Here is a 54,703-nt window from a genome sequence, read left to right as displayed (position 1 = left end):
TACACGCCAGCGTTGGGAGGGTGAGGACGGTGTGCCCGCCGCCGACTACCTGACCGAGATCACGCGCGGCTATCGAACGCGCCAGGTCGAGATACGCGACAGCGGTGAAGCAATCCGGACCGGCCTCGACGACTTCCCCCTCAATCCGCCGATCGACCTGTGGGATCCAGACCTGGTGGACTCGCAGATCACGGCGGAAGAGTTCGAAAGCGCTTGGGGCAGAGCGGTTCCTGCAGCGCCGAACTGAGTCTCGGCCGGAACTCATGCCGATTTCTCGGGCACCGCCAAGGTCGATTCACGTTGTTCGGCACGGGTTTTGCGGCTGATGATGGCGCCTACGAGGGCGGCGAGGGGGGTCATGAGGACCGCGTAGACGGCGGCGGGTACGGCTATTCGGGGGGTTTCGAGGACGCTGAGGGCGAGGGTGATGGCTATGGCGCTGTTGTGGACGCCGATTTCCATTGATGAGGCGATGGCTTGTGGGGCGGGGATGCCGAATGCGCGGGGGACGAAGTAGCCGGTGGTGAGGCTGATCAGGCAGAAGAGGGCGGTGATGGTGCCTACGTCGAGGACGTAGCCGCCGATGGCGGAGCGGTCGTTGAGCATGGCGGCGAGGACGAGGGTGGCCAGGATGGCGATGGAGGCGATGCGGACGGGGCGGTCCATGGTGGCGGCGAAGCCCGGGGCGCGGTGGCGGACGGCCATGCCGATCACGACGGGGACGAGGACGATCACTACGACCTGAACGGTTTTGCCGAATTGCAGGCCGAGTTCGCCGGTCTGGTCGTGGGCGAAGCGGTTGATCGCGAGGTTGGTGACCAGGGGGACGGTGACCACGCACAGGATCGAATTGATCGCGGTCAGGGTGACATTGAGGGCTACGTCGCCGCGGAAGAGGTGGCTGAAGAGGTTCGCGGTGGCGCCGCCGGGGGAGGCGGCCAGCAGCATCATGCCGACCGCGAGCAAGGGGGAGAGGTTGAACAGTTCGACCAGGGCGAATGCGACGAGGGGGAGCACGATGACCTGGCAGGTCAGGGCGATCGCGACCGCTTTCGGGGCGCGGGTGACGCGGGTGAAGTCGGCGGTGGTGAGGGAGAGGCCGAGCCCGAACATGATCACGGCGAGGGCCGGGGGCAGGGCCGTGGTGAGGAAGGAAGAGTTCATAGACCATCGAGTATGGAGAAGCGGCGGGAGCCGGGCAGTGCCTTTCGATCCGAGCGAACGGCAGTTGACCCGGCTCGAGTATCAGATGGTCTGTAACCGCTGGACGTAGGCCACCGCGTCGCCCACCGTCTTCAGGGCGGCGAAGGTTTGGTCCGGGATCTCGAGTTGATACCTGCCCTCGAGCTGCACCGCGATCTCGACCAGCGACAGCGAGTCGATGTCGAGGTCCGCGCCGAACGACTTCTCGGGCGTCACGTCCGCGGCGTCGACGCCGGTGACTTCCTCGATGACCGTGGCGATCCCGGTGATGATCGATTCTTCCGTGGTGGTCATGGCATCCCCCTTCTCTACCTCGGTATCGCCGATAGCTCCGAACTCGTTGCAGCCAAGTTCTTCCGCATTGCTACCGAGGGGCTAGGGGGACTCCGGTGAACTCTTCTTGAGCTTTCGCCAGCCACCCGCACGGTTGTTCGCGATGATGTGCCGGAACATGGTCAGAAGCGCTGGGGCGTTGAGCTGCTGTCCTTCCCAGACCGCGACGGTGCGCGCCGTGGTGTTGTCGTGACCTCCGGTGATGATGTGCTCGGGATCGGGGACGATAGCGCCGTCGTAGAGGAACACGTTGACGTGATCCTTGGTCGCGAGCAGAGCGCAGATATTGCCCTGGAGGACGAAGTACGGCCGCACGGTCCGTTTGATGGTCTCCTCGACCTCCGGGTCGGCGGCGTGCACGAGGTCGCGAACTTCCCGGCAGATCGCTTGCTGCCATTCGGGCAGGGCATCGATATAGGCGTCCACCCGCGGATCGACTCGATAGACCATGATCGAGACGCTAGATGAATTCCGCGCGGAACACCCGTCTATACCGCTATGCAGCAGATGAACATCTGGGCCGTCGTCACGGCCGTGATCGCGGGATTCGTCGTGGCCAACGTCTATTACATGGTCACCGCCAAGCCGCTCGCCGCCGCGGGCAGCAATGTCGATACCGAGGGCCGGCCACCGGCGTGGAAGGTCGGCATCGAATTGCTACGCCTGGTGGTGCTGACGGTGGTCGTCGCGAAGCTGACGGTGGCGACGGGAGCCGACGGCTGGTGGGCCGGGGTGAAACTGGCGTTGGGCCTGTGGATCGGGTTCCCGGCAATCCTGTTGTCGGGCTCGATGATCTGGGAGAACGTGCCCTGGCGCGTCGCGCTCATCCACGCCGGCGACTGGCTGCTCAAACTCCTGTTGATCACCATCGTGGTGGCTTCCTGGCGATAGCCCGGTAGAACAGCTCGCGGTGGCGCCTATAACCCTGTGTCCGGACAGCCGGTGCCGGGGATTCGGGGAGGACGACTGTCATGACCACCGACAGAAGCTGTGAGACCCATGGCCGCCGCCCGCAGTGAGCCGCGCCCGGGCGGCGCTATGCTACGGGTCGTCCCAGCGCCCGCGCCTTCAGCGATGCTGGAAACCGTGCGGGGACAAGAAGTTACGGCGGAATCGATGCATCGGCTGGAGGCCGATGCCGAATTGATCGCCGCGCTGCAGGCGGTGGAGTTCGCCGGGCCGGTGTGGGAGACCTTCGCCTGCGAGCTGGCGAGGTATGCGCTCGGCGTGCTCACCGCGTGGATGAGCACCGGGCACATCTTCGCGGTCGTGCGCAGCAAACGGATCCCGTGCACGCCCGGCGTGGGGGAGCTCGAACGATTCATATCCGACACCGACTTTCGCGACGAGGTCGCCGATGCCGCGGTGAGCGAAGCCTTGCGGAGCTTCCGGGCGAAGTGCCTGGCCGGGGACGGGTGGAGTCGTGAAGGCGGTGCGAGCGTGGCGTCCTTCTTCATCGGAGGATGTGTGATCGCGTTCGTCAACGAACTCAATCGGCACCGCAGGGCGCAGAATCGTGAAGCCAAGGCCGTCGCCGCGGTAATGAGACACGAGGCGGGGCTGCCCACCGAAGACCGATGGGCGCCACACGATCCGAGCCGGCAGGTCATAGACCTGGACGTACTGCGCGAGTACATGTACCGGCTGTCGCCGAGAGACCGAAACATAGTGTGGGGCAAAGCATCCGGCCTCACGAGCAAGCAGATCGCACAGGTTTACGGCGAGCGATCCGCCCGCGGAGTCGATCGCCGATGGTCGGCGCTGATGGCCCAACACGACTGGATCCGACGCCTGGGGGACAGGGAGTCGCAATGAACAACTACGACAAGCACAACGACCAGGAACCGGGCGCCGACGACATCGCGCGGATGCGGGAACTGATCGGCAAGTCCTCCCTCGGGGACGCCCTCGCGCAAGTGATGCGGGCGCAGATACCCGTTGAACGCGGGCAGAACCTCGTGTCGGAGGCAGACGGGATCGAACCCGCGCCAACCCTCGTCGAGTTCCCCGATCACACTGCGGGAGAGCAGGTCTCGTCGCCACAGGAGCCCTTCGATGGACCCCGCAGCTCGCCTCGCCTAGACCGGCGCTACCGAAATCTCGTCCTCGCGACCGCCGCGGCTGTCGTCCTCGTCCTCACTCTCGGCGTCGGGATCCTCACCGGGGTCACCATGCGCCAACAACCTATCGCCACCGATCTCGCCACGGTGGTGATCTCCGAGGGCCGGCAATTGCACGACCAGGTCGACGTGTCCACCGGCGCGCGCAAAGACGGCATCTACCGCCGGATCGCCGAAGCGAGCTGCGCGAGCGTCGTACCCGCGGCGAAATGCCTGACCTACGAACAATTCGAGGCCGCGGGCACCAACACCGATCCCGTTGCCTTGGGCGTACCGGACTGGGCACTGGGCTGGGTCCGCTCGGTGCCCGACCGCACGCGGCAGCTCGAGGGCCTCATCGGCGCGGGTTCCTGGACTTTCGACCCCACGGAAAGCCCGGACCAGATCCTCAAACAGTTGGTCACCGAAAGCACCGCCACCTACGAAAGCGCCGGAATCCTAGGCAACTCGACCGGCCTCACCCCCTACGACACGCTGATCGCCGCGTCCGTGCTCGAGCGTGAGGCGCTATCGCAGGACATGCCCAAGGTCGCGCGGGTGATCCTGAACCGGCTCCGGGCCAACCGCCCCCTGGAATTCGACTCCACCGTCATCTACGGGCGCGGTAACACCGAAACCGCCACCACCGACGCCGACCGCGCCCGCAAGACACCCTGGAACACCTACGCCATGACCGGCCTCCCGGCGACCCCGATCTCCGCACCGTCACCGGAGGCATTGCGTGCCATGGTGAATCCGGCAACCGGCCCGTGGCTGTACTTCGTGACCATCGACAAGCAGGGCACCACCTTGTTCACCGACGACTACGACCAGCACCTGCGCAATATCGAAAAGGCCAGGCAAAGCGGTATTTCACCCGGGAACTGATCGGCGAAGCGGGCTCGGGTATCAGCACACCGCGGGACGTTTGCCGCTGGTCACGCCGGGTACCCGAGCCAGATGTAGTACCGATCGGTTGGTATTTCGAGCGTTCGGAAACGACAGGGGTGAGCGATGATTCGGGTCTTCCTCGTCGACGACCACGAGGTGGTCCGGATCGGCCTGCGCACCCTCATCGACGGCGAACCCGATATGCGCACCGTCGGCGAGGCCGCGACCTGCGCGGAAGCGCGCACGCTGCTTCCGCACCAGCACGCTGACGTTGCGATTCTCGATGTGCGGCTACCGGACTGCAATGGCATCGAATTGTGCCGTGAACTGCGCGATGTGCTGCCCGGTCTGCGGTTGCTGATCCTCACCTCGCACTCCGATGAGGAGGCGATTCTCGGGGCGGTGCTGGCGGGGGCCGATGCGTACCTGGTCAAGGACATCGGGCGGCGGGAACTGCTCGCGGCCGTCCGGTCGGTGGCGGCGGGCAAATCGCTGCTCGATGCCCATGCCACCGCCGGGCTGATGCGGCGGCTACGGGCCGATACCGGCGCGGGCAGGCCCGGATCACTGCACGACCTCAGCGATCGCGAATACAAGCTGCTGCGCATGCTCGGCGCGGGCCTGACCAATCGGCAGATCGCCCGGCGGATGTTCCTGTCCGAGCGGACGGTGAAGAACTACGTGTCGCAACTGCTGCGGAAGCTGGGTCTGGAGCGGCGCGCGCAGGCGGCGGTGGTGGCCGCCCGCCTCGGCCTCGCGTCTGATTTGCCCGATGTCGGTTGAGTCGCACCGCCCGGTGAGCTGGGCTTTTGCCCGGAAGTCACGAATTCTCATGACCTTCGATTCGCTGCCGGACAGGCCCCGGCGTGGGACAAGTGGATGAGGAGATCTGCTCATCCACTCGAAAGGACCATCCCCAGTCATGCAGCGTGGCAACCCCGGCCTGGAGACGATTCGAGCCGCGATCGGACTGGCTCAGCGCGCCCCATCGGTCCACAATTCGCAACCCTGGCGCTGGCGCTTCGACGGCGGCGAACTCGACCTCTACGCCGATCGGTCCCGGCACCTGAGCGCGACCGACCCCGAACAGCGGGCGCTCGTCCTCAGCTGCGGCGCGGTCCTGCATCATCTGCGGGTCGCGCTGGCCGCCCTGGGCTGGGCCGGCGAGGTCGAGCATCTGCCCGATCCGGCGGACCCGGACCACCTGGCCACGCTCCGGCTGACCCGGAAAAGGCCGCGCGGCACCGACTTCGGCCTGACCACCGCCATGGTGCACCGTCGCAGCGACCGCCGCCGATTCGCCTGCGGCGAGGTGCCGCAGCGATACGTCCGCACCGCTTCGGACTACGCCACCCGCTTCGGCGCGGCCGTGCAGACCGTGCCCGAATCGATGCGCCCCCAGCTCGGCAAGCTCATTCGCACCGCCGCCGAACGGCACGCCGACGACGCCCGCTACCAGGTCGAACTCGCCGAATGGAGCGGCCGGCGCGGCACCCCCGACGGTGTGCCCGCGCGCAATGTGACCTCGGTCCGTACCGACGACCAGCTGCCGTGTCGTTCCTTCGCCGACCCCGTGCTGATCGATATCGCCCAATCTCATGACGACGCCGAATGGCTGATCGTCAGCACCGACCAGGACGACCGCCGCGCCCAGCTCCGAGCTGGTGAATCCCTCAGCGCCCTGCTGCTCGCGGCCACCGATCTCGGCCTGGCCACCTGCATCCAGACCGAACCCCTCGGCGTTCCCGATCTGCGCGAGGAAATCCGATTCTCGCTGTGCGAGAGCCGTTTTCCGCAGGTGATGATCCGCGCCGGGTGGGTTCGCTCGAGCGCCGCGCCCCTGGCGGAAACGCCGCGCCGTGGCACCGACGAGGTCTTCGCGGGCACCTCGTTCTGACCCCGACCCAGGTCAGAACGCCGTGATCGTTCCCGGCGCCCGCTCGGCCCTGGTCAGCGCGCGCAGCACCGCGGTCTGACCGTGCCGGGTCACCGTGAGGCTCGCCAGCAGATGCAGCACCGGTTCGAAAACCTGCGCGGGGAACGCCGGTGTCGGTATGCCCGCGCTGACCGCCAGGTCGTCGGAATGCACCACGATCTCGAGCATGCGGGTGAGCAGGAAGTCGTCGAGCAGCATCGGCCGGTCGAGGATGCCGATCAGCCGATCGGGCGCTTGCGTGAACAGCGCCGTCCGTTGGTGCTCGATCGCAGTCTCGACCCGCCGCACCAGCGAGTCCACGCCGTCGGCCGCCGTGGACTCGCCGTTGCGGCGGATCCAGACGCTGATGTCCGCGTCGACGCCGGCCTCGAATGCCGGTGAGTGCGTGAAGAATTCGGTCACCGAGAGCGACGGCGCGACGGGCGGCTCGGTTTCGAGTACGGGCGTCACGTGCAGAACCTGGGCGGCCAGATGCCCGGCGAGGCCGTGGAGACTGAATTCCGGCAAAGCGCTGGGCTGCTCCCAGGCGGCCGCGACCGCCGGATTCGCGAGCAGCGTTCCCGTCGCGGTCGCGGCCGAGAGGTATGCGTCTCGTACGGCAGTCAATCGCCTTGCCTTCCAATCGGGTTCGTCCCGAGTCGGGCGGCCGTGGCAGACGAGGACGACGGACCATCCGTACCCTCTGGTCTATCGACGGGTCGGCCCGCGGCGTTTCAGCCCGCCCGGGAACCCGGAAGCGGCGGCGCGGGAGCGAAATTCACCGGCACCGCGTACGGCGCGCGATGGAAGGCGCTCGGCCGCCACCGAATCTCATCCGGCGGCACCGCCAGGACGATATCGGGCAGGGCGTCGAGCAGTTGATCGAGCGCTTCCTGTGCGATCACCATGGCCACCGCTTGCGCCGGGCAGGCGCGCGGTCCCGCACCCCAGGCCAGATGGGAGCGGTTGCCGGTGCGGTCGCCGGTCAGTTCGGAGTCGTTGTTGCAGGCGGTGGAACTGATGATCACCGGCTGATCCACCGGCAGCCAGACATCGCCCACGATCTGCGGTTGCCGGGGGAAGCGCACGCACGAATTGGCCAGCGGGGGATCGCGGAACAGGACTTCTTCGATGGCATCGCGCGTTGAGACCGATCCGCCCAGCAGCATGTCCCGGAAGAACTGGTCGGTTGTCATCCGCAGGAGTGTGTTCGCGATGAGATTCCAGGTCGGCGCGGTGCCTCGGGCATAGAGCACCGCCGCCAGCGCGACGATTTCGGCGTCGTCGAGTTCGACCGGATCGTGCACCAGCGCGGAGATCAGATCGCCGCCCGGAATGGCGCGCTTGGCCGCGACGATCTCGGCGATGGCGGCCCGGAACCGGCGATCGTGCGTATCCGCGGTGGCCGCGTCCGCCGATTCCTCCAGGCCCGTCATCGCCGCGGCCAGGCGCTGACCGGCTCCGGGCGAGAAGCCCATGAGGTCGTTGATCACTCGCAGCGTGAGCGGGACGGCGTAGTCGCCGAGCAGGTCGGCCGCACCCGTCTCGCAGAAGTCGTTGATCAACGGCACGGCGATCGCTTCGACGGAGGTGCGCAGCCGGAACAGATCGATGTCGCCGAGCGCGGCGTTGTAGGCCGAACGGTACCGGACGTGTTGTCCGGCATCGTGTTTGCCCGCGACGGGCGTCCACTCCATCATCGGCAGCACCGGGCATTGCTCGGGGACCGTACTCTGCCAGGCGCGCGGATCGGCGGGGAAGTGGTCGGCGTCGTTGAGCACGTGCAGCGCGGTGCGGTAGTCCAATATCAGACTGGCCGGTACCTCGTCGGCGACTTCCACCGGGGCCAGGGCGCCGTGCTCGCGCTTGAGTTGATCGTAGTGGTGATGGGGGTCGGCGGCGAAGGCCGCTGAGTGCAGTCTCATCGGCGGCGCGGACCCGCTGGAATGTTGCTGCGGCGGCCCGGATTCGGCCGTTGACCTGCGGAGGATAGACCTGTCATGTGAGCGAGCTCCCTGGAACGAGTGTGCCGACCGCGCCGCGGTCAGCTGAGCAGCATCGAAGTCGTCCGAGGTAGTCGCATCGCTGTCCAGCTGTCGTGTCGCGGTGTATCTATTTGCCCTGCAAGAAGATCTGCATCGATGATTTCGACGTCGTCACTCGCCGCACGGTTCGGGTGAACCTGTCGCCGTGCGCCGGAAGGATCTGCGAAACATCAAAGCGGGTTGCCCATAACATGTTTCGATCACTTGATCATGCTACTACCTGGTCCGGGCGCGGGCGCTGTTGTCGAAAGGATGTGCGCGCGGCGCCGATATTCGGTATAGAAAGTGCCGATAATCGAAACTTGCTTCGAGTGAAGGACAGTCGTGCAGACCGTGAGCGCAAATCCCGCGACGGAGATCCTCGGCGCCGATGCCACCGCCGCGATCGAGCTGGTGCGGGCCAAGGCGCCCGAGACCCGGTTCGGCAGGTTCACCGCGCGCCGGGTTCCGGACAGCGCCAAGTACATTCAGGTGAATCGCACCGATGCCCTGGGCGTCATCCTGACCGGCGGCTGGACCTTCCTGGTCGACCTCGCCAAACAGACCGTGGTGCGGGCCGCGGTGGACCCGGACAATTTCGACAGCAAGTCCGCCCTGCGCCTGGGCACCCGCTGCTGACCTCGCCGCGGTACCGCTCATGCGGTGGCGGCGGTGGTGGCCGCATCGTATTCGCCGGCGTAGAGCCGCGCCGCGACATCGGCGAGCAGCTCCAGCGACTCCGCGGACAGCCCGCTCGCGGTCGTCAGCAGGCGGCGCAGCCGGGGGTGCGACATCTGCCCCGCCAGGCATCGATCGTGCTGCGCGGCAGCGTGTTCCGGCATGCGCGCCGGCACGTAGAAGTACTCCACATCGACGCGGAAGTAGTGCGCCAACGCCGCGACCAGCCCGTTCGACGGCCTGGTCCGCACGCCGTTGCGCAACTGCGAGAGATATCCAGCCGATAGCCGATGCCCTTGCGCGCGTAAGGCCGCCACCACTTCCAAATGGGTCATAGGCGCCGAATCCGCATTGTTCAGCAACCAATCCAGCCGCGCCGCGAACTGCGCGACGGCATGCTGCGACGCGGGTAGGTAGCCCCTTCGAACTGCGTGGACTGCACTGGTCATGTCGATAGTTCTCCGCTTCGGTTCAGGTGGAACACGACGGTCGGGAAGTCTCGGGCACGGTACCGGGGCCAACGCCCCACCGGTACAGCGACATTCCCGCAATCCCGAATTGGCGGCAACTTCGGCACGACAGGTCACCACCGTGGCACGGAATTGTCGTAACGACATGACGGAGCCCGGTCGATCTGGTGCAGCAGATGCAGCGCTTCATCGGCGCGCAGTAGGCTTCGGCCGGATTGAGCGCTTCCGGACACCCCCGGTTGCAAGGGTGGCGGCGGCATCAGGTCGGAGTGTCGGTGGTGAACCAGCTGCCTTCGATGTGGTCGGTACAGTGGCCCGGTGACCGACGAGCCCCGCCAGCCCACCACCGCCGCGTGATGGCTTACGTCAAAGCGGCTCAGCGCGAGGAGGAGATCGTCGCGGCGGCGGTGCGGGTGCTCAGTACGGTCGGGGTTGCCGGGACGACTTTGCGTGCGGTTGCCGCCGAGGCCGGTATCGCGCTGGGGACGCTGCACTACGTCTTTCCTAGCAAGGACAAACTGCTGCGCGCCGTCATCACGGCGGTCACTGGTGATGTCGCGGAGACGCTGCAGCTGGACGTGCATGTCGATCGCGGGGTGGCGCACGTGTTGCGCGGCAGTGTCCTGAACTTCTGGAAGACCCTGGTGGAGAACGACATCGGGCTGCAGATCATGCAGTACGAGCTGGCTATGCACTCCGCCCGCACCGAAGGGGCAGGGGGCTTGGCTCACCTGCAGTACGAGCGCTACACCGCGCTGGTCGCCGAGTTCTGCGCCGAGGCGGCGCGGCTCGCGGGTGAACGTTGCGCCGTCGACTTCGACACGCTCGGGCGGTTGTCGCTGGCCGTCGTGGACGGGCTGATCGTGCAGTACGTGGCGAATCCGGATCGCGAACGTGCCCGCCGCGACCTCGATCGTGCGGTGGATATGGTCGTGGCCTTCGCGGATCCGCAACCCATCGCCTGACTTCCGTCATTGCGCATGAGCCGGTCCTGTGGCTTACTGAAAAAAGTCGGTCGGTTGTACGACTTAGTTCGAGTTGCCTGGGAGGCGCGGCTATGCCGGAAGGTCGGAGCACGGAAGTAGTGGTCGTCGGTGCGGGGCTGTCCGGCTTGATCGCCGCGCGCGAACTGCATCGCCGGGGGATCGAGGTGCTCGTGCTCGAGGCTGCGCACCGGGTGGGCGGACGGGCGATGAGCGAAACCACCGCTCTCGGTTCACGAGTCGATCTGGGCGGGCAATGGATCGGCCACGACCACTATCGCCTCGCCGCGCTGGCCGATGAACTGGGCGCCACCCGATTCGCCATGCATACCGGGAGCATGCCGACACTGCTGCACCGGTCCCGGCGGGTCGGCGTGCCGGCGCTGTTGTCGGCGGGGCTGGCGCTGGCCGCCGCGGAAGTGCTGTCCCGCAGCGGACGAACACGGCGCTTCAACTCCACCACCGTCGCATCCTGGGTAGCCCGCGTGCCCGGGCGCACCAGCCGGAAACTCCTGGACACGATGGCTGCCATCTCCTGGACAACCGATCTCGACCGCATGTCCGTGCACTCGATGGCCCGCATGATCCGCCTCCAGGGCGGACTCCGGACCATGCTGTCGACCCGCGGTGGCGCCCAGGATTCGCTGCTCGTCGAGGGCATGGGCGCGGTGACGGATCGCCTGGCGGCCGAGCTCGGAACACGAATCCGGCTGGGGCGCAACGTGTTGTCGATCGACCAGGACGACGACGGCCTACTGGTGCGGACCGAGACGGAGACGCTCCGCGCCGCGAAGGTGATCGTCACCGTCCCGCCGCCCCTGCTCGGCCGGATCACCTACACCCCCGCGCTGCCTCCGGAGCACGCCGACCTGGCGTCCGGCAGCTACATGGGCTCGGTGTACAAGGCGATCGCCGTCTACGAGCGTCCGTTCTGGCGCGAACGCCACACCGGCGAATTCCTCATCCTGGACACACCCGCCCGCGCGGTGTTCGACACCTCCGCGCCCGACGGCCCAGGCCACCTGTGCATCCTCGTCGGCGGGTCGCAAGCCCACGACCTCGACGAATCGGACCCACAGGCGCGCCGCCGCAAACTGCTCGGCCCGCTCGCCGAGCGTCTCGGACCCGAGGTGCTCGAGCCGGTCGGCTGGTACGAAAAGTCCTGGCATCGCGACGAATACGTCGGCGGCGGCTATGTGGCGCTGCCCGAACCCGGCTGCGCCGCCGCCCTGCCGCCGGTCCCGTCGGTCCCGGTCGGCCACCTTCACTGGGGCGGCACCGAGCGGGCCATCGAACATGCGGGCTACCTCGAGGGCGCGATCGAGTCCGGTACCCGGGCCGCCCGCGAGGTCTCGGCCGCACTGCCGGTGACGCGATGAGCCTTGCGAACCGAAAAAACCTCGTCACCACCCACGACTGACGTCTCATCCGAATCGGGGGATACGCGCGGTCGCACGGGGTGGTCTGCTGACCGGTGAAGTCGAGTATTCGCCGACGATCAGGAGGTGGCCGCGGGATGACGACCTATCCGTCGATGCCGGTTCGGGCCTGGCGGGCCGGGCCGTGGAATCCGAATCCGTTGATGGACGGACTCGACCGGGTGGTGGCTTGGGCCGTGCTGGTTCTCGGGGTGGTGATGCTGGCGGCGGTTCCGGTGGGGGCGGCGGCGGGGACCGGTGCGTACAGCGATGCCGCCGTTCGGTTCCGGGCGCAGTGCGCCACGAAGACCGCTGTTCCGGCGACCGTCATCGCCGACCCCGAGGTCGGTGCGGTCGGCGACGATATCGGCCGTCAGGTGTCGTCCACGGCTACGGCATCGGTGCGATGGGTTCGGGACGGGGCCGCCTACACGGGGGAGGCGGACGTTCCGGCCGAAGCGCGTCGCGGGGAAGAGGTCACCATCTGGCTCGACCAGGCGGGACAACCGACCCAGGACCCCGCAGCAGCTCCGTCGCCCGTCAGCACCGGGATTATGGTCGGTCTGGTTGTGCTGCTGGGGATCTGGGGTCTCGCTCTGCTTTCGCTGTCCGGGCTCATGGGGTTCCGTGAGCGGCACCGTGCCGTTCGGTGGGAACGGGAATGGCGGCAGGGGTTGTGAACGCCGGTCCGCTCAGGATTGCGCGAGCGCCTTGTCCAAGGCCTGCAATCCCGCCTGGAAGATATCGCGGCCGAACGTGTTCACCAGGCGTGCCTCGGCATCGGCGTCGGCGTCGAACCGGGTCTCCCAGTGCGCGAAGGTGGTGCCGTCGGCGGTGACGGGAGTGAAACTCAAGGTCGCGTGATACGACCGCACCCCGAACGGATCCTCCTCGAATACGTAACTGAAGCTGCGCCGGTCGTCATCGATGGCGGTCAACCGCTCGACGATGAGATCGCCGCCCGCCGTCATGATCCGCCGAACCGCTCCGACCTCGGATTTCCCTGTCTCGGAGACGATTTCGCAGGACGCGATCGCCGGATGCCAGCTCAGATCCCCGAAGTCCCGCAGCCGAGCCCAGACCTCCTCGGCGGGGGCGTTGATAACGGCGGATGCGAATGCGAAAGCCATGAGCCACTCCTGTCCACAGCGGATGCGATCGGGCCCGGCGGCCCGATCGTTCCCGCTCACGGTAGCTACGCTCACCGAGTTCACACAGCACTTCGGGGTCGGTTCACGCGATGGATTCGGCTACCGCGGTGACGATCTGGTCGGGGCTGGGGAAGCCCTGGCGGGACTTCGCGGCCACGACCGCGCCGTCGACGGTGACCCGGTAGACGCCGCCCGATCCCGGGGTGAGCACCGGCTCGATGCCGAGCCGGCTGTCGAGGGCTTCGGCGGCGGCGCGGGCGTGCTTCAGGTAGCCGCAGGGCTTGCAGTAGGTGATGACGACTTCGGACATGATGGCGCTCCTAGTGGATGTGGTTGGCGGTCAGGCGTTTTCGTCGCCGGACAGGGTCCAGGGGCGGGTGGTCGCGCCCAGCCGGGTCCAGGTGTTGATGATCGCGATGTGCCAGACGAGTTCGGCAAGTTCCTGATCGGCGAATTCCTCCGCGGCCGCCTGCCAGATGTCCTGGCTCACTTCGCTGTCGGCGAGGCGGGTCATGGCTTCGGCGAGCGCGAACGCGGCGCGTTCACGCGGGGTGAAGAAGGGAGCTTCGCGCCAGACGGCGACCAGGTTCACCCGGCGCCAGGTGTCGCCGCCGGCGATCGCGTCGCGGGAGTGCATGTCGACGCAGTAGACGCAGCCGTTGATCTGGGCCACGCGGAGTTTCACGAGTTCGCGGAGCGGCTTCTCCAGGGAAGTGCGTCCCGCGGCTCGCTCGAGGCCGTTCATGGCCTTGGCGATCTCGGGGGCGAGTTCGTCGACCGCGAGACGGGTGGTGGGCTGGACGTAAGCGGTGGTCTTCGTTGTCATGCATCAACGGTATGGCGATAATGGATCAACTGGAGGAGCCAATCGGATGTCGAAATCATGGTCCACTTCGGATGTCGATCTGCATCTGGTCGTCACGCCCGACACCGGGCGGCGGGTGGGTTTGGAGTACGCGCTGCGGGAGGCGATCCGCGCCGGCCGCCTGGCTGCCGGGTCCCGGTTGCCGTCCACCCGGACCCTTGCCGTGGAACTGGGGTTGTCGCGCGGGACGGTCACGGCGGCGTATGACCAATTGATCGCCGAGGGGCATCTGACCGCGCGGCAGGGCTCCGGCACCCGGGTCGCCGCCTCGGTGACGACCCGTGCCGCCCCGTCCATGAGCGGAGTGCCGAAACCTGTTGCGGCACCACGCTATAACCTGCGGGCGGGCAGTCCCGACGTGAGCCGGTTTCCCACCAGTGCCTGGCTGCGGGCGGCCCGCAAGGCAATCGGCGAAGCACCCGCCGACGCGTTCGGCTACGGCGACCCCCGCGGCCGCATCGAACTCCGCACCGCACTGGCCGACTACCTGGGCCGGACCCGCGGCGTCCTCGCCGACCCCGACCGCATCATCATCACCAGCGGCGTCCAACAGGGCTTGGCCCTGCTCGCTAAGGTGCTCAACGCATCCGGCGCCTCGACCATCGCCATGGAAGACCCGTACATCCCGTCCTTCCGCGACACCGTGCGCGCCGCCGGCCCCGCCGTCACCTCGCTCCCCGTCGACGACGACGGCGCCCGCGTAGACCTGCTCACCACCGGCGAATTCCACGGCATCGGCGCCGCGATCGTGACCCCGAGCCACCAATTCCCCATCGGCTCGACCCTGAACCCGGCCCGCCGCCAATGCCTCGCCGACTGGGCCCGCGCCGGCCACCTCGTCATCGAAGACGACTACGACGGCGAATTCCGCTACGACCGCCAGCCCGTCGGCGCCATCCAAGGCATCGCCCCCGACCATGTCGTCTACCTCGGTACCGCCTCCAAAACCCTCGGCCCCGGCCTCCGCCTCGCCTGGATGGTCCTTCCACCCCACCTCGTAGCTCCCGTAGCCGAAGCCAAGCAACTAACGGACAACCACTCCGAAACCCTGGGCCAACTAACCCTCGCCGAACTGATCACCTCCCACGCCTACGACCGCCACATCCGCTCCTCCCGCCTCCGCTACCGCCGCCGCCGAGACCTCCTCGCCTCCCGCCTCAAACCCCGCGCCGGCCGCCCCCTCACCGGCTACGCCCTCTCCGGCATCGCCGCCGGCCTCCACGCCCTCATCCGCCTCGAACCCGCAGGCCTCACCGAACACGAAGTCCTGACCCGCGCAGCCGATTACAGCCTGGCCCTGGACGGCCTGTCCGGCATGTGGCTCTCGGAGAACTCGGAAACCGCACCCCAAGGCATCGTCGTAGGCTTCGGCGCACCGTCCGAAAGCGCCTACCCAGCCGCCCTGGACGCACTGGTACGCACGCTGTCCTGATTCTCAGCGCCGCATCCGCACGTCCGGTTGCGGCAGGGGCCAGGTCCACCCGTTTTCGCGATGGATGCGTTTCTCGCCATGGGATCTGGGGAGCGGGTGAGGGATCAGTGTGATTTTGAGGGTGGCCCGGGGTGGAGGGTGGGCGGTAGGAAGGGTGGATGAGTGGGGAGACCGGTGGGTGGTATCGGCGGTTTGGTGAGGTCGAGGCGCGGGGGAGTTCGGGGCTTTATGAGTTGTGGGCGTTGGGGATTGCGGATGATCCGAAGGTGTTGGGGTTGATCGGGCGGCTGCCTTGGGAGAAGCGGCAGCCGAATTTGGTGTTGGGTGCGGCGCGGTTTCTGGGGGTGGGGGACGTGTCGTATGGGGAGTTTCGGGAGTGGGTGGTGCGGAATTGGGATGCGGTGGTGGGGGTGGTGATGAGTAGGAGGACGCAGACCAATGAGGTGGGGCGGGCTGCGGTGTTGTTGCCGGTGCTGGCTGGGTTGGCGGGGCCGTTGGCGTTGATCGAGGTGGGGGCTTCGGCGGGGTTGTGTTTGTATCCGGATCGGTTCAGTTATCGGTATGAGGGGTGGGGTGGGATTGATCCCGAAGGGGGAGCTTCGGAGGTTCGGTTGCGGTGTGGGATCGGTGGGGAGCCGCCGATTCCGGAGCGGTTGCCGGAGGTGGTTTGGCGGGCGGGGGTGGATTTGAATCCGTTGGATGTCAATGACTTCGAGCAGATGCGGTGGCTGGAGGCTTTGGTGTGGCCTGGGCAGCCGGAGCGGGTGCGGCGGTTGCGGGGTGCGATTGCGATTGCGCGGACGGATCCGGCGCATTTGGTGACGGGGGATTTGAACGAGACTGTGGCGGAACTGGTTTCGGCGGCTCCGGACGGGGCGACCGTGGTGGTCATGCACAGCGCCGTGCTCGGGTATTTGAGTGCCGAGGAGCGGGTGCAGTTCGAGCGGACGGTCCAGGGGCTGGGGTGTCACTGGGTGTCGAATGAGGGGTGCGGGGTTATCGGTTCGGTGGCGGAGCGGCTTCCGGTGCCTGCGGCGGAGACACCGGGGCGGTTCGTGGTTGCGTTGGATGGGGTGCCGTTGGCTTATGCCGGTGCGCATGGGCAGTGGCTGGATTGGTTCGCGGCCGGTTCTGGTCGGTGCGGATAATCGGAGCGTGCTCTATCCGCATTCTCATGGGCAGCTCGATTGGTCGGACTTGGCGGCGTTGGTGCGCCGGTATCGGGATCCGGGGGTGGAATTGCCGGTGGGGGATTGCGGACGGATTCATGTGGGGGACAAGAGGACTGCGATTCGGGTTGAGCGGCGGAAATACTTGGCCGGCCGGGTTTGCGCGCGGGTGGGGTGCGTGACGCGGGGGACGGCGGTGTTTCGGAAGACCCGGGGGTATACGGTGACGCTGCCCGGGGAGCTGCCTCGGGCGACACGGGAGGTGGCGCTGGCGAGTGCGCGGTTGACGCGGTTCGGGGATGCGTTGCGGGAACTCATCGAAGACGGTGGGCGGCGCGCGCAGGATGCTGTGCGCGGGTTGGGGTTCGATGGGCCGGATGAAGCGCCGCTCATTCCGGCCCTTCGACAGTCCGACCACTGGGGCTGCCGATGCTCGGAGTTCGTGGGGCTCATGGAGGCCGGGCGCACACGGGAGCTGCTGTCGTTCGGTGACAACGAGATTCGGGCCGTACTCGAGTGCCTGCCCGGCGGGCAGGCGGTGGGGAACAACCTGGGGTTTCTGCTCTATCACGTGCTGCACGTGTACTTGCGGACCAATCTGATCGTTGCCTTCGGCCTCGGGGACAAGCCGTGGGATTGGGGGTCGATGGCGCCGGGGAGTTCATTTCGCGGCGAGGTGATGCAGGACTGCGACGGGCTGACATTTCTGCCAGGGGCTCGGCGCTTCCTCACGGACGATCTCTATGTGGTCGATGGCCACGCCACCGGACAACTCGTGGATGCCTGTTTCAGCTTTCTGGTGCACTACGAAGTGTTGTGCCGGGTCGCCGGGCGGGAGGTGGATTGGGCGGCGCGGATTCGTCCTGAGCTGGGACTCTATTGAACTGGTCGATTGGTTTTCGGTCGTATTGTCCGGTTCTGCGGACGGGTGGGAGCGGGTTCTAGGGAATCGCCTGCGGGCGTGGAGCCGATGATCGATAGTTGAAGTACTGCTTCACCTTTCGATGTCCTGCCTGCTGCCAGATGACCTCTTCGATGCGATGGAGCGACATGATGCCGGTGCCCAGCAACAATGGCGAGAAGATGCGGTCCGCCGGGCCGGCGGTGGATACGGTGCGATCGGGGAGATTGCCGGCGTTCAGTGGGCCGACCGGGCTCGGGAGCGTGCTGGCGCGGCGGTTCGTGGACGAGCCGGACGCGGTGATTGCGAAAAGCGCGACGGTGGGGAGCATGTCGGCTGACAGTGCGCCAGTCGCCTTGGCTGAGAGTGCACCGGTGGAGAGCCCGCGTGCGGCGAGTGAATCGGTCGAGAGTGCGCTAGTTGAGGATGCACCGGTCGAAAGTGCACCAGTAGAGGATGCGCCGGTCGAGAGTGCACCACTGGAAAGTCCGCCCGTCCAGGGTGCACCAGTGGCAAGCGCGACGGCGGGCGGCGTTGCGGAGACTCGGCACACTGCGGATCGGCCTAGCGGTTTCGCAGTGCGGGTGTCCGCGCCCGGATTCAGCGCGGCGGGGATCCGGCTGGGGGAGGGCACGTTCCGGCTTCCGCTGCGACGGCTGACGGCGGATCTCGAACCGTGTCGCCTGGTGGAGTGGGGGGATGGTTCGGCGTCGCCCGTACTCGTTCCCCCTGCGGCACGGGTCGACGACCGGTTGGCCGAGGAAGTCGACGAGCGGCTCGTGGCCTGGGCCGATTCGCTCGGATTTACGGCGGAGGAACTGGAGAAGCTGCGCAAGACGGGATATGGACGGCTCGTCATGCTCGCGCACTCGGACTGCGACGATGCGGACCGGCTGCTCATCGCCGCGCAGATGAACGCCGCATGGTGGATGGCCGACGACTACTACGCCGATGATTCGGCACTCGGCGCGGACCCGACACGACTGCCGCAGCGCCTGACCCTCGTGATGGCGGCGATGGACCCGCTGCCGGACGCGGGCGAATTCAGCGTGCCGCTGAACGAGGCCATGACATCGGACAAGGTCCTGCGCACCTTCACCTCCGCGATGGCGAACCTGCGCCTGCACGCGACACCGAGCCAGGTGCACCGAGCCTGCTACGCCACATTCGCGATGTTCGTGTCCTGGACCGCGTACGCGGCCTGGCGGCACAGCGGACAGTCGCCGGCGGCCTGGGAGTACCTGGCGGCGCGGCAACACGACACCTTCTACACGTCGATGGCATTGATCGACCCGGTGGCCGGCTACGAGGTGCCCGCGAATCTGTTCTACGACGACCGAGTCCGGCTCGCGGCATTCCGGGCCGGCACCACCGCGGTCCTGATCAACGACCTGGTATCGGTGAAAAAGGATGCGGCCGACCCCAACCCGGTCTGCAATATCGTGCTGCAGATCGCGGCGGACCGCGGCTGCTCGGTGGCCGACGCCACCGAGGTCACCGTCGAACTGCACAATCGAATGGTCCGCGACTTCGAAGCCGATATCACCGCCCTGCGCACCATCCCGTCCCCCGAACTACAGGCCTTCCTGCGCGGCCTCCGTCATTGGATGGGCGGCTCGTTCGAATGGCACAACACCAATCCGCGGTACCGCTAGGGCCGGATGCGCGGTCCTAGAGTCGGGCGGCGTCGCGGGCCAGCGACCGGTCGCGCTGCTCCTCGAAACGCGGGATCTGCACCGACCGCAACTGCTCCAGATAGACCGCCAGCCGATCCCGCGCCTGTTCCCCGCGCGGCCCGAAGTCGGTGCGGCCGAACACATCCCAATGCCGCAGCACCGGTTCCAGGACATCCTCGAGATGCTGGCGCAGATCGTAGATGCCGTGCTTGGCCATCAGCACCCCGTTGCGGCGGAAGTTCGGCATCCCGGTGCCGGGCATGCGGAAGTTCTCGACGATCAGGTCGATGGCTTCCATGGCCTGGTCGGGCACGAGTTCGAGGGCCGCCCCGCAGAGCGTGCGATAGAAGATCATGTGCAGGTTCTCGTCCAGGGCGAGCCGTTGCAGCATGCGGTCGGCGATCGGGTCGTCGCAGACCTTGGCGGTATTGCGATGGCTGATCCGGGTCGCCAGCTCCTGGAAGCTGACATAGGCCACCGAGTACAGGAACCCGGCGTGCGCGGCGGCGGTGGCGGCGTCCACGGGCGCGCTGAAACCGTGCGTCATATGGGCCATGCGATCGTTCTCCAGCGCGACCGGATCCACCCCGCGCGTGACGACCAGGTAGTCGCGCAGCACCACGCTGTGCCGGTTCTCCTCGGCCGTCCAGCGCCCCACCCAGGTGCCCCACGCACCGTCGCGCGAGAAGTTCTCGGCGATCTCCCGGTGATAGGAGGGCAGATTGTCTTCGGTGAGCAGGTTGGTGACCAAGGCCGCCTTGGCCACCTCCGAGAGCCTGGATTGCTCGGGGTCCCAATCGATTCCGCCGAGCTGCGCGAAGTTGCGCCCGTCGTCCCACGGCACGTAGTCGTGCGGATGCCAGTCCTTGAACACCGACAGGTGCCGGTCCAGCGCCTGCGCGGCGACCGGTTCCAGTTCGACGAGAATCTCACGCTGCGTCAGCTCACGCGCCACGGGTATGGTCCGCCTTCCGGTCCGAAGTTGCTCTTGATCTCCCGGACCACCGTTACGGGGCGGCGGTGCCGGAGACAGGGCCGAAAGTCCTACCGGAAAGGGACTTTGATCTTGAATCCGTTCAGGGGACCGTGACCGGGGCATCGCAGCTGGCGGGCGGGTCGACCAATCCGCACTCGGCCGGCCCGCGCACCGGCCGGTAGTCGGCGGACACCCCGCCGCGGGCGATGACCTCGCGATAGGCGGCGACGGCATCGGTGGGAGTCCGCGTCAGCGTGGGATCGGTACGGACATCGACGGTGTAAAGCCCGAACCGCGGCGTGTACGAGCCCCATTCATAGTTGTCGGTCAGGCTCCAATAGTTGTAGCCGATGATATTCATGCCGTCCGCCTGCGCGCGCTGCAACCAGTAGACGGTGTCCCGTAAATGGTCGGACCGCGTGTAGCCGTCGCTGCGCGGTTTCCCGTTCTCGGTCGGCAGCCCGTTCTCCACTATCCACAGCGGTTTCCCCGGGAATCGCTTCGAATAGTGCTGCAGCGCATAGTAGATTCCCTCGGGCCGCACCGGCAGATCCCACATGCCCGACGGCGCGGTGGCCGAGCCGTCGGACAAATTCACGGCGGCGAGTTCCGGCGGTTCGTAACCGAAGTAGTAGTCCACCCCGACGAAATCCAGCCGATCGCCGATCAGGTCCAGCAGCGGCCCGTTGACCTGAGACTCCGCCCCGGCGACATACCCGACATTGCTGGTCACCATGGCGTTCGGCTGCACCTGGTGGATGTAGTCGTAAATCTCGTTGTGCGCCTGCGCGACCCGCTCCAGCATCTGCCCGGCGTCGGTGTGATTCTGCCGCACCTCGTGCATGATGTAGGCGACCGGCTCGTTGACCGTCACCCAGATCGGATTGCGCGCCGCGTAATGGTCGACCACCCTGCGCATATTGTTCAGCCAGTCCGCGACCATTCCCGGATTGCGCCAGCCGCCGCGATCGGCCGCCCACCCGGGATACACCCAATGGTCGAGGGTGAGCATCGGTTGCATCCCCGCCGCGACAATGGCGGCGACGACATCGTCGTAGAAGGCGAACGCGGCCGGATCCCACACTCCCGGCTGGGTTTCCAGCCGCGCCCATTCCACGCCGATGCGGAACACCTTGACGCCCAGCTGCTTCGCCAGTGCGATATCCGACCGATACCGGGATCGGAAGTCCACCGAATCCCCGAGCCGGTCCCACCCGGCATTGGCATCGATGTAGCGGGTCCAATTGCTGTCCGGTGACTGGCCTTCGGATTGAAATCCGGAGGCCGCCACACCCCAGCGGAAATCCCCGCCGAGCGCACCGGGCGGGGTTTCCGGGGCCGTGCGCGCGACCCCGCAGCCCGGTAGCAGGACCGCGGCCATGACGAGGGCGACCGCGACGAGACAGCGAAATAGTGTGCGCATGAGCACATCCCCGGGAGCAGTACTCGAAATGAGTGAATTCGGTGACTAACTCCTGGATAGCTGCAGTTTATTGCGGGGATATGCCGGGTCGATATCAGTCCATGGCGGGTACCGGCGCCGCGGCGGCCTGATTGGCGAGGTTCTCGGCGACTTCCCGTTCCCAGGCCTTGTTCGCCTTGGTGGTGTCGACCTCGAATTCCAAGCGCTGCACCGACTTCGGGTCGATATCGGCCACGTCGACGTAGAACTGCTCGTACCAGCGGCGCAGGTGGTAGACCGGCCCGTCCTCCTCGCACAGCAGCGGATTGTCGATCTTGGACTTGTGCTTCCAGATCTCCACGTCCTGCAGGAAGCCGATGCTGATGCCCTCTTCCATCTTCTCCAGCAGCATGTCCGCGGCGTCGTCGGGGATGCCGGCGGGCTTGTGCAGGGTCATGCCCCAGTTCAGTACGAACGAGTCGTTGCTGATCGGGTAGTGGGAGTTGATCAGCACGCTCTCGATCTCGAACCCGCCGAAGCTGTTGCGCAGCGGATTGATCATGTAGGACGGGCCGAAATAGGACGCCTCCGAGAACAGCAGGCTGTCGCCGAACTCGGCGCCGACGCCGATATCGGTGCGCGGCTTGGAGTGCAGGTACTGGGTGGCGACATGGCCTTCGAACACGTTCTTGAAGAAGGTCGGGAAGGCGTAGTGGATGTAGAAGAAGTGCGCCATGTCCACGACATTGTCGATGATCTCGCGGCAGTGCGCGCCCTCGATCACCAGCGAATGCCAGGTCCACGGCGTCCAGTCCGCGCCGCGCACGCCGTCGGGCCCGTACACGCTCTCGATCACCGGGATGGTGACCTCCGGCGCGGGCTGATTGCCCTCGTGGTCGTGCCAGACGAACAGTTGCTCATTGCGCTCGAGCGTGGTCCACGCCCGGGTGCGGGCCAGCGGCGGCACTCGGCGGGCATACGGGATCTCGCTGCACTTGCCCGCGCCGTTCCAGCGCCAATCGTGGAACGGGCAGGCGATGTCGCCGTTCTTGACCGAACCCTTGGACAGGTCCGCGCCCATGTGCCGGCAGTAGGCGTCCAGGATCTTGATCTCGCCGTCGCTGTCGGCCCACACCACCAGCTTGGTGCCGAAAGCCTCTACGGAATGCGGTTTTCCGTCCCGGAAGGTCTCCGCCAGGCCGAGGCAGTGCCAGCCGCGCGCGAACCGCGTGGGTGCGTCGCCCACGTCGATCTCCCGGACGCCACGACCCTGCTTCGGTGCATTTGTAACCATCGTTTTGTCTACCTGCCCAGTGCGCCAACAGTTTCGGAACCGATCCAGCTTTGAGCTCGATCCGGGACTGCGCAAATTGCGAGCCATCACCGTGAGGCGCCCGGATCGGCATCGAGCGTGGCAGAACGCGTTTCGTGATGCGCGAGCGTGTTCTAGTTCACTCGGCGGCACTCCCGGAGGTGCGGAGGGGTGGCGTGCCGTGGTAGGGGGCGGCGTGAGCGGGACCTGATTCGTGGCTCGCCGACGAGCTGGGCGAGTAGCCGGCAACGCTTGATGTTACTGGCCATTCTGAAAGCAATCGCTGATTTCTGCTGTTGGCATGCAAGTACAGATCTACTATGTGACTCGTGATTCTGGTCGCGTGGTCAGGATCCAGTCTCGACGAGGAGCGCAGGCATGGACGGATTCAGCAGGCGGAACGCTTTGAAGATGGGCGGGGCCATGGGAGCGCTCGGTGCGCTCGCCATAACCGCCCCCGCGCGGGCGGAACCCTGGACCTGGTCACCGGAAGGTTCGGTGGCGGGCACCGGCGCGGGCACGGATCCGCTCACGGTGTGGGACACCGAGGCCGATCCGGTGGTCGCGGCCCTGCTCGACAGCGGCGACGTGCCGAGAGTCAATGCGCTGCTGCGGACTTGGACCCGCAATGGCCAGGCGCTGCCCGACGGGCTGCCGGCCGAACTGCGCGACTTCATGGAATACGCGCGCCGGCTGCCGCAGTGGGCGGACGCGGGCAAGCTGGCGACCGCGGTTGAGTTCAACAAGAAGCGCGGGCTGTATCTGGGCGTGCTGTACGGGCTGGCCAGCGGGATGATGAGCACCGTCATCCCCAAAGAGGCCCGCGCCGTGTATTACTCGCAGGGTGGTCACGATCTGAAGGACCGCATCTCCAAGACCGCCAAGCTCGGCTACGACATCGGCACCGCGAACGCCTACGGCCCGGACGGCGAGATGGTGGTGACCTGCGTCAAGACCCGCCTCGTGCACGCCGCGGTCCGGCACCTGCTGCCGCAGTCGCCGCAATGGCTGCAGTACTCCGGTGAGCAGGTGCCGATCAGCCAGAACGACATCATGGTCACCTGGCACAGCCTGCCCACCACCGTCATGCGGCATCTGACCGCGTGGAACGTGCCGATTCCAGGGAGCGAATCGGAGGCCTTCCTGCATTCGTGGCAGGTCGCCGCGCACATGCTCGGCGTGCGCGACGAGTACATCCCCAACTCGTGGGCGGAAGCGAATTCGCAAGCCGCGCAAGTGCTCGACCCGATCCTGGCGGCGACGCCGGAGGGCGCGCAGCTCGCGGACCGGCTGCTGCGACTGGGCGTGAACCTCGACCTGACCATTCTCACCAAGCCGGTACTCGGCGCGTTCACCCGCTTCCTGCTCGGCGATGCCATCGCCGACGGTCTGGCCATCGCCCGGGAACCGGTCTGGGACCCGCTGTTGCGTTTCAGCTGGGGCCCTTTCATCGCAGTCCGCGAGGGCGTACTCACCGTGGTGCCACCGACCCAGGAGGTGTACTGGCTCTTCGACGAATTCCTGCGCCAGGCGGCACTGTGGTACCTCGCCGAGCTGCGCATGCCCATCAGCATCGAAATCCCCATGGCCAACCGGGATCTCAGTCAACCACCGCGTTGACCTGGTTCGAGGCTTCGGCGGGCCGGACCTCCGGCCCACCGAATCGAATTCTTATCAAATTGACTGATTGAGCTGGAGGGTTCAGGGGATGGCACGATCGCCGCGATGGGTTCTGCGCACGGTGTCCGAGGGGTTCTCGGCGCTGGCGGTACTGCACAAGCGGGGTATGTTCGACCCCCTGCGTCCGGGCGACGCGATCCGATCCGCCCGCGACGCCGGGACCGTCGGGCCGTTCGTCACCGTCCTGAACCACGCGGTCCGGCGGGATCCGCACGCGGCGGCCATCGTCGACGAACTCGGCACCCTCACCTTCGCCGAACTCGACGCGCGATCGAACGCCCTGGCGCGCGGACTGGCGGAACTCGGCCTCGGTCCCGGAACCGTGCTGGCCGCCCTCTGCCGTGATCACCGCGGATTGGTGTGCACCCTGCTGGCGGCGGGCAAACTCGGTGCGCGCGTGGTCCTTTTCAATACCGGCTTCGCCAAACCGCAATTCGCCGACGTGGCACAGCGGGAGAAGGTCGCGGCCATCGTGCTGGACGAGGAGTTCCTCGGCCTCCTCGATGCGGTACCCGCCGGCATCCCCCGCGTGCTGTCGTGGGTCGAGGATCCCGAACGCGCGGGCGACCTGCCGACCGTCGACGTCCTGATCGCCGCCAACCCATCGGGTGAGCTACCGCCGCCGGCGCACGCGGGCGGCATCGTCATCCTCACCAGCGGTACCACCGGAACCCCCAAAGGCGCTCCGCGAGAGAAGGTTTCCCCGCTGCTGTCGGCGCAGTTCCTGGACCGCGTGCCGCTGCCGAAGGGGGACACCATCGTGATGGCGGCACCCATCTTCCACGGCACCGGACTCTCCCAATTCACCCTGGGCTGGGCGCTCGGCAACAAAATCGTGTTCCAGCAAAGGAAATTCGATGCCCGGCAGACCGTGAAGAACGTCGCCGACCATCGTGCCGCCACCCTGGTCCTGGTTCCCACCATGCTGCAACGCATCATCGACCTCGGCCCCGACGTCCTGTCCTGCTACGACACCTCTGCTCTCCGAGTGATTTTCGCGTCCGGCTCCTCGATTTCCCCCGACCTGAGCCGCCGCACCGCCGCGGCCTTCGGTGACGTGCTCTACAACCTCTACGCCTCCACCGAGGTCGCGGTGGTCGCCGTGGCAACCCCGGCCGATATGCGCGCGGCCCCCGGCACCGTCGGCCGCCCACCGGTCGGGTGCCACGTCGAGCTCTACGACGAACACCGCAACCGGATCACCACCCCGGGCGCGATCGGCACCATCTTCGTCTCCAGCGGGCTCAGCTTCACCGGCTACACCGACGGGGGCACCAAGGAATCCATCGACGGCCTGCTCTCCAGCGGCGATCTCGGCCATTTCGACGCCCAGGGCCGGTTGTTCATCGACGGCCGCGACGACGACATGATCGTCTCCGGCGGCGAGAACGTCTTCCCCCTCGAAGTCGAGAACCTCCTTGTGACCCGCCCCGATATCGCCGAAGCGGCGGTGATCGGGGTTCCCGACCGGGACTTCGGCACCCGGCTGCGCGCTTTCGTGGTCCCCGTCGAAGGGGCCGCTCCCGACCCCGAGAACCTCAAGGGCTTCGTCAAAGCCAATCTGGCTCGACACAAGGTCCCGCGTGACATCGTCTTCCTCCCCGAACTGCCCCGCAATGCCACCGGAAAGCTGCTGCGCCGCAAGCTCGAAGCAGGCGGCGACTGACCTCGGCGCGGAGCCGCGGTACCGCTCGCGTCCCGGGGTATCGTGCGATCGTTCCGGCGTTGCGAGAGCACGGCTGACCTGGCAGGGGTGAGATGACGGATCGGGCGGCAGCATGGTGGCGGGAGCTGCCGCCGACGGCGGGGGCCGCAGTGATGGCCTCCGGGATTCTGTCGATCGGATTGCACCTCACCGGGTTCGAGGTGCTGTCGGTGGCGGCGCTGGCGCTGGCGGCCGTGGTGTGGGCGGTACTCGGAATCGATTTCGCGACGCGGCTGGTGGGTCAGCGGTCGCGCTGGGTGGCGGAAGCGGGTACGCCGCCGGGGCTGACGGGCGTGGCAGCGACCACGGTGCTGGGGACGCGCGTCGTCCTGCTCGGGTGGGATGGTCTAGGCGCGGCTGCGCTGGTGCTGGCGGGGATCTGGTGGCCGGTGCTGCTCGTGGCGGTCATGCGGCGCTGGACCCGGGCGATGCCGGGTTCGGAGTTCCTGGTGTGCGTCGCCACGCAGGGGCTCGCGGTGCTGGCGGCGAGTCTGGCCGGGGCGGGCGGGCCGGTGTGGTTGTGCCGGGTAGCGCTGGGCTGGTTGTGCCTGGGCGTGCTGCTGTATCTGATCGCTTTGACGCACTTCGACTTCCGGCAGATCTGGCAGGGCGCGGGGGATCAGTGGGTGTGTACCGGCGCGCTGGCCATTTCGGCGCTGGCGGCCGCGAAAATCCTTGCCACGCACTGGCTGTCGGGGGCAGGACACGCGGTGCTGCTGGGTGTGCTCTGGGCGCTGCTCGGGTTGAACTGGGCGCTGTACCTCGTGCTGGCGATCGCCGAGATCGCGCGGCCGCGCCCGGAGTACGACATCCGCCGGTGGGCCACCGTGTTCCCGCTCGGCATGACCGCGGTCGCGACCCTTACGGCGGGCACCGTGACCGGGACGGGCGCATTGGGAGCGGTGGGTCGCCTCCTGTTGGCGATAGCCGTAGCGGTCTGGGTCCTCACGCTCGTGAAGGGATTGCGCGGCCGCCTCCGCTGATCAGGGCAATTGCCTGGTTAGAGTCGAAACCGATGATCAAACAGGAGGAGTTCGACGAGCGCCGGGACGCGGGTGCCCGGACCTCCCCGGCGCGGACCGAGCTGGATCGGCTGGGTCTCGCGTACGAGTTCGGGAAGCGGGTGCGGGCGGCACGCGAGGCTCGGGGCTGGACCGTGGCGGGGCTGGCTCGGCGCGCGGCGGTGATGAGTGCCGAGGTGGCGGCCATCGAATCCGGAACGCCCATGCCTGCTTCCGTTGCCGGGCGAGTGGCGGATATCGCCGGGGTCGAGTTCGGTTCCGGCTGAGCTGGTCATGTCAGCGCGGGCAGGTGGAGGCGATGGGGCTGTCGGCGAACAGGTCACCGATCCAGGGCAGCCATTGATCGGCGACGGCGGTGGGGGCTTCGTGACCGCCGGGGACGACCAGATCATGGACCGGGGTGCCGAGTGCGCACATCTTGGCCACCGCCGAGTCGGACCAGGCGGTATTGACCAGCGGGTCGGCGTCGCCACGGACGATATAGGTCGGGAAGGCGGTGGCGGATTTCGGGAGGTTGGTGCGGGCTTCGAAATCGGCCACGCGCTGGGCGGCCGCGTCATCGGTGAACCAGGCTTCGGCGGGTGTGGCCGACTTCCCCAGCTCGAGATCGGCGGCGGTGAGGTCGCCGGTACACGCGGCCTCCAAACGTGGTGCGGCGGTGAGCAGATCGCCGTGCATGACGCGATCGTAGGTGAAGGCGGGATCGCCGTATCGGATGGCTTCGACGATGTACGGCAGGATCAGGTACTGGTCCGGGGCATTGAGGGTCCGGGTGCGAACCGGCTCGTCGAGGTTGAGTTCCAAGGCGGGGGAGAGCAGCAGCACGCCGTGGATCTTCAGTTCGGGCGCATAGGATTTCGCGGTCTCGGCGGCCGATTCCGCGGCGCGCCCACCCTGCGAGGCACCGACGAGAACGAGGTCCTGGGCGAGGGGCATACCGGTCGCGTGCGCGGCGCGGGCCGCGTTCAAGACGTCGTAACCCGAAGACGGCGTGTCCAGATACGGTGCGGCGCCGGGACCGTCGAGACCCTGATAGTTCGTCATCACCACGGCGTGCTTGCCGGTCAGCAACTGGGTGACCAGGGGCGCGGAACCGAACAGGGTGGGGGAGTTGGTCGGTGCGCACGCGCTGACCACGCCGGAGGTGCCGTGCGCCAGGGAGATCAACGGCCAGCCGCCGGGCGGCGCGGTACCGGTCGGGACGAACAGCGCACCCGACACCTCGATCGATTCGCCCGACGGCGCGGTCGACCGATAGCGAAGGTAGGTGGCGGAAGAGGCCGCCGCGGACAGCGCCGAATCCAGGTTCTCGAGCGACCGCTGAGCTATCAGCGTTCCCGGTGCTTGCGGCGTCGAATCGGCGGGCTCGGTAGACCGGCCGCACCCGGCCAACACCATGATCAGCAGAATCGGGACCGCGACGGCTGCGCGCACGCTGCACCTCTGAAGGGGGATCGGTGACGGCTCTATCGGTTAGCCGCAGTATAGCTTCGCCGCCGTCACCGATCCCCGAGCGTCAGGCCCCTAGTCGGCGCCCCAATGCTGTTCCATCAGAATGCCTTTGGCGGCCAGCCAGGACACCGGATCGATCTTGGTCCCGGATTCGTCCCAGATCTCGAGGTGCAGATGCGGTCCGGTGGAATTGCCGCGGCTGCCCACCGAGGCGATCACGTCGCCGGCGTTCACCCGCTCCCCGGCCTGCACGTACATATCGTTGACGTGCCCGTACACCGCGATGGTGCCGTCGTCCTGCTGTACCCGGATCCACTGCCCGAAGCCCGAAGCCGGACCGGCCTCGATCACGGTGCCGCCGAGCGCGGAATGAATCGGCGTGCCCAGCGGGTCGGCGATATCGACGCCGTAGTGGAATTCGCCCCAGCGGCTGCCGAATCCGGAACTGATCACACCCGCGACCGGCAGCACCGCGGGCGCCTGCTGGAACACCGGCGTGGCCGGGGCGCCGACCTGCGGCAGCTCCGGCACCTGCACGTCGGGCACCTGTACCTCGGGTACCTGTACCTGCGGCAACTGCTTCTGAATGTCCTTGATGGCCTGCTCGGCCTGCGCGAGCGGACCCGCGATCTCCACCGGCAGCCCGGTGAGCCCGAACGGCGTCAGCGCGGCAACCGGTTCGGCGACGGGCGAATCCGGCACCGCGGCCTCGACCGGTTCGGCCTCGGCCGCATCGGGCGCCTCGGTGACGGGCGCGGCCTGCGCGAGCGCGGGAGCGAGCAGGCTGGTGGTGCTGAGCAGGGTGCCGGCGGCCACGGCCGCGCCGGTGAGGGCGCGCATGCGGGTGGTCACGGGCGGTTCGGCGCGATGGCTGCGTGGGGCGGCGGCAGCCTCGCCCACTAGTTCTTTCACGGACAGGGATCCGGCGGCGTGGCGGTGCTGCGACATACGACGTCCTGGCGGTCGATCAACGGTGTACCGTCGGCTCCGGCTCACGGCGGGGTAGTCGATATCGAACCGAGGCTGCGGCGTGACGAAAACTGTACCGCGCCAGGCGTACTCGTGATGATCGTTTCGGCCGCCGGTCTCGGCTCGCGCCCGCGGAATTTACCCGGAGTTCGATTCCCGGGAGTGGCAGCGCCGACCACTTTGTGCCCAAATGTTCGCTGTATCGAAATAATTGCCTCTGAACTGCAAAAATGATGATTGCTGATCTGGGTAGGGTGGGGCATCGTTGAGGGGTGCGGCGACGGTGGCGGGTGCTGGAGACAGCAACGGCGGGTGTGGCGGCGGCGGTGGCCGGGCTGACCGTGATGGTGCCGATCGACCCCACGGTCGGCGTCACGCAGGAATCCTCGGCCTGGGTCGATCTGGCGGTGTTCAATGTGCCGCGCGCGACGCTGGCCGCGGCTTTCGTGACGGTGCTGGCGGCGGTGTGCATCGTGATGGCCAGCGACGCGGTCGGCTGGGTGGTGGTGGCGCTGGGCGCGGGCGGGCTGCTCGTGGATCAGGTGCTGTGGAGCAACGAGGTCGGCTCGCAATCCCTGCTGACCTGGATCGACTCGGTGCTCGCGGGCGTGCTCATGGGTACCGTCGGCACCCTGGCCTGGCATCGGAAATCGACCGCGAGCGCCTTCCTGTTCGGCGCCATGAGCGGCATCCTGGTCGGTGATTTCACCCCGGCCCCGACTCCGGGTCACACGCCGTCGTGGCTCAATCGCTACCTGCTGGAAATGCCGACGATCGGAATGTCCGCGCTCGTGATGGTGGCCGCGGCCTTCTGCGCGCTCGGGCTGCGGCATCGGCCCGCGGTGGTGCGCAAACTCGTCGACGTGATCCCGCTGCGCCCGGTGGTGGTGGCCGGCATCGTCTTCCCGACCATCCTGCTCACCTCCGAATGGTTCGCGCAGGAAGGCCGCGAGCTGCGAGTGCTGGTGGTGGGAACGGTCTTGATCGTGTCGGCCGCGCTCATCGGGGCGTTCATCCTGCCCGGCCGCGACGGCGTGCTCCTGCTGCTGATGGTCGCCTTCGCGGCGGCCGGCAGCACCCCGGTGACCGTGCCCCGACCCGATTGGGCCGTATTGGTTTTCGTCGCGCTGGTGGGTCTGGGCCTGGCCGCCGGGCACCGGCGCGGACTGCCGCTGCTGGCCGCCGGCTTGATCGCCCTGCTGGCCGTGGGAGCCATCCTGACCGCGATGACCGGCGCGCACGGCATGCTCGTCGCCGTGCTGGGCGGAATGGCGGTGGCGTTCGTGGGCGGCTACAGCCTCGGCGCGGCCACCCCGCTGTTCCCGTCGATTCCGCCGCTGTGCATCGGCGTGCTGTTCGTGCCGTCGGCGGCGGTTGCGCTGTGGGGCAGGGATTTCGACCGCATCGCCTACTCGCCGAGCTGGTATCGCCCCGCCGAACCCGCGCGCGCGATCGCGCCCGGACTGGTCGCGCTGGCCATCACGCTGGGCTGCGCCGCCGCCATCGCCCTGGTGTGCCGGGTGCGTCCGCGCACCAAGGAAGCCATTCGCGATCGCTGGGCCCGCATGCAGGCCGACGCGGAACGTCCAGGCACGATCGCGTTTTCCGAGAGCAGCCTGCCCTACTTCGCGGCGTCGAGGCGGGACGCGGCGAGCTGGACGAGAAGGTCAAGGGTGTAATCGAATTCGCGATCGCGGTCGAAGCGCGCGAGATGCGGTGCGGCGCGGGCGATCTGGGGCAGTCCCGAGGTTTCGAGGGTGCGGCGGCGTTCGGCGATGCCCACGATATCGTCCGTGCCGAAAGTCGGACCGGCCGAGATCTCACGCAGCAGGGTGCCGATCAGGGTGGCCAGGAAAGTGCGTAGCAGGTGCACGGCTTCTTCGGGCGAACAGCCGCCCGTGCACAGCACGGTCAGCACCGCCTCGGTGGGCGCCAGTCCGCCGAACGAGGACAGCTGCCGGGTCAGCACCAGCGTCGCGGCCTCGGGGTGGGTGAGAGTGACGCGCCGGAACTCGTGCGCGAGGGCCCGCAGATCGGCGTCGAGTGATCCGGTGGGCGCGGGCATGCGGAGCTGTTCGAGGAGGTGTTCGGCGACCGCGTCGAGCAGATCGTCCTTGCCGTCCACATGGTGGTAGAGACTTTTCGCGTCCACGCCCAGCGCTCGGCTGACCGATCGCATGCTCACCGCCGCAATGCCTTCCGCGTCTATCACCGCCAGCGCGGCGGCCTGGATCGCCGCGCGGGACAGTTGCGCTTCGGCCTTGGGCGGCCGCCCGCGGCGCGGGGGCGAGGTGGCGGAACCGGTCATGGCGTTCATCATTCCTCACGCTTGCTTATTTCCACGGCGTGGGTTTACTCTACCGATTATTCCCACGCCGTGGGATTCTGAGTGAGCCGAGTGCTCGGGAGTTCCGCTATGACCGACCGTTTCGCCATTCCCGCCCCCGAGGTGCTGCGCGCCCGCGAGCAGCTCGTCCTCGATCACTTCCACGACGAAGTACGCCAGGACTGGGACGATGTGCTGGCGACCTTCCCGCATCCGCACTACGAGATCATTCCGACGCTCACCGTCCACGACGGCGACGCCGAGGTGCGCGGCTACTACCACGACACCCGGGTGGCGTTCCCGGATCAGGACCACGAGATCATCGCCATGCGGCACAGCGCGGACGCGGTGATCGTCGAATTCTGGCTGCTCGGAACGCATCTGGGGCCATTGGGCGGTATCCCGGCCACCGGCGGGCGGCATCGGACCCGGATGACGGCGTATTTCGTCTTCGACGAGCACGAGCGGCTGGTCGCCGAACGCATCTACTTCGATACGCTCTCGATGCTCAAACAGCTGGTCGCAGCCCTGAACCTGCGCGACCCGCGCACCTGGCCGCTGCTGGTGCGGGCGCTGCGCGGACTGCTCGCGATGTCGAGCCAACCGGACCCGCGTTTGGTGCACACCCCGGCCGCGGCATGAAGGTCCGTCATCTCAACTGCGGCACGATGCATCCGCCCGCCACGCCGGACGGTCTGGTGTGCCATGTGCTGCTCGTGGAGACCGAAAACGGTCTGGCGCTGGTCGATTCGGGCCTCGGGCTACGCGATGCCGAATCGCCCGCCCGGCGTTTCGGCCCCGCGCGCCACTATGTGCGGCCGGTATTCGATCCGGCCGAGGCGGCGATCACTCAGCTGCGCGCACTCGGCTACGACCCGCACGACGTCCGGCACATCGTGCTCACCCACTGCGATGCCGACCATATCGGAGGCCTGGCCGACTTCCCTTGGGCGCAAGTGCATCTCACCGCCGCCGAGGCGGCGGCCGCACAGCGTCCCGGCACCTTCGCCGAACGCGGCCGCTACCTTCCCGAACCGCGGGCCCACGGACCGCGGTTCGTCACACACGACCCGGCGGCGGGGGAGTCCTGGCGCGGCTTCCCCGGCGCCGAGGAACTCACCGGCATCGCACCCGGCATCGTGCTGATCAGCCTGCCCGGGCACACGCGCGGGCACGCCGCCGTCGCCGTGGACGCCGGCGTCCACTGGATCTTGCACGCGGGCGACGCCTTCTATCACCACGGTCAACTCGACGGCACCGCCTCCGCACCCCGAGCCCTGACCGCGATGGAACGCCTCGTCGCCGCGGACTGGCAGCGCGTCGAAGCCAATCACGCCCGGCTGCAAGAACTCTGGCGGGCGGCCGACCCGGACCTGCTGCTGGTCAACGGCCACGACCCCTACCTGTTCTCGGTCGCCTCCGCGGCGGGCGTGCGCCGATAGGGTGCGGCGATCTCCGGACCGAGCTGCGGCGCCGCCATGGACTCGCGGCGCTGCACGGCCGCGTCCGCGTCGGGCTCGTTATTGGCGGTGAGGCGGTAGACGGCGCGTTCGAGTATCGGCAGCACCTGGGCCACTTCGAGGGTGCCGTCCGCGCACTGGCCCAGCAGTGAGAACGTCATATTGGACAGCACCACCGCGATGTCTTGCAGGTATTGCGGATCCGCGCCGCCCAGCACCGCCGCCGCGATGGGCAGCACGGCATCGAGCCCGTGATTGTCCAGGCGCTCGGAACCGGGCCCGATGCGCGCCCGGTGGTAGGCCTCGAGCATGATCGGATGCCGCTCCCACGGCTCGAACACGTGCCGGGTCACCCGCATCAGCCCCGCGTACACCGTTTCGCCCGGCGGCGGGGATTCCATCGGGACATAGATGTTCTCCTCCATCCACCGTTCGATGGCCGACACGATCAGCTCGTCCCGGGTGGGGAACACCTTGTAGATGGTGCTCAGCGAAACCCGCGCCCGCCGGGCCACTTCGCGCAGTTGGACGGCGTCGTAGCCGTCGGATTCGAGCAGTGCGCGCACCACGTCGATGATCCGGGCCCGCAAAGCCTCTTCCGTCTCCCTGCTCACCCCGCTACAGTAACGCCGTTACCTGAGTAACCGAGTTACTCATCGTGCTTCGCCGGGTGTCGCGCCGGGTGAGTTCGCAGAGAAAGATCACGATGCCCGGACAGCAGAATCGGTCCCCGTCGCGCCGCCGGCCCGTCGCACGCGCGTGGACCCTGGCCGCCACCGCCTGCCTCGCCATTGCCGCGACCTGTCTGGCGGGAGCGCTCGGCAGTGCCGAGCCCGTCGACGAGTTCTACTTTCCCCCAGCACAATTCGATACCACGCCGGGTGCAGTCATCAAGACCGCGGGCATGCCGGTGTATCTGGCGCAGCCGGGATCCGATGGCAGCTGGCCGATTCCGGCGCAGCGGGTCATGTACACCTCGCGCACCCAGGACGACGTGCCGGTGGCGGTGACGGGGACGTATCTCGACGCGAGCCGGCCATGGCGCGGGTCCGGGCCGCGGCCGACGGTGCTGATCGCGCCGGGGACGGTCGGGCAGGGGGATCAGTGCGCGCTGTCGCTGGCGTTCTCGACCGGCATGTATGCCGCGGTGACGCCGCCGACGTTCTCGGCGAATCAGGAGGCGCTGGCGGCACTGGCCTGGAATTCGCTGGGCGCGCGGGTTTTCGTCACCGATTACATCGGGATGGGTACGCCGGGGATCCACACCTATGCCAATCGGATCGAGGAGGCGCGGGCGGTGCTGGATGCCGCGCGGGCCGCGAATACGTTGTCCGGCAGTGGAAATGAGACGCCGCTGGCGTTCTGGGGGTACTCGCAGGGCGGCGGCGCGAGCGCGGCGGCGGCCGAGATGCAGCCGGCGTACGCGCCGGAATTGCATCTCAAAGGTACCTGGGCGGGTGCGCCGACCGCGGATCTGTCGGCGATTCTGGACCGCATCGAGGGCAGCTTGATCGGTGGTGCGGTGGGATACGCGCTGAACGGTTTCCTGGCCCGCTATCCGGAGCTGAACGGCGAGTTCGATGCCCGGATCAATGCCGCCGGGCGCGGACTGCTCGAGGAGCTGTCCAACGGCTGCATCGGCGACATGATCCTGCAGCACCCGTTCCTGCGCACGCCCGCCTTCACCGCCGATCAGCGGCCGCTGGTGGAGCACATGCGCGAAATACCGGCTGTCGGAAAGATTCTGGCGCAGCAGCGCACGGGCTCGCTGACGCCGGGCAGTCCGGTGCTGATCACCAGCGGCATCAATGACGACACCGTGCCCTACGGACAGGCGCGGCAACTGGCGACCGAGTGGTGCGCCGCGGGGGCGACCGTCACCTTCCGGACCAATGGCCTGCCGCCGATCCTGTACGGCACCACCATTCCGAACCATTTCGGGCCGGAGCTGATCGACGGCTTCGGCACCGACAGTGCGGTGAACTATCTGCTCGATCGGCTGGCGGACAAGCCGGTCGCGGGCTGCACCTTCGACTGACCTGTCAACGTTCGACTCGCGAAAGTCTCCCATGTCAGAAATCTCGCGCCGCGCCCTGCTGACGGGCACGGCGGGCACCGCCGCACTGCTCACCGCCGCCCGATTCGGTACGGCCCGGCCCGGAATCGCCGCGCGGGTCAACGATATTCCGCTCACTCGGGAGGACCATCGAGTGGTGGTGGTCGGTTCGGGGTTCGGCGGCGGCGTGGCCGCGCTGCGCCTGGCCGAGGCCGGGGTGCCGGTGCTGCTGCTCGAGCGCGGCATGCGCTGGCCGACCGGCCCGAATGCCCGGACCTTCCCGAAGGCGACGGCGCCGGACAAGCGCATGCTGTGGCATCGGTCCAGTCCGGAACTGTTCGGCCGGCCGATGGTTTTCGAGCCGTACACCGGTCTGGTCGAGGCGGTGCCCGGCGAGAACATGACCGCCCTGTGCGCGGCGGGCCTCGGCGGCGGATCCCTGGTGTACCAAGGGATGTCGTTGCAGCCGGCCGAAGAGGTGTTCACCGCGCACTTCCCGTCCGGGCTCGACTGGGCCACGATGGACAGCGTCTACTACCCCCGGGTGGCGCGAATGCTGAGCCTCGCGGTCGCGCCGGACGAGCTCCTTGATTCCGAGAACTACCGGGCGGCAAGGGTTTTCGCCGAGCATGTGCGCCGCGCGGGACTGCCGCTGTCGAAGATCCCGATGCCGATCGACTGGAACTTCGCCTTGGCCGAGCTGCGCGGCGAGATGACGCCGTCGTACACCAACGGAGACGGCTCGATGGGCGTGAACAATGGCGGCAAGCACACCGTCGACGTCACCTATATCGCGGCGGCCGAGGCCACCGGGCGCGTGAGCGTGCAGACCCTGCACGAGGTCACCGATATCGAACGCGGCGCCGACGGCCGCTGGATCGTGCACGTCGACCGCACCGATACCTCGGGCGCCGTGCTGGAGAAGAAGATCCTCACCACCGGCGCGCTCATCCTCGCGGCGGGCAGCCTCAATACGACGCGCCTGCTGGTCCGGGCCCACGGCCGCGGCCAAATCCCGGACCTACCAGACGAATTGGGCGGCAACTGGGGTACCAACGCCGACCGTATCTATGTCTGGACCAGCCCCGGCGACGAATTCGGCCTCGAACAAGGCGGTCCCGTCGTCTACGGCAGCAAGAACTGGACGGATCCGCATGCCGCCCACACCGTCGTTCAAGCCTCCATCCCGCCGCTGTCCATGGACGCGCGATCGACCATGCTCGTCGGCTACGGCGTCAGCGGCGGGCGCGGCGAATTCCGCTACGACGCCGCCGCCGACAGCGCCGCACTGCACTGGCCTGCCGACGGCGATTCCTACATCCAGGACAACCACATCGGTCCCGCTGTCCGCCGGATCGCGGGCGATGCCGCCGCCCTCCTGGACACGAACGCGGTGTTCCCCTCGACCTGGCATCCGCTGGGTGGCGCGAGCATGGGCACGGTCTGCGATCTCGAGGGCCGTGTGCTCGGCCAGCGCGGGCTGTACGTCCTCGACGGTGCGCTCATGCCCGGCAATACCGCTGCCTGCAATCCGTCGATGACCATCGCCGCGATCGCCGAACGTGCTCTGGCCCAGCTTGTTTCGGTCGATGTCGGCCGGACGATCTGAACGCCGCTATCCGGTCGATCGGCAGGTCTGGCCGGCGGCTTGCGCAGCGCCGGTCGCCGGTACCGAGGTGGTGGCCGGTCCCGCGCCGAGGGTCGGTGCGGGCGGCGCCGTGCTCGCGCGGGTCGGGGTGGCCGGTGCGGGGGTGCCCGCCGGAGTGGCGGCGGCGGAGCCCGCGGACGGCGCGCAAGCCGGTAGCAGCTCCCTTTCGACGACCGAGCGGAGCTGCTTGTCTGCTTCCTCCCGGGAGCCCGAGGGCAGGCCCTTGGCGATCGCATACTGGCCGGTGGCACGGAAATCGGCGAGTTTCAGTTCCCGGCAGCCGCTCGGAAAGGCCGAACCGGGCGGCACGAGGGTGAGTTCGCCCGATTCGGTGACGCAGCCGACCTGGTCCACGTCGCGGATCGACAAGCCCAGCACCGAATCCGGCATGCCGCGCAGTACGACCACGCGTCCGTTGTCGGCGGCGACGAAATAGTTGGCGCGGATCAGGTTGTAACCGATCAGCAGACCTGCCGCCACGCCGGCGATCGCCAGTGCGGCGACCACGCGCCGACGTGACAGCCGGGGTGCGGGCCTCTCGGGATTCGCTTGTCCGGCAAGGTGTTCCGTACTCGCGTGGAATGCCTTCGGTGGCGGTGCTCCCGGAATCAGCATCGGTTCCGGGCTCGGAACCCGGTCGGAGATCACCGCCGGTTGTGGGCGCGGCCGCGGTTCCGGAACCGGTGCGGGCGATGGGGCCGATGCTGCGATCGCGCGGTTCAGGTCGGCGATCAGCTCCGCGCAACTCGGATACCGATCATCGGGGTTCTTGGCCAGCGCGGTCGCGATCACCGCATCGAGCCCCGGCGGCAGGCCGGAGCGGAACCGGCTCGGCGCCGGCGGGGGCTCCATCAGATGCGCGCCGATCACCGCCGCCTGATCCGAGCGCGGGAAAGGTGTTCGGCCGGTGAGGAATTGGAACAGCGTGCAGCCGAGGGAGTAGATATCGGCGCGATGGTCGGCGGGCCGGCCGGAGAATCGTTCCGGGGCCGCGTAAGCGAAGGTGGCCGCGACGCTGGAGAGCGTGACCGTGTCGTCGAGGGTGCGGGCGATGCCGAAATCAGTGAGCACCGCGCGCATGCCGTGCCGCGGATCGTGTTCCAGCAGCAGATTGGCGGGTTTCACATCACGGTGCTGGACGCCGCTGTGATGGGCGTGATCGAGGGCATGCGCGGCATCGGTGATCAGGCTCGTGGCTTGATCCAGGGGGAGGCCTTCGGGTGCGGACGACAGCAGTCGCAGGGTGTCCCCGCCCGGAATGTGCCGCATGGACAGCCACAGCGCGCGATCGTCCGGGCCGTTGCGGTCGTAGACGGGCACGATATTCGGATGGTCGAGGCGCGAGGCGACTGCGGCCTCCCGGTCGAAGGCGGCGCGGGTGCGCGGGTCCGCGGCCAGGGCATCGTTGAGGATTTTCAAGGCGACTTCGCGGTCCAGCCGGGGGTGACGCGCCAGATACACCGCGCCCATACCGCCGGTGCCGAGCAACCGCACGATGGTGAACCCCGCGAACTCCGACCCCGATGGCAACACCATGACACCCCCCGGTTGTGCGTCTGCGCTGCACCGGCACGGGATTCGGCCGGGGGCGACGCGAGTTGGATTCTTGCAGGGAATAACCTCGAGGTCGTGGTTTTCGTGAAGGTGTGCGGGTTGAGTTCGATCGGCGACGTCGAGACCGCGGTGGCCGCCGGTGCCGACGCGGTCGGGTTCGTGCTGAGCCGGACCAGTGTGCGGGCCGTGGAGCCCGCGCTGGTGAAGGAATTGGCCGGAAGCGTTCCGGCAGAGGTGGATTCGGTGCTGGTCGTGCACGATGTGAGCGCCGAGGAGGGCGCTCGGGTGGCCCTGGAGGTCGGGGTCGACGTGCTGCAACTGCACGGGCGCTACACGAAGGCGGATTTCGAGGCGGCGGCCGCGCTGGGCGTGCGGTTGTGGCGGGCGACCTCGCTGAAGGACGAGCCGGATCTGCGGGTGGGGGCGTTCGGGGAGGAAGTGCTGCTGCTGGATTCGCCCAAGGCCGGGTCGGGGCAGCGATGGGATCTGTCGGCGCTCACCGCGGCACGACCGACCGGCCGGTGGCTGCTGGCGGGTGGCCTGGCTCCCGGCAATGTGCGGGAAGCCATCGCGCAGGCTCAGCCCTGGGGCGTGGATGTCTCGAGCGGCGTCGAATCGAGCCCGGGGGTCAAGGACCACGACCTGATTCGCGCGTTCCTCACTGCGGCGCGCGCGGAGTAACCGAATCCCGGCCCGCCTGCCGGGTATTGGCGGTGATGACCTCCACCAGCGCCTGCTCCGGATCCGACAGCCGGGTGCGGCGATGCATGAGCACGAAATCCAGTTCGCCCAGTTCCGGTAGGCGCGAATCGGTCAGCGGGACGAGATCCTCGGGCAGCACGCTCTCCGCGTGCACCACGATGCCCAGCCCGGCCAGGGCTGCGGCGCGCAAACCGAGCAGGCTGTCACTGACACAGCTGACGCGATAGGTACGGCCCGCGTGACGCAGCGCGCGCAATGCGAGCTCCCGGGTCAGGCTGGGGTCGGGATAGGTCACCAGGGGTATCGGATCGTCGAATTCCGTTGCGGCGGAACGACCCGCCCAGATGAGCCGATCGCGCCAGAGCAGCCGGCCGTGCCGCTCGCCCGGCAGCCGCTTGCCGAAGACCAGATCGAGTTCCCCGGCGGTCATGCGTGTTTTGAGGTTCTCGCTCAAACCCACCGTCAGCTCCAGGTCGACGCCGGGATGGATGCGCTGGAACTCGACCAGAATGTCGGGCAGCTCGCGGGCCATCAGATCGTCGGACGCGCCGAGGCGGATGAGCCCGGTCAGAGTGGAATCGGAGAAATAGCGTTCGGCCTGGGCCTGCGCGTCGAGAATGCGGCGGGCGAACCCGACCATGGCCGCCCCGTCGGCGGTGAGCGCCAGATTGCGGGTGTCGCGGCGGAACAGTTCCCGGCCCGCGGCCTGTTCCAGCCGGGCGATATGACCGCTGACCGTGGATTGCCGCAGCCCGAGCAGGCGGCCCGCCGCGGTGAAGCCGCCCGCGCGCTCCACGGCCAGGAAGGTGCGCAGGAGATCGGGTTCGAACACCGGTGAATTATCGCATTTCCCGTTCGGAGTTATCGGATCGAACGACTATCGCGATCGGTCGGCCGGCTCCTACCGTTCCAAGGGTGAGCATCCTGGCCAAGCTTCGTATCGATCCGTTCCTGCTCGGCATTCTCGCCACCGTGGCGTGCGCGGCGGTACTGCCCGCGCGCGGCGAGGCGGCGGAGCTGCTCGGCTGGGCCACCAAGATCGCCATCGCGGTGCTGTTCCTGCTCTATGGCGCGCGCCTGGAACCCCGCGAGGCGCTGGCGGGCCTGCGGCACTGGCGACTGCATTCCGCCGTGCTGGCAGCGACTTTCGTGGTCTTTCCGCTGTTCGGGCTGGCGCTGCGGGTGCTGGTGCCGTCGGTGCTGAGCGAGGACCTCTACACCGGGGTGCTGTTCCTGTGCCTGGTGCCCTCGACCGTGCAGTCCTCGATCGCGTTCACCTCGATCGCGCGCGGGAATGTGGCGGGCGCGGTGGTGAGCGCGTCGCTGTCGAACCTGGCCGGGGTGTTCGTGACCCCGCTGCTGGTGATCCTGCTGCTGAACACCACCGGCGAGGTGCGGGTGTCGGCGTCGGCGGTGCTGGCCATCGTGGTGCAGTTGTTGCTGCCGTTCTTGGCCGGGCAGCTGCTGCGGCCGCGGCTGGGCTGGGTGCTGCGCCGGCCCACGCTGCTCACGGCCGTGGATCGCGGGTCGGTGTATCTGGTCGTGTACGCGGCTTTCAGCGCGGGCGTGGTGCAGGGCATCTGGAAGGGATTGTCGGCGAAGGATCTCCTGGCCACCGTCGCCGTGTGTGCCGCCCTGCTGGCGGTCGTGTTGTGCGCGACCGCGCTCGGCAGCCGGTGGCTGGGGTTCACGCGTCCGGACCGCATCGTCATGACCTTCTGCGGGTCCAAGAAGAGCCTGGCCACCGGACTACCGATGGCGTCGGTGCTGTTCGCCGGGCATGCGGTGGGGCTGATCGTGCTGCCGCTCATGCTCTTTCACCAGATCCAGCTGATCACCTGTGCCGCGCTGGCGCGCCGGTACGCCCGCGCGGATGAGACCGAGGCATCCGAGCCGGCGATCGTGCGCTGATCCGCTCAGCGGCGGAATTCCTCGACCGGCTGGAATTCCGCGTGCCGGTCGCCCATTTCATTGCGGTACCACCGCTCGCGGCGGGCACGCTGCACCCGGTCGGCGAGGGCGTCCAGACCGGGCACGATGCGCCGGGCCGTCTCCGCACCGAAGATCAAGGGAGCCTGTGCGATCGGATGCAATATCCAGGGGAACCGGTTCGGCATGGTGTGGCGGGCGTAGGTCGCCGGTGGCAGCCATACGCCGGTGTAGCCGATCTGCACCCGATAGTTGAACTCGTCACGAATCCGCTTGTGCCACGGCGTATCCGGCTTCGGTGCGAAAGCGGGCAGATACGATTCGACCAGTTCCTCGCCGTCCGCTCCGGCCGTGTGAGCGCGTTTGACGAACGCGGCGAACATGAGCCGCACCGAGTCGCGGAAATCGCGCGGATACCACTCGGGCTGCACACCGAGCAGATGACCGACGTACCGCCAGAAGTGCAGTGTCGCTTCGATTTCCCGGATCGTGGTCTGATACCCGATGCTCCAGAGCGCCAGCCCCGGCACCACGCTGCCGCCCATCAGGGTGAGGGTGGCATCGCCGACGCTGATCGGCACACCCCAAGCCGCGTGATCCCATTCGGGCCGCTTAGTCAGCTTGCGGCGGATGAACACGTGCATGATCCGCACCCGCATGGCGGTCTGACGGCCGCGCGCACCGGGATACAGGCCGCCGGGTTCGGACACGTCGATCCAGAACCGCACCGTCTCCAGCTGCCGCTTGTGCGCCCGCGCACCCGTATAGCCGCCGGTGTAGGCGAGCGGTTTGGCGATGGAACTCTCCGAGTACATCTCCAGGGTGCTGGTGGTGGCGAAGCTGAAAACCGAAGTGCCCCAGCGGCGGAACACCCGCGCGCCCAGCTCGACCAGCTCCGGATCCAGCCAGTCGGGCGGCGTCTCGTACTCGCGGAACAGCCGCACCAGCGACGGCGGCGCGTCCGGCACCGACTCGATTCCGTGGGTGAGCGCGCGATCGAGCATGGCGCGCCCCGCCTTCGGGCCCAACTCGCCCAGATACACCTCGTCCACGAACGCCTCCGCCACCGGATCGGCCTGGTAGTAGGCCGCGCCGAACGCACTCACCAGGTCCTCGGAAGGCTGCGGATCGAAGCGGAAGATGCGCTGCCACAGCCGGCGCGCCCGCTGCACATCGGGATCGGAAATCCGCTCCCGATAGCGGAATTCGGTGGGTGCCGGGTGATCCGGCGAGAAGGCCGCAGTGCTCATACCGAAACTGTAAAATGAGTTCGTGCTCATGTTCTACTTCGATTTCGCGCCGCGTTCGTAGGCCGACGGTATGGCATCTGAACTGCGTAAGAGCCCGAAACAACAGCGCGCGCTGGACTCCCGGGAACGGGTCGTCGAAGCGGCCGCTCAACTTTTTGCAGAACGCGGCATCGCCGACACCTCGACCAATCGGATCGCCGCGCATGCGGGTATGAGCATCGGCACCCTCTACCGCTACTTCGCCGACCGCGAGGAAATCGTGGAGGTCCTGCGCACCCGCTTCCTCGCCGAGATCGAGGAGCGCTTCACCACCGCTGTCCTCGGCACCCTCGCCGGACCGCCCCGCGACGCCGTCGCCGCCAGCCTGCGCGCCATCGCCGACACCCTCGCCGCCCAAGAGGGCCTGGCCCGCGCCCTGGTCGCGCAGATCCCGCTCAGCGCCCTCGAACTGACCGACCTCGAACGCCGCCTGCTGGTCCTCACCCGCGCCTACCTGCTGCACCAGTGGGGACCCCGCGACAATGCCGACCTCGACGGCAAAGCCCTGGTCATGATGAACACCGGCCTGGCGGCCAGCTTCCGGATCGCGTTCTCGCCCAAAGGGATCGACCGCGACCGGCTGATCGAGGACACCGCCGCCATGATCGGGGCGTGGATCGAGAGTGAACGCGAGACGGCGTGACGCGGGCGACGGAAGAGGCCCGCGATGCGCTATCGCGGGCCTGGCTGGATCACGCTGCGGCAGGGACGGGTCAGAGCACCACGCTGTAGTAGTCGGTGTCGAAATCCATTGCGTCCTTCGTAGTTTCGATCATGGCGGTAATGCGGATTAGGGAGCCGGCGAGCAGGCCGGTGAAGGCGCGGCGGCCGTCTGCGGCCTCGCGGGGGCTGGTGGATTCCGATAGGTCGAGCGCGTCCGCCCATTCCATCAAGGCGGCCTCGGCTTCGGGACCGGATAGGTCGAGGTGGATGGTGCCGAGAAACTCCGGACGGTCCGCGCCGGGCGTGGCGAGGCGGGCGCAGCTGTCCCAGGTCCAGGTGACGCTCGGCAGATCGGTGCCGGTGGCGCTGGCGGCGGTCGAATTCACCAGTTCCGACACCGTATCCATGGCGGCGAGCATGAGGGAATCGGTCACACCGGGCAGGGTCTCACCCGGTCACCGGGGAATACGCGTGACGCGCCGGTGCGGGTGTCATCGATGGCCGGAATTGCCATAGTCGTGTCATTGACGCCATCCGGGCGTGGTCGCAGGCTGGAGGCATGCGGGTGGTGCTGATGGTGGTGTTCGACGGGTTCCAATTGCTGGACCTGTCCGGGCCCGCCGATGTGTTCAGCGGGGCCGCGTTCCTGGGGGCCACGCCCGGGTATCGGGTGGAGATCGCGGCGACGCCCGCCGGGCCGGTGCGGTCCGCGAGCGGGGTCGAGGTGATCGCGCGCCATGACCTCGCGACCTGGGACGAGCCCGTCGACACGCTGCTGGTGGCCGGGGGCCTGTCGTCGTGGGCGGCGTGCCGGGACGCGGCGCTGGTGGGCGGGATCGAACGGGTCGCCGGGATGTCCGCGCGGACCGGGTCGGTGTGCTCGGGGGCGTTCCTGCTGGCGCAGGCCGGACTGTTGGAGGGCCGCCGGGCCACCACGCACTGGGCGGGCGGAGAACTGCTGGCGCGTGAATTTCCCGGTGTGCGCACCGAACCCGATCGGATCTATGTGCAGGACGGGCCGGTGTGGACCTCGGCCGGGGTGACTGCCGGGATCGATTTGGCGCTGGCCATCGTGGCCGCTGATCACGGGCCGGAACTGGCCCGGGAGGTGGCGCGATGGCTGGTGGTGTATCTGCATCGGCCGGGCGGGCAGAGCCAGTTCAGCGCACCCATCGCCGCGGATCCGCCGAAACGGGATTCCCTTCGCACGCTGCAGGTTTGGCTGGAAGAGAACCTCGCCGAGGATCTGTCGCTGGCGGCGCTGGCGGCACGTGCGGGGATGAGCACGCGGCATTTCTCGCGGGTGTTCGCCGGGGAGACGGGGCTGACGCCGGCCCGCTACGTCGAACGGGTGCGGATCGGCGCGGCGCGGCGGCTGCTGGAAACCACCGACCAGCCCCTGGACCGGGTCGCGGCCGCCGTCGGGCTCGGCAGTCCCGAGACGCTGTATCGAATCTTCCACCGCCACTTGGGCATTCCGCCGGGCGAGTATCGCGCCCGGTTCACTCGGTTCTGAAAGAGAGATCGTCTGATGACATTCCAGATCGCCATCGTGTTGTATCCGGGGCTCACCGTGCTGGATGCGATCGGTCCCTACGAGGTGCTGCGCAATCTGCCGGACAGTGAACTGCGGTTCGTGTCCAACGAAGTCGGGCCGATCGTGTCCGACAGCGGGGTGCTGGTGCTCGGGGCCACGCACACGTTCGCCGAGACTCCGGCTCCGGACCTGGTACTGGTACCAGGTTCCGCGTCTGCGACGGCGACGGCCATGGCGGACAAGGAATTGGTGGAATGGTTGCGGGCGGTCCATCGGACGACGCAATGGACCACCTCGGTGTGCAGCGGTGCGCTGGTGCTGGCCGCCGCCGATATTCTGCGCGGGCATCCGGCCACCACACACTGGGCGGCGCAGCCCGCGCTGGCCGCGTTCGGGGCGAAATCCCGGCCGCACGAGCGGATCGTGCGCAGCGGGAAGATCGTCACCGCCGCCGGGGTGTCGGCCGGGATCGATCTCGGGCTGTGGCTGGCGGGGGAGATCGCGGGGGAGGAGCGGGCGCAGCTGATCCAGCTTGCCATCGAATACGATCCGCATCCGCCGTTCGACACCGGCCACCCGGACAAGGCTTCCGCGGATCTGCTCCGCAAGGCGCGGCTGGAGATGACGAAAATCGCCGCCGGGCCGCGGCTTCCGGTCGATATCGCCACCTCGCTCTGGCGGCTCGCCCTGAATCGCGCACGCGACCGCAAGACCCGCGCCGCGGTGTGAACCGGTAAGTCCGCCAATCGAATCCGGCGATCGGGGTAGCGTCGAGGAATGGAGCGCCTCGAGGCCGGGTTCTTCGTGGACCCGCACGCCTACTACCGGCAATGGCGGGAACAGGGGCCGGTGCGGTGCGTCGACTTCGGTGACGGGCTGCGGCGGTGGATCGTGCTCGGGTACGCCGAGGGGCGGGCGTTGCTCGCCGATCCGCGGCTGGCCAAGGACATCGACCGGCTGACCGCGCTGGTGTCGGCGAAAAGGGGTGTGCCGCAGCGGGATACGCCGCTCGACCCGGGGATGCGGCATATGCTCAATGCCGATGCGCCCGACCACACCCGGCTGCGCAAGGCGGTGAGCAGGGCGTTCACCGGGCGGCGCATTGCCGGACTGTGTCCGCTCATCGAGCGCACCGCCGAGGATCTCCTCACCGGGATGGCCGCCGCCGAGGAGGTGGATCTGCTCGAGGCGTTCGCGGTTCCGCTGCCGGTGGCGGTCATCTGCGATCTGCTCGACGTCGCCATCGACGATCACGATGCGTTCCGGGAGTGGACCAAGGCGATCGTGGGGACGGTGTCCGCGCCGGCCGATCGGGTGCGGGCGCAGGCTCAAATGGTTGAGTTCCTGCGGAAGTTGCTGCGGCGCAAACGGGCTCAGCCGGGGGATGATCTGCTCTCCGTGCTCGTCACCGATGCCGAGGCGCGGCTGGACGAGGACGAGCTCATCGGGATGGCGTTGCTGCTGCTCGTCGCCGGGCACGAAACCACCGTCAATCTCATCGGCAACGGCACCCTCGCATTGTTGCGGGACCGGGCGCGGTGGGAGGAGTTGTGCGGCGATCCGGCCGGTATTCCCACGGTCGTCGAAGAGTTTCTGCGCTTGGACGGGCCCGTGAATCTGGCCACCACTCGGTACACCACGGAGCCGATTCCGGTGGGGGACACCGTTATCCCCGCGGGTGAACTCGTGTCCATCGCGCTGGCTGCCGCGAATCGGGATCCCGGGCAGTATCCCGTGCCTACCGCCCTCGCACCGGAAACCAACCAGTCGGCCCACCTGGGGTTCGGGCACGGGCTGCATTTCTGCCTCGGTGCGCCGCTGGCTCGGCTGGAAGGCGCGATCGCCTTCACCGCGCTCCTTCGCCGCTACCCGAAGCTTCGCTTGGCCGTGGCCGAATCGGAGCTGCGGTGGTACCCGAACCCGGTCATTCGCGGGCTGACGGCGTTGCCGGTGCGTTTACGCTGACGTGCTCGGGTGCGCTGGACAGCCAGGACGACGGCCGCGATTGCGCTGGCGGAGAGGATGATCGGGAGGATCGACGTCCCGGTCTGATCCGCGATGCGAGCGACCGGGTTCGGGAAACCGAGCCGATCGCATGCCCAGCCCAGGGCCGCGAGGATCACCAGGAGCGCAGCGCCCACGCGCAGGACCGGCTGGGCTCGGGTGGCCGCCAGCACCAGCAGCGGCGGCAGGGCGAGGGCGACCAGCAGCAGCTGCACGGCCTCGATGCCGAGATTGAATCCGAGCACGCTGAGCGCCAGTTGGCCGGTGGACAGCTTCAATTCGGCCAGGGTGAACGCGAACGCCATGCCGTGGACCAGGCCGAAGACTCCGGCGACGAGGGCTTCGCGGCCCGGGAACAGCGGGCGGATCGCATGTGCGCCGCCCACCAGAATCGTTGCGGCGATGAGTGTTTCGATCGGGCGGGCCGGGAGATCCAGGCGGGTCAGCGCGCTGAGCACGAGCGCGACCGAGTGACCGATGGTGAATGCGATGGTGACGGCCACGATGTGCCGCACCGCGCGGCCTGCCCGCCGGTCCGGATACCAGCGACCGGCCTTCGCGATCAGCACCGCCGGCAGCAGCAGGGTGAACAGGAACAGGAGATGGTCGGTGCCTTCGAGGATATGGTGGCCGCCGAGGACGACCATGCCGGCGAAGCCGCGCCAGGCGCCGGCATCGGTCAGGTCCACCGAGAGCGGCGGGACGGTCATCGACGCGGCATCCACGCGCAGGACGCCGATTTGCCTTGCCGCATTACCGGATTCGACCTGTCCGGCTTGCCAGTCCTGGCGGACCGCGACGATGGCGGTGTGCGTGACGACCTTGTGCATGACGGCGTCGTAGGTCAGCGCGAAATGGCGCATGCCGGCGCCTGCCGGTGGGGTGAGAACCGCATGCGCGACCAGTTCCTTGTCGGGGCCGGTTGCTGTCCGGTCCGTGTAGTCCAATCTGAGATCGGTGATCCGGACGCTCCACGGCGCACCCTCTGACGTGGCGGGCCGCAGGTGATCGTGCAGATAGGTCGCCAGTCCGGTGCTCTCGGTGTCCGACAGTCGCGTGCGCAGGTCGACACGGATGCCGCTCGCCTCCGCGAGATCCATGGTGGGGATCAGCAGTTCGGCTTCGATCGCGGTCTCGCGGACATCGAGGAAGACGTTGGTGCCCGGCATCGGATGTGCTTGCGCGGGTGCGGTATTCGGGTTGCACAGCAGGGCGAGCACCGCGCAACCCAGTACGATCAGCGCGATTCGGAGCGTTCGTGTCACAGGCCGATGATGCGCGGATCACCGGGATCGCCGAATCGGCCGATCGACCTATTTCGCCGAAGCGACCTTGTCCACGGCGGCCACGAACAGCTTGTCGAAGGCCGCGGCGTCCAGTCCGGTGTCCATCGATACGGCCGAGAGGTTCACGGTCATCCCGCGCACCACCGCGATGGCGTCGATCTTGATGCCGGTGGTGGAGCCCGCGCCCGAGCTGCCGCTGGTGCTGTACGCGACGGCCTGATCGGCCCGCAGCCCTGCGGGTAGCTGATGCGCCGTGAACTTCAGGTGAATGTCGCTGTTGCCCTGCCGAATAGTGAGATCGGCGCACTTGCCGAGGATGGTGTCTTTGATCTTGGCGATATCCATCGCGCGGTCGATCACCGCCTCGGCGTAGAACACGCCACGATCGTCATCCGTCGCGGCGACCGCCGAAATACTGCTGTCCGGAACGCCGGACATGACATCCCGCGTGTCCTCGGTACAGCCCGCCGGCGTCACGGTCTCGTGGCTGACCGTGGTCGATTCACCGGGCTGCGTGGCCGGAATGATCTCCGTCTTGGTCCCGGCCGGGAAATCCGATTCGGTCAGCAATAGCTCGGCGCGCGGTGTGCTCGGCTTCGGCTGGGATGCGGTGGAACCGCTGTCCGAATCGCCGCATCCGGTGGTCAGTACGGCGATCATGGTCGCCGCTACCGCTATTCCGCCCCATCGCATCCGGCGATGATAGTCCTTCCTCACTCGAGGAAACGCCGTAATTCGGCGGTCACGAATTCGGGATTCTCCTCGATCAGCCAATGTCCGGCATGCGGGACATCAACTGCCCTGACGATATTGGTCATGCGGGGCGACACGGTGCCGCGAACCGCGTCCAGTTGCCCCTGCGCGGTCATGAGCAGGGTGGGTACGGCGGTCGGCGTGGCGGCGGTGGTATCGCTAACATCCTGGTCGAGACTGCGATACAGGTCGAACCCGCCTGAGAGCCGCTCGGGTTTGCTGTATGTCCGTGCGAATTCACTGATCTCCGCATCAGTGAACGGTGACCGGTCCGACGTGCCTCCGAATGCCGTGCCGCCGAACGAAACCTGCGGATAGAACAGCGCCAGATACTCCCGCACATGATCACCGACCACCGTCTCCGGCACGCGCCGCTGATCATGAAAAGCGATGTGCCAGCTCATGGTTCGGTAGGTCGCCGCGTCGATTCCCGGACCCGGCAACGGCAGATCGAAGTATCCCAGCCGTGCGGTATCCGCCGGGAACTGCGCGGCATATTGGAACGCCACCGCCGCACCGAAATCATGCCCGACAACCTGCACGTCGCGCACGCCCAGCCTGGTCATGAGCGTGTGGACGTACCGGGCCAGCGTGGCCTTGTCGTACCCGCTAGGTGACCCTGAACTATCGCCCAGCCCAGGCAGATCCACCGCATACACAGTGTGGTTCTCGGCGAGCGCCGGCATGATCGGCCACCAGCCGTACCAGGTCTGTGGCCAGCCGTGAAGCAACACCACCGGCGTACCCGTGCCGCCCTTCACGTAATGCATGCGAACGCCATCGACGTCGGCGAACTCGTGCCGGAAGGTGCTTTCGAAAGCCGGATCGCCCGCGGTGGCGGCGGCATAGGGCGCGATGTCCGACGCCGCGTCCGAACAAGCCACCCCGCCCGTCACGATTGTCAGGCTGAGCAGGGCGGCGGCCGCCGCACGAACGAAACGCTCATACCGGCCTGCCACCCGAATTGCGCTGGTCATCGAGACTCCTTAGGTCGAGAAGTGCCCAGTCTTGCCACCCACCCCACGCTCTGGCACGCCCTCGTGCGGTTTCGGCAAGATGAATCGCATGGACCGCAGCACCGACGAAGTCCTCGACCAGGTAGGCCCCCGCCTCCGCGCCCTACGTCAATCCCGCGCCATCACTCTCGCCGACCTCGCCACCCGAACCGGCGTATCCGAAAGCACCCTCTCCCGCCTCGAAAGCGGCCACCGCCGAGCCACCCTGGAACTCCTCCTCCCGCTCTCCCGCATCTACGACGTCCCCCTGGACGACCTCGTAGGAGCCCCCCGAACCGGCGACCCCCGGATCCACCTCAAACCCATCACCCGAGCCGGCATGACCTACATCCCGCTGTCCCGCCGCCCCGGTGGAGTGAACGCCTTCAAACTCCTGATTCCCGCCACCCGTGACCCACTGGAACCAACCCTCCAAACCCACGAAGGCACCGAATGGCTCTACGTCCTCAACGGCCACCTCCGCCTCGTACTCGGCGACCGCGACCTGACCCTCCCACCCGGCGAAGCCGCCGAATTCGACACCGCCACCCCACACTGGCTGGGCACCGCCGACGGCAACCCGGTAGAACTCCTGATCCTCTTCGGACTCCAAGGAATCCGCACCCACATCCGCTGAACCCCAGCGCGTTTCGATCAGCTGACGTATTCACGCGGGTCGACGCGGGCGGCGACCGGCCAAGCCGACGTTTCGACCGCCGGATGCCCCGAGACCGCGCGAACGGCTTCGTCGATGGTGCAGGCCGAGCAGATGTAGATGGGACGATCGACGGACATGCGGGTGCGTGCCGGTGCGAAACGGCCCCATGGTTGGGCGCAGCGCGGGCAGTGCGGGGCAACTATGCCGACCCCGTACACCGGGCCGATGGAACGCTTGTCCAGCAGCCGATCAGGTTGGTGCTCAATGTGATACGGAAAGATGCCCATGGCGTGCATGGCGGCAGCAGGATCCGGCAGCCCCACGGTGATCGAGCGGCCATCAGTTCTGCGGATATGCAGGGCGGGGCCACTACGCAAGGCCACCGTCTTTCCGTGTTTACGACTGCGTGTAAACCCCCAGCCTCCGGTGTTCGCGATCTGGACGATTTCGACGTGGTAGATGCTGTCTCGGGCAATTCTGTGACGGGGGAAGCCGAAGAACCCGCGATTGACGATCAGGCCGTTGGGTCCTGCGCTGATGCGCTGGCTTGTCGTGAGCAGAGCCTGCGTAGCGGTCAAGACAAGCCCGACATTGAGGAGGATTTCCGCCCACAGTGGGCCTGGCACAGTCAAGTTGACGCCGTAATTGACGGAGAAGGTGCCAATGCCGAACCAGAAGTTCGGCCAGTTGGTGACGCGGCTCGTGTAGACAGTCGCGACAGGCATTACATCAACTCCTGGATCATGCCGAGCACCTCGGCCTTGCTGTACCCATTCGCGCGTGCGGCATCGACCAACTGCCGAGCAGCCTGCTCCACCGGCGCCGAAACCGGAGCCTTGGCGGTAACCCGAACCCCCCGCCCCCGCCGAAAATCCACAACTCCCTCCTCCCGGAGTCGCCGATAGGCTGCCAACACAGTATTCCGGTCCACATCCAACGCCAGCGCCAATTCCGTTGCAGGCGGCAACTGTTCATTCACCGCCAACCCCTCGTTGGTCACCGCCCGCCGAACACACCCCGCAATCTGCTCCTGCAACGACACCCTGGATGCCTGATCGATGTACCACAACATGGTGCTAATGAAACTAGCACTATTTACCGCTCCTGGCGCGCCGATAGCCCCAGAAGCCTTGCGCTTCCGGGGCTTCGAGCGCGGTCGTCAGTCGCTGCCGACCGGTTGGACGATGCCCGGTGCGGTGTGAATGATGCCGGTATCCGTGCAGATCACATCAGTGATCTTGACCAGCGCAGCGAGGTCGCCGGATTCGAAATATGCTGTGCTCGGGACGATTACCGCTCTGACGCCCTCGGCGTACGCGAGGTTCATCAGACGGTTGATCACTGCTCCGGGTCGGTCGAGTCCGCCGTAGTAGATCAGAACCACTGGCCATCCGTGTTCGGCGGCGAACGAGTGGATGCGTGCTTGGTCCTGTTTCCATGATCGTCCCGAGAGATCTTTGCGGAGAAAGCCGATGACGTAGTCTGTCAAGTTCGTCCTCCGATGTAGTCGCGATAGACGGGCCGGGTGATCGCGAGCCGACCTCGGTACGTGCAGTGCCACCGCGCGGGCCCGTGCACGGTGCCGGATACCAAGCCGCTGCGGGAGAGTCGTGACAGCGCTCGGTGGATCGAGGTTTCGGGCGTTCCGGTTGCCCGGCGTAGCTGCGGCACGGTCAATGCGCCGACGGGATGAAGGAGCGCCAGTGCGCCAAGGATTTTCGCCTCGGACTGAGTGAATGGCATCGCTCACCACCCTGGATCTGCGGGTCGTCGAGTTGGTCCGATGGCTTGCGGCACTGGCGCGAGGGTGGTGCCTGGAACGAAGATTTCCATCTCGGGTGTTCTCCATGTCCCTGGAACGGCTTCGGAGTGCACCCGGCGCCGAGTTCTGGTGGGCTCGGGCACCGGGGCGACCTGGAACCTATGCCGGTTCGGCATCGCGAAGGGGTACGAACCTACCCGCGGCTTCGATACGCTGGCACTTATCGTCCAGCACGAGGAGGTGGTCCCCGTGAGTGGTTCAGGAACTCCCTCGGAGATCGGCCGACGGGTCCGGTTGCACCGAGAGCGGGTCGGAATGGCGCGGCCGGTGCTGGCCGCCCAGATCGGCCGGTCCGCCGAATGGCTGAAAGCTCTGGAAAACGGCAAGATCCAGCGGGCGCCCAGTCTGGAGTTGCTGCTGCGGATCGCCCGTGTCCTGGAACTGGACGACCTTGCGGTGCTGACCGGCGACGAGCATGCGGTACCGGTGACCGTCTTCGCAGGTGAACGCCACGCTGCGCTGTCGGACGTGCAGGCTGCCCTGACCGACTACCGGATCACTCCGGGCGGCCATCCGGTCTCGGTCGAGCACCTCGGCGAGCGTTTGCGCAAGGCCTGGCGCATCCGCCATTCGAGCCCGGACCATCGCTCGCAACTGGGTGCGCTGTTGCCGGGGCTCATTCGCGACGCCCAGACCGCGGCGCGCACATCCGAGGACCGTCGTGACGCACGCCGGATCCTGGCCGGCGTCTACCAACTGGCGGATTTCTATGTCGCCTACCAACCCGCTCCGGAGCTGGTATGGATGGTCGCCGATCGCGCCGTGAACGAGGGCTACGAAGCCGACGATCCCTACGTGATCGCCTGCAGCGCTTGGGCGATGGTGCAAGCGCTCCGTGACTCCGGGCGCTGGGAAGAGGCAATCGCGCTGGCCCGCAACGCGATCGACCAGCTCACCCCCTACCTCGACCGCGACAACACCCCCGACGATTGGCACGGCATCGCCGGCGCATTGGAATTCGAGATCGCCTACGTCCATGGTCGGCGTGGCCGCTCCGGCGACGCCTGGCACGGCCTCGAACGGGCAGACCGGATCTCCCGTCAACTCGGCCCGACCTACCGGCACGTCCAAACCAGCTTCTCGCAACCGGTCATGGCCGCCCACGCCACCACGCTCGGCGTCGAACTGCGCCAGCCCGGCGCGGCCCTGCGAGCCGCGCGGTCCATCGACGCCGACCACATCGTGTCCGTACCCCGCCGCGGTCGCCACCTCATCGAGGTCGCCCGTGCGTACATGCAACGGGACGAGGACACCGCCGCACTCACCATGCTGGTGAAATCGGAACAGACCGCCCCGGAAACGATCCGCTACAACGGATTCGCCCGCGACATGGTGCAAACCCTGCTGCGCAAGCCTCCGACCGGCATGCGTGCCGAGATCAGCGAGTTGAGTCGGCGGGTAGGCATCCGGGCCTAGTCAGGGTCTGCGCGTCCTGATTTGTCGGTGCCCATCATTAGCGTTCTGGTCCGGCGGGGGAGGTTCGCTCGCCTGTGTGAGACAAGGACATTCGATGGCATTGATTCGACAGATTGGTACCGTTGCCCTCGTGGGGGCCGCGCTGTTCAGCGTGGGTGCGGGGATCTCGGGGGCGGACGAATCGCACACTGTGCTCTATGAGGCGTGGGCCAATGGCGGCGCTTCGACCGATGCGGTCACCTACCTCGGTGACAATTACGAAGCGCTGCAGGACACGAACGTGGCTCTGCCGTGGTCGAAGTCGGTTACCTCGACCGCTTCGATCCCGGCCTGGAACATGAACGTGCAGAACACCGCACACTCTGGTTCCGTCTCCTGCCGGATTACGGTCGACGGTGTGGTCAAGGATCAGCAGACGGTCGATGGGTTCGCCGCTATCGCGGTGTGCTCAGTGTCTTAGCCCGACGGTTCGGGTATGAGGAAGGCCCGGAAGCGTTGGGCTTCCGGGCCTTCGGGGGTAGTGCGGGGTCAGCCGCGGCGGCGGTTGCCTGCGCCGGTGCGGGAGAAGCCGGCGAGGCCGCCGGTGCTGCCGGCGGGGGCGGCGCCGCGGCCGGAGGTGCGGGCACCTGAGTTGGAGGAGGTGCTGCGGGTTCCGTTTCCGGATGCGTTGCGGCCGTTGCCGGTTGCGGTGCGGGCGTTGGTGGAGCCGGTGCTGTTGTTGCGTGCTGCGCCGGTGCCGGTGGTGCGGCCGCCCGCGTTGGCGGGCTTGCGGCCGCCGGTTGCGTTGTGGGCGTTGGAGTTGCGGCCTTCGCCGGTGGATTGGGTGCCGCGGGCGGGGCGTTTGCGGGCGGTGGGGGCGCCGGCGGGGCTGTTGCGGGG

At 67.6% G+C, this 54,703-nt stretch carries 60 protein-coding genes and 1 pseudogene (1 of these 61 cut by a window edge); 32 read left to right on the top strand and 29 right to left on the bottom strand.

Features of this window, described 5'->3' with window-relative positions:
• Positions 1-247: the 3' portion of a hypothetical protein gene (locus tag NY1_RS14800; protein WP_067713524.1), read on the top strand. Its footprint begins 290 nt before the window's first position; the window shows 247 of its 537 coding nt (coding positions 291-537); its start codon lies beyond the left edge, outside the window; its stop codon occupies positions 245-247.
• Between the two features lie 14 nt (positions 248-261).
• Here the strand turns inward: NY1_RS14800 and NY1_RS14795 are convergent, their stop codons facing one another.
• The 3 genes from NY1_RS14795 to NY1_RS14785 form a co-directional block, all read right to left on the bottom strand.
• Positions 262-1,164: a bile acid:sodium symporter family protein gene (locus tag NY1_RS14795; RefSeq protein WP_067712653.1), complete on the bottom strand. Its 903-nt coding sequence runs from the start codon at positions 1,162-1,164 to the stop codon at positions 262-264.
• Between the two features lie 81 nt (positions 1,165-1,245).
• Complete coding sequence (locus NY1_RS14790) at positions 1,246-1,497, bottom strand: acyl carrier protein (protein WP_067712650.1); 252 nt, start codon at positions 1,495-1,497, stop codon at positions 1,246-1,248.
• 81 nt (positions 1,498-1,578) lie between these two features.
• On the bottom strand, positions 1,579-1,986 hold the full coding sequence (locus NY1_RS14785) for a DUF1801 domain-containing protein (RefSeq protein WP_067712647.1): 408 nt from the start codon (positions 1,984-1,986) through the stop codon (positions 1,579-1,581).
• 48 nt (positions 1,987-2,034) lie between these two features.
• On the opposite strand from NY1_RS14785, the gene NY1_RS14780 reads away from it, so the two are divergent.
• From NY1_RS14780 to NY1_RS14760, 5 genes are all read left to right on the top strand, one after another.
• On the top strand, positions 2,035-2,427 hold the full coding sequence (locus NY1_RS14780) for a DUF1761 domain-containing protein (RefSeq protein WP_067712645.1): 393 nt from the start codon (positions 2,035-2,037) through the stop codon (positions 2,425-2,427).
• Positions 2,428-2,535: 108 nt separating this feature from the next.
• Positions 2,536-3,351, top strand: coding sequence for a hypothetical protein (locus NY1_RS14775; RefSeq protein WP_157762245.1), 816 nt, complete (start codon positions 2,536-2,538; stop codon positions 3,349-3,351).
• Positions 3,348-4,523 carry an endolytic transglycosylase MltG gene (locus tag NY1_RS44540; protein ID WP_067712639.1) on the top strand — a complete coding sequence of 392 codons (1,176 nt, stop codon included), beginning with the start codon at positions 3,348-3,350 and terminating at the stop codon, positions 4,521-4,523. Before NY1_RS14775 ends, NY1_RS44540 begins: the two co-directional genes overlap by 4 nt.
• Before the next feature lie 126 nt (positions 4,524-4,649).
• Entirely contained in the window at positions 4,650-5,309 is a 660-nt protein-coding gene (locus NY1_RS14765) for a response regulator (RefSeq protein WP_067712637.1), read from the top strand.
• A 139-nt stretch (positions 5,310-5,448) separates the two neighbouring features.
• On the top strand, positions 5,449-6,423 hold the full coding sequence (locus tag NY1_RS14760; protein ID WP_067712635.1) for an Acg family FMN-binding oxidoreductase: 975 nt from the start codon (positions 5,449-5,451) through the stop codon (positions 6,421-6,423).
• Between the two features lie 12 nt (positions 6,424-6,435).
• Here NY1_RS14760 and NY1_RS14755 read toward each other — a convergent pair whose 3' ends face one another.
• Entirely contained in the window at positions 6,436-7,068 is a 633-nt protein-coding gene (locus NY1_RS14755; protein ID WP_067712633.1) for a maleylpyruvate isomerase N-terminal domain-containing protein, read from the bottom strand.
• A 107-nt stretch (positions 7,069-7,175) separates the two neighbouring features.
• Positions 7,176-8,366, bottom strand: coding sequence for a cytochrome P450 family protein (locus tag NY1_RS14750; RefSeq protein WP_233434336.1), 1,191 nt, complete (start codon positions 8,364-8,366; stop codon positions 7,176-7,178).
• Positions 8,367-8,819: 453 nt separating this feature from the next.
• On the opposite strand from NY1_RS14750, the gene NY1_RS14745 reads away from it, so the two are divergent.
• Positions 8,820-9,104: a hypothetical protein gene (locus tag NY1_RS14745; RefSeq protein WP_157762244.1), complete on the top strand. Its 285-nt coding sequence runs from the start codon at positions 8,820-8,822 to the stop codon at positions 9,102-9,104.
• Between the two features lie 17 nt (positions 9,105-9,121).
• Here NY1_RS14745 and NY1_RS45300 read toward each other — a convergent pair whose 3' ends face one another.
• Complete coding sequence (locus tag NY1_RS45300; protein WP_067712624.1) at positions 9,122-9,592, bottom strand: hypothetical protein; 471 nt, start codon at positions 9,590-9,592, stop codon at positions 9,122-9,124.
• Positions 9,593-9,969: 377 nt separating this feature from the next.
• Here NY1_RS45300 and NY1_RS14735 point away from each other — a divergent pair, with 377 nt between their 5' ends.
• From NY1_RS14735 to NY1_RS14725, 3 genes are all read left to right on the top strand, one after another.
• Positions 9,970-10,578 (top strand): TetR/AcrR family transcriptional regulator, encoded by a 609-nt coding sequence (locus NY1_RS14735; RefSeq protein ID WP_067713521.1) that lies wholly within the window; start codon positions 9,970-9,972, stop codon positions 10,576-10,578.
• 92 nt (positions 10,579-10,670) lie between these two features.
• The gene (locus tag NY1_RS14730) at positions 10,671-11,975 is read left to right on the top strand and encodes a flavin monoamine oxidase family protein (RefSeq protein WP_067712621.1); all 1,305 of its coding nucleotides are present in this window, start codon (positions 10,671-10,673) and stop codon (positions 11,973-11,975) included.
• Positions 11,976-12,112: 137 nt separating this feature from the next.
• The gene (locus NY1_RS14725; protein WP_067712619.1) at positions 12,113-12,694 is read left to right on the top strand and encodes an Rv1733c family protein; all 582 of its coding nucleotides are present in this window, start codon (positions 12,113-12,115) and stop codon (positions 12,692-12,694) included.
• A gap of 12 nt (positions 12,695-12,706) precedes the next feature.
• Here the strand turns inward: NY1_RS14725 and NY1_RS14720 are convergent, their stop codons facing one another.
• The 3 genes from NY1_RS14720 to NY1_RS14710 all read right to left on the bottom strand — a co-directional run bounded on the left by NY1_RS14720 (position 12,707) and on the right by NY1_RS14710 (position 13,991).
• The gene (locus tag NY1_RS14720) at positions 12,707-13,144 is read right to left on the bottom strand and encodes an SRPBCC family protein (protein ID WP_067713518.1); all 438 of its coding nucleotides are present in this window, start codon (positions 13,142-13,144) and stop codon (positions 12,707-12,709) included.
• Positions 13,145-13,247: 103 nt separating this feature from the next.
• Positions 13,248-13,475 carry a SelT/SelW/SelH family protein gene (locus NY1_RS14715; RefSeq protein ID WP_067712616.1) on the bottom strand — a complete coding sequence of 76 codons (228 nt, stop codon included), beginning with the start codon at positions 13,473-13,475 and terminating at the stop codon, positions 13,248-13,250.
• Positions 13,476-13,505: 30 nt separating this feature from the next.
• Positions 13,506-13,991 (bottom strand): carboxymuconolactone decarboxylase family protein, encoded by a 486-nt coding sequence (locus tag NY1_RS14710; protein WP_084534978.1) that lies wholly within the window; start codon positions 13,989-13,991, stop codon positions 13,506-13,508.
• A 46-nt stretch (positions 13,992-14,037) separates the two neighbouring features.
• Here NY1_RS14710 and pdxR point away from each other — a divergent pair, with 46 nt between their 5' ends.
• From pdxR to NY1_RS14695, 3 genes are all read left to right on the top strand, one after another.
• Positions 14,038-15,462, top strand: coding sequence for a MocR-like pyridoxine biosynthesis transcription factor PdxR (gene pdxR / locus NY1_RS14705; protein ID WP_067712613.1), 1,425 nt, complete (start codon positions 14,038-14,040; stop codon positions 15,460-15,462).
• A gap of 158 nt (positions 15,463-15,620) precedes the next feature.
• Positions 15,621-16,610: a DUF2332 domain-containing protein gene (locus tag NY1_RS14700; protein ID WP_067712610.1), complete on the top strand. Its 990-nt coding sequence runs from the start codon at positions 15,621-15,623 to the stop codon at positions 16,608-16,610.
• Positions 16,549-17,514 carry a hypothetical protein gene (locus NY1_RS14695; RefSeq protein ID WP_157762243.1) on the top strand — a complete coding sequence of 322 codons (966 nt, stop codon included), beginning with the start codon at positions 16,549-16,551 and terminating at the stop codon, positions 17,512-17,514. The genes NY1_RS14700 and NY1_RS14695 overlap by 62 nt, the downstream gene beginning before the upstream one ends.
• Before the next feature lie 58 nt (positions 17,515-17,572).
• Here NY1_RS14695 and NY1_RS14690 read toward each other — a convergent pair whose 3' ends face one another.
• Positions 17,573-17,863, bottom strand: a complete 291-nt coding sequence (locus NY1_RS14690) for a hypothetical protein (RefSeq protein ID WP_067712605.1) — start codon at positions 17,861-17,863, stop codon at positions 17,573-17,575.
• A 247-nt stretch (positions 17,864-18,110) separates the two neighbouring features.
• Here NY1_RS14690 and NY1_RS14685 point away from each other — a divergent pair, with 247 nt between their 5' ends.
• A complete protein-coding gene (locus tag NY1_RS14685; RefSeq protein ID WP_067712602.1) occupies positions 18,111-19,187 on the top strand; it encodes a family 2 encapsulin nanocompartment cargo protein terpene cyclase in 1,077 nt (358 codons plus the stop codon).
• Between the two features lie 16 nt (positions 19,188-19,203).
• Here the strand turns inward: NY1_RS14685 and NY1_RS14680 are convergent, their stop codons facing one another.
• The 3 genes from NY1_RS14680 to NY1_RS14670 all read right to left on the bottom strand — a co-directional run bounded on the left by NY1_RS14680 (position 19,204) and on the right by NY1_RS14670 (position 22,880).
• On the bottom strand, positions 19,204-20,163 hold the full coding sequence (locus tag NY1_RS14680) for an acyl-ACP desaturase (protein ID WP_067712599.1): 960 nt from the start codon (positions 20,161-20,163) through the stop codon (positions 19,204-19,206).
• A 121-nt stretch (positions 20,164-20,284) separates the two neighbouring features.
• Positions 20,285-21,607: a family 1 glycosylhydrolase gene (locus NY1_RS14675; RefSeq protein ID WP_067713512.1), complete on the bottom strand. Its 1,323-nt coding sequence runs from the start codon at positions 21,605-21,607 to the stop codon at positions 20,285-20,287.
• A 94-nt stretch (positions 21,608-21,701) separates the two neighbouring features.
• Positions 21,702-22,880 carry a 3-ketosteroid-9-alpha-monooxygenase, oxygenase component gene (locus NY1_RS14670; protein ID WP_067712596.1) on the bottom strand — a complete coding sequence of 393 codons (1,179 nt, stop codon included), beginning with the start codon at positions 22,878-22,880 and terminating at the stop codon, positions 21,702-21,704.
• 396 nt (positions 22,881-23,276) lie between these two features.
• On the opposite strand from NY1_RS14670, the gene NY1_RS14665 reads away from it, so the two are divergent.
• The 4 genes from NY1_RS14665 (at position 23,277) to NY1_RS14650 (ending at position 27,571) form a co-directional block, all read left to right on the top strand.
• Positions 23,277-24,518 (top strand): oxygenase MpaB family protein, encoded by a 1,242-nt coding sequence (locus NY1_RS14665; protein WP_067712593.1) that lies wholly within the window; start codon positions 23,277-23,279, stop codon positions 24,516-24,518.
• An 88-nt stretch (positions 24,519-24,606) separates the two neighbouring features.
• Complete coding sequence (locus tag NY1_RS14660) at positions 24,607-26,244, top strand: acyl-CoA synthetase (RefSeq protein WP_067712590.1); 1,638 nt, start codon at positions 24,607-24,609, stop codon at positions 26,242-26,244.
• A 92-nt stretch (positions 26,245-26,336) separates the two neighbouring features.
• A complete protein-coding gene (locus tag NY1_RS14655) occupies positions 26,337-27,266 on the top strand; it encodes a tellurite resistance/C4-dicarboxylate transporter family protein (protein WP_067712587.1) in 930 nt (309 codons plus the stop codon).
• A gap of 32 nt (positions 27,267-27,298) precedes the next feature.
• Entirely contained in the window at positions 27,299-27,571 is a 273-nt protein-coding gene (locus tag NY1_RS14650; RefSeq protein ID WP_067712584.1) for a helix-turn-helix domain-containing protein, read from the top strand.
• A gap of 10 nt (positions 27,572-27,581) precedes the next feature.
• Here the strand turns inward: NY1_RS14650 and NY1_RS14645 are convergent, their stop codons facing one another.
• Both NY1_RS14645 and NY1_RS14640 read right to left on the bottom strand, forming a co-directional pair.
• On the bottom strand, positions 27,582-28,739 hold the full coding sequence (locus NY1_RS14645; RefSeq protein WP_067712581.1) for a lipase family protein: 1,158 nt from the start codon (positions 28,737-28,739) through the stop codon (positions 27,582-27,584).
• Between the two features lie 90 nt (positions 28,740-28,829).
• Positions 28,830-29,705: a M23 family metallopeptidase gene (locus NY1_RS14640; RefSeq protein ID WP_067712579.1), complete on the bottom strand. Its 876-nt coding sequence runs from the start codon at positions 29,703-29,705 to the stop codon at positions 28,830-28,832.
• Positions 29,706-29,998: 293 nt separating this feature from the next.
• Here NY1_RS14640 and NY1_RS44205 point away from each other — a divergent pair, with 293 nt between their 5' ends.
• Positions 29,999-31,405, top strand: coding sequence for a hypothetical protein (locus NY1_RS44205; protein ID WP_218028357.1), 1,407 nt, complete (start codon positions 29,999-30,001; stop codon positions 31,403-31,405).
• Here NY1_RS44205 and NY1_RS14630 read toward each other — a convergent pair.
• Entirely contained in the window at positions 31,348-32,034 is a 687-nt protein-coding gene (locus tag NY1_RS14630; protein WP_067713509.1) for a TetR/AcrR family transcriptional regulator, read from the bottom strand. The genes NY1_RS44205 and NY1_RS14630 overlap by 58 nt on opposite strands.
• Positions 32,035-32,142: 108 nt before the next feature.
• Between NY1_RS14630 and NY1_RS14625 the strand changes: the two genes are divergently transcribed.
• Entirely contained in the window at positions 32,143-32,694 is a 552-nt protein-coding gene (locus NY1_RS14625) for an ester cyclase (RefSeq protein WP_067713503.1), read from the top strand.
• Positions 32,691-33,494, top strand: coding sequence for an MBL fold metallo-hydrolase (locus NY1_RS14620; RefSeq protein WP_067712573.1), 804 nt, complete (start codon positions 32,691-32,693; stop codon positions 33,492-33,494). The genes NY1_RS14625 and NY1_RS14620 overlap by 4 nt, the downstream gene beginning before the upstream one ends.
• Here the strand turns inward: NY1_RS14620 and NY1_RS14615 are convergent.
• On the bottom strand, positions 33,452-34,126 hold the full coding sequence (locus tag NY1_RS14615) for a TetR/AcrR family transcriptional regulator (RefSeq protein ID WP_369690438.1): 675 nt from the start codon (positions 34,124-34,126) through the stop codon (positions 33,452-33,454). The two genes, NY1_RS14620 and NY1_RS14615, sit on opposite strands and share 43 nt — an antisense overlap.
• A gap of 92 nt (positions 34,127-34,218) precedes the next feature.
• Between NY1_RS14615 and NY1_RS14610 the strand changes: the two genes are divergently transcribed.
• Positions 34,219-35,550 carry a lipase family protein gene (locus NY1_RS14610; protein WP_084534976.1) on the top strand — a complete coding sequence of 444 codons (1,332 nt, stop codon included), beginning with the start codon at positions 34,219-34,221 and terminating at the stop codon, positions 35,548-35,550.
• A gap of 31 nt (positions 35,551-35,581) precedes the next feature.
• Positions 35,582-37,177 (top strand): GMC oxidoreductase, encoded by a 1,596-nt coding sequence (locus tag NY1_RS14605; protein ID WP_084534975.1) that lies wholly within the window; start codon positions 35,582-35,584, stop codon positions 37,175-37,177.
• A gap of 6 nt (positions 37,178-37,183) precedes the next feature.
• On the opposite strand, the gene NY1_RS14600 is transcribed toward NY1_RS14605, so the two are convergent.
• The gene (locus NY1_RS14600) at positions 37,184-38,752 is read right to left on the bottom strand and encodes a serine/threonine-protein kinase (RefSeq protein ID WP_067712570.1); all 1,569 of its coding nucleotides are present in this window, start codon (positions 38,750-38,752) and stop codon (positions 37,184-37,186) included.
• Positions 38,753-38,845: 93 nt separating this feature from the next.
• On the opposite strand from NY1_RS14600, the gene NY1_RS14595 reads away from it, so the two are divergent.
• On the top strand, positions 38,846-39,451 hold the full coding sequence (locus tag NY1_RS14595; RefSeq protein WP_067712568.1) for a phosphoribosylanthranilate isomerase: 606 nt from the start codon (positions 38,846-38,848) through the stop codon (positions 39,449-39,451).
• On the opposite strand, the gene NY1_RS14590 is transcribed toward NY1_RS14595, so the two are convergent.
• Positions 39,429-40,304 (bottom strand): LysR family transcriptional regulator, encoded by an 876-nt coding sequence (locus tag NY1_RS14590; protein WP_067712565.1) that lies wholly within the window; start codon positions 40,302-40,304, stop codon positions 39,429-39,431. The genes NY1_RS14595 and NY1_RS14590 overlap by 23 nt on opposite strands.
• An 83-nt stretch (positions 40,305-40,387) precedes the next feature.
• Here NY1_RS14590 and NY1_RS14585 point away from each other — a divergent pair, with 83 nt between their 5' ends.
• A complete protein-coding gene (locus NY1_RS14585) occupies positions 40,388-41,383 on the top strand; it encodes a bile acid:sodium symporter family protein (RefSeq protein ID WP_067712564.1) in 996 nt (331 codons plus the stop codon).
• Between the two features lie 5 nt (positions 41,384-41,388).
• On the opposite strand, the gene NY1_RS14580 is transcribed toward NY1_RS14585, so the two are convergent.
• The gene (locus tag NY1_RS14580) at positions 41,389-42,651 is read right to left on the bottom strand and encodes an oxygenase MpaB family protein (RefSeq protein WP_067712562.1); all 1,263 of its coding nucleotides are present in this window, start codon (positions 42,649-42,651) and stop codon (positions 41,389-41,391) included.
• A 70-nt stretch (positions 42,652-42,721) separates the two neighbouring features.
• On the opposite strand from NY1_RS14580, the gene NY1_RS14575 reads away from it, so the two are divergent.
• The gene (locus NY1_RS14575) at positions 42,722-43,333 is read left to right on the top strand and encodes a TetR/AcrR family transcriptional regulator (protein WP_067712560.1); all 612 of its coding nucleotides are present in this window, start codon (positions 42,722-42,724) and stop codon (positions 43,331-43,333) included.
• Positions 43,334-43,403: 70 nt separating this feature from the next.
• Here NY1_RS14575 and NY1_RS14570 read toward each other — a convergent pair whose 3' ends face one another.
• The gene (locus NY1_RS14570) at positions 43,404-43,787 is read right to left on the bottom strand and encodes a hypothetical protein (RefSeq protein WP_067712558.1); all 384 of its coding nucleotides are present in this window, start codon (positions 43,785-43,787) and stop codon (positions 43,404-43,406) included.
• Between the two features lie 125 nt (positions 43,788-43,912).
• On the opposite strand from NY1_RS14570, the gene NY1_RS14565 reads away from it, so the two are divergent.
• Genes NY1_RS14565 through NY1_RS41995 form a run of 3 tightly spaced genes read left to right on the top strand, consistent with a single transcriptional unit; the run spans position 43,913 to position 46,855 of the window.
• On the top strand, positions 43,913-44,869 hold the full coding sequence (locus NY1_RS14565; RefSeq protein WP_067712555.1) for a GlxA family transcriptional regulator: 957 nt from the start codon (positions 43,913-43,915) through the stop codon (positions 44,867-44,869).
• 15 nt (positions 44,870-44,884) lie between these two features.
• Positions 44,885-45,619, top strand: a complete 735-nt coding sequence (locus NY1_RS14560; protein WP_067712552.1) for a DJ-1/PfpI family protein — start codon at positions 44,885-44,887, stop codon at positions 45,617-45,619.
• Between the two features lie 48 nt (positions 45,620-45,667).
• A complete protein-coding gene (locus NY1_RS41995) occupies positions 45,668-46,855 on the top strand; it encodes a cytochrome P450 family protein (protein ID WP_084534974.1) in 1,188 nt (395 codons plus the stop codon).
• On the opposite strand, the gene NY1_RS14555 is transcribed toward NY1_RS41995, so the two are convergent.
• From NY1_RS14555 to NY1_RS14545, 3 genes are read right to left on the bottom strand one after another with little or no spacing between them, the layout of a single operon-like run.
• Positions 46,756-48,159 (bottom strand): HupE/UreJ family protein, encoded by a 1,404-nt coding sequence (locus NY1_RS14555; protein WP_067712549.1) that lies wholly within the window; start codon positions 48,157-48,159, stop codon positions 46,756-46,758. The genes NY1_RS41995 and NY1_RS14555 overlap by 100 nt on opposite strands.
• Before the next feature lie 48 nt (positions 48,160-48,207).
• Positions 48,208-48,873, bottom strand: coding sequence for a hypothetical protein (locus tag NY1_RS14550; protein WP_157762241.1), 666 nt, complete (start codon positions 48,871-48,873; stop codon positions 48,208-48,210).
• A gap of 20 nt (positions 48,874-48,893) precedes the next feature.
• Positions 48,894-49,910, bottom strand: a complete 1,017-nt coding sequence (locus NY1_RS14545; protein WP_067712543.1) for an alpha/beta fold hydrolase — start codon at positions 49,908-49,910, stop codon at positions 48,894-48,896.
• 88 nt (positions 49,911-49,998) lie between these two features.
• Here NY1_RS14545 and NY1_RS14540 point away from each other — a divergent pair, with 88 nt between their 5' ends.
• Positions 49,999-50,565, top strand: a complete 567-nt coding sequence (locus NY1_RS14540; protein WP_067713496.1) for a helix-turn-helix domain-containing protein — start codon at positions 49,999-50,001, stop codon at positions 50,563-50,565.
• A gap of 17 nt (positions 50,566-50,582) precedes the next feature.
• Here the strand turns inward: NY1_RS14540 and NY1_RS42910 are convergent, their stop codons facing one another.
• From NY1_RS42910 to NY1_RS45625, 4 genes are all read right to left on the bottom strand, one after another.
• Entirely contained in the window at positions 50,583-51,311 is a 729-nt protein-coding gene (locus NY1_RS42910) for a hypothetical protein (RefSeq protein ID WP_157762240.1), read from the bottom strand.
• Positions 51,311-51,658 (bottom strand): GntR family transcriptional regulator, encoded by a 348-nt coding sequence (locus tag NY1_RS14530; protein ID WP_067712539.1) that lies wholly within the window; start codon positions 51,656-51,658, stop codon positions 51,311-51,313. Before NY1_RS14530 ends, NY1_RS42910 begins: the two co-directional genes overlap by 1 nt.
• 87 nt (positions 51,659-51,745) lie before the next feature.
• Positions 51,746-52,075, bottom strand: a complete 330-nt coding sequence (locus NY1_RS14525) for a hypothetical protein (RefSeq protein ID WP_157762239.1) — start codon at positions 52,073-52,075, stop codon at positions 51,746-51,748.
• A complete protein-coding gene (locus tag NY1_RS45625; RefSeq protein WP_369690437.1) occupies positions 52,072-52,329 on the bottom strand; it encodes a helix-turn-helix domain-containing protein in 258 nt (85 codons plus the stop codon). Before NY1_RS45625 ends, NY1_RS14525 begins: the two co-directional genes overlap by 4 nt.
• A 268-nt stretch (positions 52,330-52,597) precedes the next feature.
• On the opposite strand from NY1_RS45625, the gene NY1_RS14520 reads away from it, so the two are divergent.
• Complete coding sequence (locus NY1_RS14520) at positions 52,598-53,824, top strand: helix-turn-helix domain-containing protein (protein WP_067713493.1); 1,227 nt, start codon at positions 52,598-52,600, stop codon at positions 53,822-53,824.
• 94 nt (positions 53,825-53,918) lie between these two features.
• A complete protein-coding gene (locus NY1_RS14515; protein WP_084534972.1) occupies positions 53,919-54,284 on the top strand; it encodes an MmpS family transport accessory protein in 366 nt (121 codons plus the stop codon).
• A 68-nt stretch (positions 54,285-54,352) separates the two neighbouring features.
• Here NY1_RS14515 and NY1_RS43730 read toward each other — a convergent pair.
• A pseudogene (locus NY1_RS43730) lies at positions 54,353-54,703 on the bottom strand (hypothetical protein); the annotation flags it as partial.

Source organism: Nocardia yamanashiensis NBRC 100130 (assembly GCF_001613325.1).
Lineage (GTDB): Bacteria > Actinomycetota > Actinomycetes > Mycobacteriales > Mycobacteriaceae > Nocardia > Nocardia yamanashiensis.
The sequence above is the reverse complement of the archived record's forward strand: the minus strand, read 5'-3'. Positions and strand labels throughout refer to the sequence as shown.

What these genes read in the sequence shown, in the direction of transcription:
- NY1_RS14530 (WP_067712539.1), bottom strand. Translation starts at nt 51,658, where the DNA reads ATGTTGTGGTACATCGATCAGGCATCCAGGGTGTCGTTGCAGGAGCAG.
- NY1_RS14730 (WP_067712621.1), top strand. Translation starts at nt 10,671, where the DNA reads ATGCCGGAAGGTCGGAGCACGGAAGTAGTGGTCGTCGGTGCGGGGCTG.
- NY1_RS41995 (WP_084534974.1), top strand. Translation starts at nt 45,668, where the DNA reads ATGGAGCGCCTCGAGGCCGGGTTCTTCGTGGACCCGCACGCCTACTAC.
- NY1_RS14795 (WP_067712653.1), bottom strand. Translation starts at nt 1,164, where the DNA reads ATGAACTCTTCCTTCCTCACCACGGCCCTGCCCCCGGCCCTCGCCGTG.
- NY1_RS14625 (WP_067713503.1), top strand. Translation starts at nt 32,143, where the DNA reads ATGACCGACCGTTTCGCCATTCCCGCCCCCGAGGTGCTGCGCGCCCGC.
- NY1_RS14720 (WP_067713518.1), bottom strand. Translation starts at nt 13,144, where the DNA reads ATGGCTTTCGCATTCGCATCCGCCGTTATCAACGCCCCCGCCGAGGAG.
- NY1_RS14735 (WP_067713521.1), top strand. Translation starts at nt 9,970, where the DNA reads ATGGCTTACGTCAAAGCGGCTCAGCGCGAGGAGGAGATCGTCGCGGCG.
- NY1_RS14545 (WP_067712543.1), bottom strand. Translation starts at nt 49,910, where the DNA reads ATGACCAGCGCAATTCGGGTGGCAGGCCGGTATGAGCGTTTCGTTCGT.
- NY1_RS14640 (WP_067712579.1), bottom strand. Translation starts at nt 29,705, where the DNA reads ATGTCGCAGCACCGCCACGCCGCCGGATCCCTGTCCGTGAAAGAACTA.
- NY1_RS14775 (WP_157762245.1), top strand. Translation starts at nt 2,536, where the DNA reads ATGGCCGCCGCCCGCAGTGAGCCGCGCCCGGGCGGCGCTATGCTACGG.
- NY1_RS45625 (WP_369690437.1), bottom strand. Translation starts at nt 52,329, where the DNA reads ATGCCATTCACTCAGTCCGAGGCGAAAATCCTTGGCGCACTGGCGCTC.
- NY1_RS14700 (WP_067712610.1), top strand. Translation starts at nt 15,621, where the DNA reads ATGAGTGGGGAGACCGGTGGGTGGTATCGGCGGTTTGGTGAGGTCGAG.
- NY1_RS14725 (WP_067712619.1), top strand. Translation starts at nt 12,113, where the DNA reads ATGACGACCTATCCGTCGATGCCGGTTCGGGCCTGGCGGGCCGGGCCG.
- NY1_RS14600 (WP_067712570.1), bottom strand. Translation starts at nt 38,752, where the DNA reads ATGGTGTTGCCATCGGGGTCGGAGTTCGCGGGGTTCACCATCGTGCGG.
- NY1_RS14550 (WP_157762241.1), bottom strand. Translation starts at nt 48,873, where the DNA reads ATGCGATGGGGCGGAATAGCGGTAGCGGCGACCATGATCGCCGTACTG.
- NY1_RS44540 (WP_067712639.1), top strand. Translation starts at nt 3,348, where the DNA reads ATGAACAACTACGACAAGCACAACGACCAGGAACCGGGCGCCGACGAC.
- NY1_RS14620 (WP_067712573.1), top strand. Translation starts at nt 32,691, where the DNA reads ATGAAGGTCCGTCATCTCAACTGCGGCACGATGCATCCGCCCGCCACG.
- NY1_RS14515 (WP_084534972.1), top strand. Translation starts at nt 53,919, where the DNA reads ATGGCATTGATTCGACAGATTGGTACCGTTGCCCTCGTGGGGGCCGCG.
- NY1_RS14780 (WP_067712645.1), top strand. Translation starts at nt 2,035, where the DNA reads ATGCAGCAGATGAACATCTGGGCCGTCGTCACGGCCGTGATCGCGGGA.
- NY1_RS14655 (WP_067712587.1), top strand. Translation starts at nt 26,337, where the DNA reads ATGACGGATCGGGCGGCAGCATGGTGGCGGGAGCTGCCGCCGACGGCG.
- NY1_RS14540 (WP_067713496.1), top strand. Translation starts at nt 49,999, where the DNA reads ATGGACCGCAGCACCGACGAAGTCCTCGACCAGGTAGGCCCCCGCCTC.
- NY1_RS14580 (WP_067712562.1), bottom strand. Translation starts at nt 42,651, where the DNA reads ATGAGCACTGCGGCCTTCTCGCCGGATCACCCGGCACCCACCGAATTC.
- NY1_RS14660 (WP_067712590.1), top strand. Translation starts at nt 24,607, where the DNA reads ATGGCACGATCGCCGCGATGGGTTCTGCGCACGGTGTCCGAGGGGTTC.
- NY1_RS42910 (WP_157762240.1), bottom strand. Translation starts at nt 51,311, where the DNA reads ATGCCTGTCGCGACTGTCTACACGAGCCGCGTCACCAACTGGCCGAAC.
- NY1_RS14675 (WP_067713512.1), bottom strand. Translation starts at nt 21,607, where the DNA reads ATGCGCACACTATTTCGCTGTCTCGTCGCGGTCGCCCTCGTCATGGCC.
- NY1_RS14560 (WP_067712552.1), top strand. Translation starts at nt 44,885, where the DNA reads ATGACATTCCAGATCGCCATCGTGTTGTATCCGGGGCTCACCGTGCTG.
- NY1_RS14630 (WP_067713509.1), bottom strand. Translation starts at nt 32,034, where the DNA reads ATGACCGGTTCCGCCACCTCGCCCCCGCGCCGCGGGCGGCCGCCCAAG.
- NY1_RS14565 (WP_067712555.1), top strand. Translation starts at nt 43,913, where the DNA reads ATGCGGGTGGTGCTGATGGTGGTGTTCGACGGGTTCCAATTGCTGGAC.
- pdxR (WP_067712613.1), top strand. Translation starts at nt 14,038, where the DNA reads ATGTCGAAATCATGGTCCACTTCGGATGTCGATCTGCATCTGGTCGTC.
- NY1_RS14790 (WP_067712650.1), bottom strand. Translation starts at nt 1,497, where the DNA reads ATGACCACCACGGAAGAATCGATCATCACCGGGATCGCCACGGTCATC.
- NY1_RS14765 (WP_067712637.1), top strand. Translation starts at nt 4,650, where the DNA reads ATGATTCGGGTCTTCCTCGTCGACGACCACGAGGTGGTCCGGATCGGC.
- NY1_RS14695 (WP_157762243.1), top strand. Translation starts at nt 16,549, where the DNA reads ATGCCGGTGCGCATGGGCAGTGGCTGGATTGGTTCGCGGCCGGTTCTG.
- NY1_RS14690 (WP_067712605.1), bottom strand. Translation starts at nt 17,863, where the DNA reads ATGCTCCCCACCGTCGCGCTTTTCGCAATCACCGCGTCCGGCTCGTCC.
- NY1_RS14760 (WP_067712635.1), top strand. Translation starts at nt 5,449, where the DNA reads ATGCAGCGTGGCAACCCCGGCCTGGAGACGATTCGAGCCGCGATCGGA.
- NY1_RS45300 (WP_067712624.1), bottom strand. Translation starts at nt 9,592, where the DNA reads ATGACCAGTGCAGTCCACGCAGTTCGAAGGGGCTACCTACCCGCGTCG.
- NY1_RS14650 (WP_067712584.1), top strand. Translation starts at nt 27,299, where the DNA reads ATGATCAAACAGGAGGAGTTCGACGAGCGCCGGGACGCGGGTGCCCGG.
- NY1_RS14670 (WP_067712596.1), bottom strand. Translation starts at nt 22,880, where the DNA reads ATGGTTACAAATGCACCGAAGCAGGGTCGTGGCGTCCGGGAGATCGAC.
- NY1_RS14610 (WP_084534976.1), top strand. Translation starts at nt 34,219, where the DNA reads ATGCCCGGACAGCAGAATCGGTCCCCGTCGCGCCGCCGGCCCGTCGCA.
- NY1_RS14575 (WP_067712560.1), top strand. Translation starts at nt 42,722, where the DNA reads ATGGCATCTGAACTGCGTAAGAGCCCGAAACAACAGCGCGCGCTGGAC.
- NY1_RS14665 (WP_067712593.1), top strand. Translation starts at nt 23,277, where the DNA reads ATGGACGGATTCAGCAGGCGGAACGCTTTGAAGATGGGCGGGGCCATG.
- NY1_RS14715 (WP_067712616.1), bottom strand. Translation starts at nt 13,475, where the DNA reads ATGTCCGAAGTCGTCATCACCTACTGCAAGCCCTGCGGCTACCTGAAG.
- NY1_RS14750 (WP_233434336.1), bottom strand. Translation starts at nt 8,366, where the DNA reads ATGAGACTGCACTCAGCGGCCTTCGCCGCCGACCCCCATCACCACTAC.
- NY1_RS14605 (WP_084534975.1), top strand. Translation starts at nt 35,582, where the DNA reads ATGTCAGAAATCTCGCGCCGCGCCCTGCTGACGGGCACGGCGGGCACC.
- NY1_RS14710 (WP_084534978.1), bottom strand. Translation starts at nt 13,991, where the DNA reads ATGACAACGAAGACCACCGCTTACGTCCAGCCCACCACCCGTCTCGCG.
- NY1_RS14785 (WP_067712647.1), bottom strand. Translation starts at nt 1,986, where the DNA reads ATGGTCTATCGAGTCGATCCGCGGGTGGACGCCTATATCGATGCCCTG.